This is a genomic window from bacterium (assembly GCA_030685015.1).
Classification (GTDB): domain Bacteria; phylum CAIWAD01; class CAIWAD01; order CAIWAD01; family CAIWAD01; genus CAIWAD01.
In genome coordinates, this window is the sequence record JAUXWS010000087.1 from 1 (window position 1) to 57,671 (window position 57,671).

The following is a 57,671-nucleotide window of genomic DNA, read 5'->3' on the forward strand; positions in this document are numbered from 1 at the left end:
CTGTCCGACGCCCGCCGTGAGGCGGGCTAGTTAGGGCCGGTGATGTCTTGGAGAGGGCTTTCTTTGGGCACCTTTCTTTCGCCCGTGAAAGAAAGGTGCGAGAGCGCGGCGCTGGCGCCGCAAGACCCGGTGCCACCACGCGCGACGAGGCCGAAATCAGGGCCTTGGGGCAAACCCCCCATTCTGGCCTTCCCCCTTGCAGGGGGAAGGAGTCCGTGATCGAGGCCGCCGGCCGTCAGGGCTGCCACTCCACCAATGCCGCGCTGCGCGGACCCAGCACCAGCGTCCCCTCCTCCAGCCTGGCCTCGCCGCTGACCACCGCCAGCGCGCCCTGGCCGGGCAGGGGCAGACGCCACTCGGCGGCGGGGTCCGTGTTGAAGGCGGCCGCCGTCCGGGCCTCCACCGAAGTCCACGCCAGGCGCGCGCCCGTCGGTTCTCCCAACAGGGTGCGGGGCGCCGTGGCCAGGGCGGGCCGCCCGCGGCGGAAGGCGACGGCCTGCCGGTAGAGTTCCACCAGCGGGGCGTTGATGGATTTCAGCCGCCAGTCGATCCAGTTGGTGGCGTTGTCCTTCTCATAGCTGTTGTGGTCCACCCGTCCGCTGCGCGTCTCATGGCGGTTGCCCGCGGCGATGAGCTTGCTGCGGCCCAGCTCCTGGCCGGAGTGGATCATGGGCACGCCGGCGCTGGAGAGCAGATGCAGGGCGGCCACTCCGTGGAGGGCCAGCTCCTCGGCCGTCAGGGTCTGGTAGGCCAGGCGGTCGGCCACCGGCCGCTCCTCGTCGGCCAAGCCCAACCCCAGCTTGATCCAGTCACCCAGATCGTGGTCGTCGTGGGCCGCCACGTAGTTGGTTGACTGCAGGGGGTCCGGATTGGGGCCGCCCGCCTCGCGGCGATAGCCCTGCACGCCCAGGGCCAGGCGCTGGATGGAACTCTCGCCGTGCAGGCGGCCGAAGAGGAAGCCGGCCCCCTCGGCGGGATGGCGGCCACGCAGGTCCACGCGGTACTGGTCGTTCCACCAGGCCCAACCCAGCCGGGCGAAGCGCTCCGGCTCGTAGCGCCCGCCGCCCCAGGGTTCGGCGGTGAGGTAGAGGCCGCGGGTGGCACAGACGTCCCGCACCTGGACCAGGGTCTCGTCGTCCAGCATGGCGCCCAGGTCGAAGCGGAAGCCGTCCACGCGGTACTCGTCGGCGAAATGGCGCACACTGTCCAGGATCAGGCGGCGGACGAGGGGCCGCTCGGTGGCCAGGTCGTTGCCGCAGCCCGAGGCGGAGCTCATCACGCCGTCGTCGCCCAGGCGGAACCAGTAGGCCATGTCCAGGCACTTGAGCGGGTTGCGGTCGTACTGGGAGACATGGTTGTAGACCACGTCGAGGATGACGGCGATGCCCGCCTGGTGGCAGCGATCCACCAGCTCCTTCAGTTCCCTTGCCTGCCGTCCGTCCAGGCCGCACCAGCCGCCGGGGCGGAGGCTCTGCCCGCTGCCGTAGTAGCTCTCCGGCGCCAGGAAGTAGCTGGTCATGTAGCCCCAATGATTGCGCTCCCACGGGTTCCACGTGTTGCGCACCGGCGTGGCGGGGCTGTCGAAGTCCGGCTCGATGTTGCCGAAGTCCTGCAAAGGGAGGAACTGCACGGCGCTCACGCCCAGGTCCCGCAGGTGGGCGAGGCCGCCGGCGGAGGCGCCGCTGAAACCGGGATAGCTGCCGGCCAGGGCTCCGGCCCCCGCCCCCGGGCCGCAGGTCAGGTCCCGCAGGTGGGCCTCCAGGATGACCAGGGTCGAGGGGTGGGGCGGGCGCCAATCCGTCGCCTGCCAAGGGTGCGATTCGTCCACGATGAGGGCGCGCCCGGCATGGTCGTGGTCGTTGCGCGTGGCCACGGCCGTGGCCCAGGGGTCGGCGAACTCCAGGGCCGGATCCGTCCAATCCGCCACGCCGGTGGCCGAATCCAGGGACCAGGTCCAGGCCATGCCGGAACCGGCCTCCGGGCAGCCCACGCTCCAGCTGCCGTCGGCGGCGGGAAGCGCCTCCCGGCTGAGCAGGGCCTCCGGCGCGTCGGCCGCGGCGTAGAGGTGCAGGCGCACGGCCCGGGCGCGGGGGGCGAAGAGGCGGAAGACGGCCACCCCGTCCACTTGGCTCATGCCCAGAGGCTGATCACACTGGAAGCTGTCCAGCACGGCGCCCGGGATGAGGGGCAGGCGGCTTCCGTCCCTGAGCACGACGGCATGCTGGGCCCTGAGGTCCGGGGCGCGTTCCGGGCGCAGGCTCCAGCGCTCCTTGTCCAGACGCTCGGCCTGCAGCGCCAGGGAGCCGCGCCGCCCGTCCCGCCCCCATTCCTCCAGACGCGCCCCCTTGGGCACCAGCCGGCCGGCCCCGCTCATGACCAGGAGCAGGGACTCCGTCCACTCCACGCGCTGGGCGTGGGCCAGTCCGGCCAGCAGGGACAGCAGCAGGAAGAGAAAGCGCTTCATCTCACTTCACCAGCATGATCTTGCGCGTCTCCCGGCGGCCTCCCATCGTCGCCTGCACCACATAAGCGCCGCTGGCCTGTCCCGCGGCGTTCCACTGCAGCACGCGCCGGCCGGCCGGAAGGACGCCCTGGGCCAGCAGGGCGACCCGCTGCCCGGCCAGGTTGAAGACCTCCACCTTCACCAGCTCCGGCCGCGGCAGCGTAAGGGGCAGGGAGACGACCGGGTTGAAGGGATTGGGCCAGGCTTCGCCCAGGGTGAAGTCGAGGGGCTGCCCGCCCGGTGCGGGCAGGTCCACCAGCGCCGGCTCGTCGGCCAGCAGCAGCCAGCGGGGTTCCCAGGCCTGCAAGGAGAGGGTCAGCTGGGCCGGGGCGCCTTCGCCGTATTCCACCACCTCGCCGTTGAAGAGGTCCGTCAGGTACCAGACTCCCCCCGCCATGCCCCAGTCGGCGATGGGCAGGGTGAGCTGGGCGCCGCGCGCGTTGTCGCTCAAGTTGAAGGCGCAGAGGACGACGCCCTCGGCGGCGGGATCCGCCGGCACGCGGGCCAGGCTGTAGACCTGGCTGGGATCGTTGTTGACCAGCTGCTCGGCCCGGGGGGTGCGCAGCTGGGGGTGGGCCGCGCGCGTCTCGCAGAGGAGGCGGTAGAAGGGCCTCATCTGGAGCGGATCGGACCAGTTGATGAGGCCGCGCGGGGAACTCTCGCCCACCTCCTGGCCGGCATAGATCATGGGCACGCCGGGCAGGCTGAAGAGGATGGCCGCCGCGCACTTGGTCTGTGCCGGCGTGTGGCCGCTGATGTAGCGCGCCTCGTCATGGTTCTCGAGGAAGCGGAAGGGCAGGCCGTTGTCGGGAAACCAGAAGCCCAGGTTGCTCACCCGGTCGTGCAGGGTGGAGGGCGCCACCGTGCCGATGGGGCCCAGGGCGTTCCAGAAAAGGGGCCAGTCATAGGCCAGGTTGAAGCGGCCGTCGAAGATGGGGAAGTCCGTCGCCCCCGCCTCGGCCAGGAGGAAGAGGTCGGGCCGCTGCCGGCGGATGGCGCGGCGCCAGTCCCGCCAGAATTGCCCGTCCCGCTCCATGGGCCCCCAGGCCACGTCGCAGCGGTAGCCGTCCACCCCCAGCTGCTCGACCCAGTAGCGGCTGAGCAGGGCCGCCTCGCGCTTGAAATCCGGGTTGGAGACGTTGAAGTTGGGCAGGCTGGTCCAGTCGTAGTAATACTGGTGGCTGCCGTCGGGATTCCACATGTAGTAGTGCTTCGTCAGGGCGTCGTTGCCGTAGAGCTGCGCCTCCACCATCCAGGGGTGGTCGATGGAGCTGTGGTTGAGCACCATGTCCAGCACCACGCGCAGGCCGCGCTCGTGGGCCGCCTCCACCAGCTCGCCGAAGTCCTCCAGGGTGCCGTAGTCCTGCTCGATGGCGTAATAGTCGTTGATGGCGTAGCCGTGGTCGCTGGGGCCCTCGAAGACGGGCATGAACCAGATGGTGTTGGCCCCCAGCTCGACGATCTCGTCCAGGCGCGCCGTCACGGCGGCCAGGTTGCGGGCTGGGTCGAAGCTGCGCACGAAGATCTCGTAGACGATGGCGTCGCGGACCCACAGCGGATGGTCGTTCTGGCCCACGGCGCGGGCGCTTCCGTTCTCCACCTCGAAGAGGCCGCGCGCCGTGCCCGTGTTGGCCTGGGCGTCGGTGACGGTCAGGCGCAGCCAGTAGGCGCCATCCACGGCGGGCAGCTGCGCAATGGCGGCGATGCTCTGCTGGGCGTCGACGATGGCGACGGGCGCGGGGTTGTCCCCCTCCATCTCCCAGAGCCAGGAGACGATGTCCCCGTCGATGTCCACCGTGCCCGTCCCGTAGAGGTTGAGTGTGCCGTCGACCAAGGTCATGCTGATCTGGGGCTGCGGGGCGTGGTCGCGGACGAGGATCGTCTCCATCGCCGAGCTGCTCCCCCAGAAGCCGTCGCCGTCCTGGGCCCGCGCCTGGAAGCGGTTGAGCCCCTCCACCAGGTTGGCCGTGGTGCTCCATTGCCCGGCCGTGAGGTCCAGGGCCACGCTGTCCCGGCCGGCGGCGTGCTCGCGCACCAGCCAGACCGGCCCTTCCGTGTTGGCCGTGGCCGTGCCGCGCAGGGCGCGCGTGGCCGTCACGGTGGTGCCGCCGCGGCTGAGGATGCGCACGACGGGACCGGGCGCCGCCATGTGGGGGCCCACATCTTCCGGGCGCACGGCGGCCAGGCCGCGGCCCACGGCATCCAGACGGGCCGTCCGCCCCAGTGATGAATTGCCCAGGATGGGGTTTTCGAGAGCGGCCGGGCGCACCAGCGCCGCGTCGTAGACATCGCAGTCCCAGGCCTCGGCCAGGCCGCCCTGGGCCGGACCCACTTCGGTGACGCCCCCGGTCACGGGCGCCACGCCGGTGATGGAGGCGAAACAGGCGAGGTACCACTCCTCCTGCCAGCTGCCCAGGCGCTCTTCAAGCAGGTCCATGGGCAGGTTGGCGACCAGGGTCTGGCCGCTGGTCCACACCGTCACGGGCGCTCCCGCCGCCACCGGGCTGTGTCCGCTGAGCAGGCGGTTGTCCTGGTCCGGGTCCAGGTGGGGACTGGAGGGCTTGAGCAGGAAGAGGCCGAGGCCGCCCAGGCTCCAGTCCGGCGTGTGCAGCTCCTCGCGCAGGTGGTCGTCGCTGATGGTGGCCGAGGGCGACGGGAGCAGCAGGAAGTGGATCCGCGTGTAGTCATGGAGCAGGCGCAACTGCACGCGGACCTGCAGCGTGTCGCCCAGGGCCGCCTCGCGCAGTTCGATGCTCTCGATGTCCGTGTAGCCGCCGAAGGGGGTCGGGTAGCTGTAGATCCCGGGCCCGTCGTCGTCGCGGGCGGCGTCCAGCGCCAGCCAGCCCTCCGGCTGCAGGGCTCCCGCCCAGCGCGCCACGCGCGTCCCGCCCGCCTGGTCGACCAGGGTCGCCTCCACGCGCCGGACGCCGGGGGCGTCCAGGGCCACCTCCAGGCGCAGGGAGTCGCCGTCCCAGCTGTGCGGCGCCACGGTTCCGTTGACGCGGACCTCGAAAGCCGCCGGGTTGAGCGGCGTTCCGGTGTCGCCGGGTCGCAGGCCCAGGGCCAGCGGGACGAGGGCGGGCTCCCGCCAGGTCGCGAGATCAGGGACGGACCAGCCGGTGGGGAGGGGCAGCGGGTCGGGCAGCAGGTCCAGCATGCTGTTGTTGTTGTCGTTGGAGTTCATGCGCGGGTTGTCGGGGTCCGGCGTCCACTGGTTGCCGTTGACGACGAACTTGTACTGGTAGGCCCCCTCCTGCAGGACGCGCTCCACGCTCCAGGTGCCATCGGATCCGGCCGTCAGGGGCGTGGCGGTGGAACTCCAGCCGTTCATCGTCCCCGCCAGGTTGACCTGTGTCACCGGGCGCGGCCCGCTGTAGAAGGTGCTGCGCGGGTCGAAGACGAAGCGCTGCCAGACCTGGGCGAACTCGGGCGGATCCCCGATGTAGAGGTCCCAGTTGGCGCCGCCGTTGCTGTCCCAGGCCGTGCCGTTGGTGAAGACCCAGTGCAGGCTGGCGATCCCCTCCGCCGCCGGGATCTGCACCCGCCAGATGCCACCGCCCTGGTCCGTCATCGGACTGCGCACGGCGTGGCCGTCGCCCGTGGGCACCGTGCCGGCCGGCCAGATGGCCGCCGGCGGCTCCACCCAGTTGCCGTGGCCCGCCTCGTTCACCCCCCAGTGCAGAATGACCGGACCGGCAGGGAGGGTTCCCGGGGCGATGTTGTAGAAGATGCTGACCAGGTCCCCCGTCTCCGGTTCGAGGGGGGCCCACCAGCAGGCCACATCGGCGGACAGGTAGTCCACGATCCAGTTGGCGCCGCCGTTGTTGTCCCAGTTGCTGCCGTCCGTGAAGACGAAGGCGATCTGCTGCATGGGCTCGACGGAGGGCAGGGCCACCTGGAAGAGACCGGCGCCCTGGGCCGGCATGGGGGATTGCAGGGCGAAACCGTCGGGGGTGGTGGACCCCGCCGGCCAATTGACGGCGGGGGGCAGGCTCCAGTTGCCCGTGTCCGGGTCGCGCAGGCCCCAGTGCAACCTCACCTGGGCGGCCCCGTCGGGCAGGGCTCCGGCCACGGCATCGTAGGTGATGGTCAGGGTCTGGCCGATCAGGGGGGCGGCCGGGTCCAGCACCACGACCTGGCCCAGCGCCAGGGGGGCGGCGGCCAGGTGCAGCAGAAGAGTCAATGACTTCATGATGGATCCTATCGACTTGGGGTCGAAAGGTAGGAATGTGGCCCCGGGCTCCGGGCGGTTCAGGGGGCGCTTCCGCTCCGCAAGGGGGCTGGTGGGTCCACTCATCCTCGGCCGCCCTCTGCCGGCGGCGGAGGGGGGTCGACATGACCTGCTGATCGCATGCCCTGTCAGGGTCACGCCGGGCCGGTCGGCCAGGTTCTCAAGGACGGCTGGGGCGACCGGCAGCGATCCTTAGAGCGAGCAGCCGCAGGTGGCGGTGAAGCCCAGCTGTTCGAAGGCCTCGCGCGGGATGGAGGGACCGCGCCTTGTGCAGTGCCGGTTGAAGGCCTCCACCGTGAGGGCCGCCACATCCAGGGCGCTGCGGCTCTCGATCATGGGCCGGGGCAGGGTCCAGGCCAGGTCCCCGTCCTTGAAGAGCGCCAGACAGGGGCTGGAGGGCGGCAGCGGTCCCAGGTAGTCCCGCACGCGCTTGACCGCCAGCTTCTCCATGCCGGCGAAGGCGGCGACCAGCTGGTCGGGGATGAGCTCGTTCTGCAGGGCCAGGGCCACGCCGGGCCGGGCGTTGCCGGCCGCGCAGCCGCACACGCTGTTGATCATCACCAGCACGGTTCCTTCCCGGGCACCAAGGGCCGCATCCACATCCGGCTCGTGCAGCAGTTCGCGGAAACCGACGGCCAGCAGTTCCTCCCGCATGGGCTGCACGGCCACCGGATCGTAGTTGGGCATGTCGGACCAGGTCATGTCGACTCCTTTAAGGACTTTTTTGGTTCTGTTTTATGGTAAAATAAAAAGACCTGTTGCCAAGGACAAGCCTTAAGTCACATCGACCTGCGCGGGTGGTCTGCCCCGCCCGTCGCCTGGTCCGCCGCATCCCCCCAGGTCAGGCATGCGAGGTGGGATGGGTAGGACTGTCAGTAGCGGAACTCCAGGGAGACGCGATGGCTCGGCCCCAGCGCATGGCTGCCGTAGGCGTAGTTGACCAGCGCGTGGCGCAGGCGCAGGCCCGCCCCCATGCTGAAGGCGGCCTCGCCGAAGTCGGGGGAGGCCACGCCGCCCCTCAGAAAGAGCAGTTGGCGCAGATCCAGCTCGGTGCCCAGGTGCCAGGTGCCGTCGTAGAGGTCGTCATACTCCATCGCCACCCGCCAGCCCAGGTGCAGGCGGCGCAGCTCGTCCTGCCAGGACAGGCCAACCCGCGTGGCCGCCGGCAGGGGGTCGGCCTGACCGGAGGGCGTGTCCCAGGCCAGGTCCTGGGAGACCAGATTGTGGCGGACGATGGCCAGCACCAGTTCGCGGCGGCCGGCGGCGGCGGCCTTGACCGGCTCCGCCATCATGAGCTTGACGCCCACATCCACGCCGCTGCCCGAGGCGCTGGCCGCGTCCAGGCTCTCGCGGATCATGCGCAGGGAGCTGCCCACGGCCAGGCGGGCGGGCACCCGGTTGCGCACCAGGCCGCGTCCCATCAGGATGTCGAACCAGAACTCGCGGGAAAGCCCCACGGTCACGGCGGTGGATCGGCTGTCGAAGGAGCCGTCGGCCACGCCGGTGGAGCGGTCGTCGGGATTGCTCAGATCCCGCCCCTGGGCCAGGGCGGCGTAGCGTGGAATGTCCGTCACCAGGTTGGCCTGGGCGCCGGCGCAAAGGGCCCAGCGTTCGCGGACCCGCCACTGCAGCGCCGCGCTTTGGTAGGTGGAGAGGCCATCGAAGAGGCTGACCCCTTCGGCGTAGAGCTTGAGCGGCTGCCCGTCGAGGACGAGGGCCGGGTTCCAGAAGAAGCTGGTGGCGCCCGATTTGCTGGTGGACCAGGCGCCCGCCATGCCGGCGGCGTCGGCCCCCGTTCCCAGGTGGACGAAATCCGCCGCGTACTCGCCGCCCCGCGCCACGGCCGCCATGGCCATGAGCAGGGCCGCCGCCAGCAGGTGGCGCGGCGGGGCAGGGTGGGCGCTCATTTCAGCCTCGCCAGTTTGAAGGTCTCGTCGATGGATCCATTGCCGCCGGCCACCACCCGCACGAAGTAGACGCCGTTGGCCACCTCCCGGCCTTCCTGGTCGCGCCCGTCCCACACCAGCTCGTCGTATCCCAGGCGCGGCGTGGGGACGGACAGGCGCCGCACCAGGCGCCCGGAGGCCGTGTAGATCTCGAAGCGCAGGCTGCGCGGCAGGTTGCTCAGCTGCCAGGCGAGCACCGTCTCGTTCTGGAAGGGGTTGGGGTGGTTGGCGAAGAAATCCAGGGACAGGTCGGTGGCCACGCGGAAAGCCGTCTCCAGGTCGGCCCCGTTGCCCAGGGCGTCATGGACCTGCAGGCTCAGCTCATGCTGGCTGCCCGGCTCCAGGCGGCCCGGGCTCCATTGCACGTGGAGACCGGTCGTTCCCTCGCCCACCTGCAACTGCTCGGCGGGGACCGCTTGCCCGTTCAGGCGGATGAGCGGGGCGGCGCGCCCCTCGCCCAGGTCGATCCCGTCCGGATCGGACAAGTAGAACTGGAAGACCGGCTCGCGGGCCACCATGTCGCCGCTGGCGAACCATTGCCCGGCCACCTGCACGGCCAGGGCGGGACCGGTCTGGTCACGCAGGGCCACCGGCGCCAACCAGCCAGGTTGCAGGGCCAGTTGGCTCTGGATATCCCATCCATTCGCGCTGCTGTCCACCGTGCCGGGCTGCACCACCCACAGGCCGCGGTCCGGGATCCAACGGGCCAGGGCCTTGGGCAGCGTGTCGCCCAGCACGCCGTCGTTGAACTGGAAGCGGGCGCCGGGCCGGATGAGGCAGCCCAGGCGGCCATCGGCGGGCCGCAGGTCGCTGACGGGCCGGGCGGCGGAGCGGGGGGCCAGGTCCAGGGGCCGCCACAGGCTGTCCGAGCCGGCCGCCAGCAGGAAGCCCAGCCCGGGCTGGCCCTGGGAGCTTTCGCGCAGACCCGTCTGGGCGCTGGCGTGGAGCGCCGGGTTCAACTGGGCCGCTTCCTGCAGCCTTCCCGCGGGCAGCTCCAGGCGCCAATGCCCCGTCCCGTCCAGCCCCAGCGCACCGCCGGAGCCGGCCCCCGGCGTCAGGAGCAGGAACTCGTCGGCCAGCACCAGGGGGTCCACGCCGCTCAGCTCGGTCCCCTCCAGCCAAAGTGGCCCCGCCGTGAAGCGCAGGCGCTGGGGGCCGGGCCCCAGCGCCACCGGCTGCTGGAAGTGCTGGGTGCCGGGACCGGCCGGCAGCCGGCCCTCCCACAGATTGACCCAGCCGCCGCTCTCGATTTCGCGGGCGAGACGCAGACTGGCCTCGTCCACGGGCTGGCTGGCCGACACCGACCAGCGCAGCGCCGCGGCCAGGCTGTCTTGCTCCGCCCGGACCGTGATCAGCGTGTCCACGGCGCTGAGGCGCTCGTTGTCCAGTACGCTGACGAAGGCGCCAGGCAGCTCGATCCAGCCGTCGCGGATGCCGTTGCCGTTGAGATCCTGGAAGGGTTCCCCGGCGTCGGCCAGGCCGTTGCCGTTGATGTCGTTGAAGGGTTCCCCGGGCGGATCCCACTGGCCATTGCCGTTGACGTCCACATAGGGTTCGCCCGCGTTGTAGCTCCCGTTGCCGTTGCTGTCGGTGTAGGGCTCGCCGTCGTAGATGCGCATGCGGTAGATGAGACCGTGCAGCTGATAAGGCGGCCAGGTGTTGACCGGGATCTCCCAGCCACTCATCCATTCCCGGGTGAGTTGGCGATAGGTGCTCGTGCTATGGGCCGGCAGATGGGCGATGCGGCGGGTGAAGCGACCATCGCCCAGGGCTTGCATCCACATGCGGGCCAGGCTGTCCGGCCAGAAATTGGTCAGCACCTGGACGGAATCCACCGCGAGGGGGGACTCGAAGGAAAAGGTGAGCGGCGCCCCCGCCAGGCCACGCGCCGGCTGGTGGTCGGAGATGCCGGCATAGGGCAGGTTGAGGAAGAGGGGCAGATAGCCCGTCACCCGACCGGCGGGCGTGTTCATGGCGAGGAGGAGGCGGGCCTTGCGGGCCTCGGTGATGGCCGGCAGCGTCAGCGTGACCGTCTGCCCGTCGCTGAAGGCCTGGTTCCAGACGCGACGCTGGTTCCCCTGGAAATTGGAGGGCCGGCCGTCGTAGGGAAGGAAGGTGATCTCCAGCGTGCCGCCCAGCCCCGGCGGGTCCGTGCGCACCACAAAGGTGGCCGGGTCGTCGCTGCCCAGCATGAGCAGGGCCGGCTCCGCCGCCAGTTTGCGCCGCGGCAGGGCCGGCACCAGGGCGGGATCCCCCTGCAGGTTGTACATGTGGATGACGTCCGCCGTGCCGGGCGAGAGCAGCAGCGTGTTCTCCGTCAACTGGACGATCTCGCCGAAGCTGAGATGGGCGGGATCGTACTGGTTGAAGAAGTAATGGGTCATCAAGGGGTTGTCCACATTGATGGTGGCCTTGGCCGAGGAGGCGTAGTAGGCGATGGCCCCGGCATTGGCCTTGTGCAGCAGCAGCTCGGACATGGCCGAGGAGTCCGGGTTGTCGTAGTCGCCCACATTGCAGGACCAGGCGAAGCAGATGGGATACATGCCGTTGTTGGTCAGGAAGCGGATGTCCGTGGAGCGGAAGAGGCTGCTGGACGAGTAGATGCTGCGCGAACCGTGACCGTTGTAGTTCAGCACCGAGCAGCCGGCGTTGAAGAGGTCGATGAAATCCAGGGCGCCGCCGCGGTAGGGCGAGTTGCCCCGCACGTGGATCTGGGCCACGGGGTAGTCCCGGGGCACGATGTAGCGCGCCACCAGCTCGTTGCCCACCTCGAAGGCCTGCTCATTGCCCTGGTCGGCGGCCATCACCTGGGTCTCCATCCAGCGGCCGGCGTTCTGTCCTTCGCGGTATTGCCGGTGCTTGGCCAGGAAGGCGTCCAACTGGGTCGAGGTGTGGACGGAGATGCGCCCCACGAACAGGTCCTGGAAAGTGTCGGGCACGATGCCGACGACCTGGCCGCCGAAGGTGCGCAGCGTGTCCTGGCCCACCAGGTAAGTGAAGGGCTCGTCCGTGGCCGTGGCGCCCGAGGTATTGGTCTGCGTCCACCAGGTGGGCACCTGGGTGCGGTAGAGGGGCTCCCGGGACAGCTCCATCTGGTTGGCATAGCTGGCCTTGCCCACCAGGGTGAGGTAACTGGGCGAGGGGGCCTGCCAGGCCGTGAAGGCGTGCTGGACGAAATCCTGCAGGGCCTGGGCGCTGAGCTGGCCGCCGCCGAACTCGCTGTAGACGGCCTCGATGTCCACCAGCTTGACGCTCATGCCCTGGCGATGGAAGTCGGCCAACTCCTGCAGGCGGTTGTGATAGCTGGCTGGCGCCACGATCAGGTTGTCCGCCTGCTGGCCCGTGTCCCGCAGCCGCGCGTTGGCATGGCGCACGATGCGGGCCGGTGGCTTCAAGGCGGTAATCGGGGAGATGAACAGGTCCCCTTCGCCCGCCCCGGCGTGGAAGCGCACGGCGTCGGAGCGGCCCGCCACCGGCTCCGCGCCCAGCAGGCGGAAGCCGTCCTCGCGCAGCAGCAGGGGATTTGTGTCGCTGAGGCCGCCCACCACCGCGTTGCCCGCGGCCAACTGGGCGAGCGGCGCTTGCAGCTGGCCATCGTCCAGGACAAGCAGGGAGCGCAGGTAGGCGATGTCCATCCAGTTGAGGTAGAGCAGATCGCTGCTCTGCCCGCGATCCAGCGGCAGTTCGAACTCCAGGGTGATTTGCCGGCGGTCGGCCAGGGCGCCGGGAGGAAGGGGATACCAGTTGGTGATGGTCTCGCGCTGGTTGCTCGCCTCCAGGTCGCCCACCCACTGTCCGTCCAGGCGCACCACGGCGTGGTGGTCGGCGCCGGGGATGTTGACGATGGAGTTGCCGCGAATGGCAAAACGGATGTGGTCCAGTTGGTCGCCCGCGCCGCCCAGTGCGTCGTTCACAATCACATTGAGGTTGAAGGTGGCGGGCGTGCCCACCGCCGTGAATTGCCGCCACAGCCAGTGGTCGCTGTACTCCGGCCCCAGGGGCTCGTTCTCGAGCTGGGTCCAGATCGCATCCCGCTCGAAGTGATGCATGTGGCGGTAGTGGTCCAGGTCCTCCAGCAGGGCCTCCGGCGCGGCGGTCTGGTCGATGAAGCGCCGGCCAGTCCCCCGGCCCCACGTCAGGAAATAGGCCCGCTCCGGCCCGTAAAAGGAGGTGGGGAAGTGCTCGCCCACCCGCTTGCGCCCGGCGAAGACGAAGAAGTCGGTTCGATGGAGGACGCCGTCGGCGCCGTCCTGCATGAACAGGGGCACTTCGCGTCCGTCCTCCCACAGGGAGAGCGTGGCGGGGTCGATCCCCGCCAGGTCCACTCCCGCCTTCTGCAGATCCTCGCCCGTCACCTTGACCAGCCCGTCCTCGTCCACCATCAGCCGCAGGATCCAGTCATCGTCCAGGGCGGGATTGAGGTTGGCCAGGGCGCCGCGGGATTCGCCGGCCAGGTGGCGTGGATCCCGCCGCCAGCCCCTGGCCTGCTCGTGGTTGAGCAGCAGGCGATCGAACTGGCGCTCGAAGACGGCGGATTCCCGCCAGGCCCGCCCCGGGCGGCTGTCGGCCAGGGCCAGGCGGGCCTGTTCCTGGGCATCGGGCAGGAAGACCAGCTGGAACTCCAGGGCGGAGATCCGGCGCCAGGATCCGGTGAAGACGGCCAGGTCGACGGCCAGCCGCTGGATCTTCTGGGAGCGCATCCAGCCCAGGTCGAGCAGACGCAGGCCGGGACGCTCCGGTGCGCCGGACCGCCCCAGGCTGTCCACCGCCGTGCTCTCCCGGAGAGGGGCGGGCCAGGACTCCTCACGCAGCTCCTCGCGCAGGATGCGCAAGCTGGGCCGGGTGCCCGGGGGCACGGCCAAGCTCAAGGGCGCGCTCAGCCAGGCGGCCTCCCCCTCCTGGAAAAGGCTGGCCCCCCGGGAATGCAGCTGAGCCCGTTCCTCGCCGTCAAGCTCGACGGGCAGCACGAGCAGGTCGCTGCAATCGATGCGGACCGTGACGGCCTGCTCGCTCTGCTCCACCAGGATGGCTTCGAAGGCGCGGGCGTCGCCCGCCAGCAGGAGAAGCGTGAGCAGGGGCAGGATGATCTGCTTGAGCGGGCCGACCGCCCGCGAGGGCCGGCCCGGGAGCGGGCAGCTTGGGAGCATGGGCGAACCTTGAGTTGATGACCAGTGCGCGGACCACCGCCGGTGGACGACACGAGCCTGGTGCGCGCTTCCGTCGCAGGGCCTTCCCTCCATCATCGGTACGATGGAGGGGGACCTTCAGCCTGACGCCAGCAAGGTATCAAGGTTCCGAAGCACATGCTCCCGTCTGGATGGTCCGCGGGAAAGGACGGGCCGCCCCTCCCTAAAAGCGCTTGTTCTCTCCGGCCACCGGGGTGTAGGTCGGCACCAGGGCGCGCAGGAGCCGCAGCAGCTCCTCGTCGCGCCCTTGATCCACCATGGCCAGCAGCTCCTCGAGCCGCCCGTTGAGCACCACGGCGTCCGCCTCCTGGTCGGGCACGGCCACGCTGATCTTGACATGGCGGGTGGGCAGCAGGCGCTCGCCGGTCACCCACAACTCCTCGCTCATCTTCTCCCCGGGACGGAGGCCGACGATCTCGATGTCGATGTCCACCCCTTCCTGCAGACCGCTCAGGGTGATCAAGTTGCGGGCCATGTCGATGATCTTCATGGGCGTGCCCATGTCCAGGACGAAGATCTCGCCCCCCTCGCCCAGGGCGGCCGCCTGGATGACCAGCTGGACGGCCTCGAAGATGGTCATGAAGTAGCGTTCGATCTCAGGGTGCGTGATGGTGATGGGGCCGCCGGCGCCGATCTGGCTGCGGAAGAGGGGCACCACGCTGCCGGCGCTGCCCAGCACGTTGCCGAAGCGCACGGTCATGAACTGGGTGGCGGAGCGGGAGTCCAGCTCCCGCACGAGCAGCTCGGCCACGCGCTTGCAGACGCCCATGGTGCTGGTGGGGTTGACCGCCTTGTCGGTGGAGATCATGACGAACTTGTCCACCTGGTGCCGGTGGGCGGCCTCGGCCAGCAGCCGTGTGCCCAGGATGTTGTTGCGCACCGCCTCGTCGCGGTTGCGCTCCATCATGGGCACGTGCTTGTGGGCGGCGGCGTGGAAGACCACGGCCGGCTTCCAGGTCGAGCAGAGCCACTCCACCCGCCCCGCCTCGACGATGGAGCCCACCACCGGATCGATGTGGTGGCGGTCGGGCCTGGAGCTGAACTCCTGCATGAGGCTGTAGAGGCCGTTCTCGTTGTGGTCGAAACAGATGAGGCGCTTGGGGCCGTAGGCCAGGACCTGGCGGCACAGCTCGCTGCCGATGGAGCCGGCCGCTCCCGTCACCAGCACCACCTGGTCGGTGATGATGCGCCCGATGGAGGGCAGGTCCAGCTTGACGGCATCCCGCCCCAGCAGGTCCTCCAGCTGCACTTCCCGCAGCTGGCTGACCGAGACTTTGCCGTCGATCAGGTCGCGCACGCCGGGCAGTTTGCGGAAAGTGACGTTGTGGCGCCGGCACTGCTCCACGATGCGCCGCACCAGTTCGGCGGGGGCGTTGGGCACGGCGATGAAGACCTGGTCCACGTCGTAGGACTCGAAGACCTCGCCCAGCATCTGGCTGTTGCCCAGCACCAGCACCCCGTGGATCTGCTTGTGCAGCTTGCCGGGGTCGTCGTCGAGCAGGCCCACCACCTCGTAGTTGGAACGCGGGTTGAAGTGGATCTCGCGCAGGATGGACTCCCCCGCGTCCCCGGCGCCCACGATGAGGACGCGCGCGGCTTCGGGCAGGGCGGTGGGCCGGTAGCTGCGCAGGGCCCGCACCATGAAGCGGCTGCCGCCGATGAAGATGATGTTCAGCATCCAGTCGACCGGCATCACCCATTTGGGAAAGTCCTGGTAGGCTTCCACATGCAGGCCGCGAAGCAGCAACAAGAGGAAGAAGAAGAGCAGGCTGCCCAGGGAGACGGCGCGGAAGATGTTCTTCAGGTCGTCGATGGAGGCATACTTCATGATGCCGCGGTAGAGGCCCGAGAAGTTGAAGACGAGGAGGCGGACGGGGACCATGAGGGCGAGACCGGCCAGGAAGCCTGTCACCATGCCCGGCGCAATGCCGCCACCGCCCAGCATGAGGAAGGCCAGGAAAAGCGAAACGGCGGAGATGCCCACATCCATGGCAAGGATGAGGACGCGCCGGTAGGGGTTCAGTCGCTCGAGCAGGTCCAAGGCAGTCCTTCGCTGTGGTGCGCGCATCCGGGGCCGGCGGTCAGGACAAGTACAGACAACAAAGCGCCCCCTGCCAGCGGTAGCTTGACGGTGGGGCGGCCTACGCTGGCCAAGGAAAGCAAATCCTTGTGAAGATTCAACCTACTTGCCTTTGAGCAGGGCGCCCAGGGTGCGCAGGATGACCCCCAGATCCGTCCGCCAGGAGGCCTGGGCGGCATAGTCCAGGTTGATGCGCAGCTTGTCGCGCATCACTTTCTCTACATAAGTCCGCTCCGGGTCCGGCGTGCGGGCCAGGATCTCCGCCTCATGCCGGTACTTGATGCTGGCCAGGTCGGTGATCCCCGGCCGCAGGGCCAGCACCCTCCGCTCCTCCTCTGTGTAGAGGGCCACGTAGCGCGGCACTTCCGGGCGCGGCCCGACGAAGCTCATCTCGCCCTTCAGGACATTGAGCAACTGGGGCAGCTCGTCCAGCTTGGCGGCCCGCAGGACCCGGCCGCTGCGCGTGATGCGGGGATCGGCCCCCACCGTGATCTGTGGTCCGGCCGGATCCTGGCGCATGGTGCGGAACTTGAGGATGTGGAAAGGCCGGCCGTGGCGGCCCACCCGCTCCTGGCGGAAAAAAGCCGGCCCGGGGCTGTCAAGTCAGATTCAATGTAGTGCCCGAGCGGAGGCGAAGGAATATATGAAGAGCTTGACCTGGAGGCCGTGGTCAGCCAGCCGCTGCGCAGGGTCTCCACCACCGCCTCGATCTCCTGCTCCGTGATGTCGGGCAGGCAGAAAGGAATACGCTCGCTCATATCCATCCCTAAATCTTCTCATCGATATCGATATCGATATCGGGGTCCAATTCAACGCTGAACAAGCTCAGTCGTCACCTGCCACGATGAAGGGCAACCCGTCAGGCGGCCAGCAAGGGAGCCAAGTCCTCCCGCGTCACTACATCCAGATGAAAATCTTTGAGGATCCGATTGATGATCTCGGCGCTCACCCGCGCCGGATCCGTCAGTTCCAGTCCAATGGGCCGACCATCTTTGTGGAAATCCACCACGATTCCAGCCTCCCGCTCCACCGAGTGGTCACAACGGTCCTGTGTCCGGCGTGGCAGATACAAGTAGGCGGCCAGCACTTTGCCATGCCGATAGGTGACTTCGAGATACATGTCCTTCATGCTCATGTGTCCAGATCCCTCCATGCCGTGACGACCACCACCACCTCCCTCCACGCGCCGGGCACCAGCCAAAGGAAGGACATTTCGCCACGTAGCCCTCAACGGGGATCATGGGAGGACTCGCTATCGATCCCGATCCCTATCCCGATACCGATACCGATAGCGATCCCGATAGCGATTCTCTTGGCGAACACCGCATCAGGCCTTGGCGATCTTCTCGCGGCCCTCTTTGACGTGCTTGGTGGCATTGCGCGTGTCCAGCACCAGGCGGGAGTGCTTCACCACGAAGGCGTAGTCCACGTCGTCGTGGTCGGTGGAGATGAGCACGGCGTCGTAGGTGGCCAGCATCTCCGCCGAGAGGGGCACGCTGCTCAAGTGGATGTCCGCCCCGTGCTCGTCGTGGTAGACGGGGATGTAGGGGTCGTGGTAGTCCAGCTTGGCCCCGCGGTTGACCAGCTGCTCCACCAGCTTGATGGAGGGCGACTCCCGCATGTCGTCGATGTTCTTCTTGTAGGCCATCCCCAGCAGCAGGATGCAGCTGCCCTTGAGGCTCTTCTCGTGGCGGTTGAGCTCGTGCATGAGGCGGTTGGTGACGTAGCGCGGCATGCCCGTGTTGATCTCGCCGGCCAGCTCGATGAAGCGCGTGGTCATCTCGAACTCGCGGGCCTTCCAGGTGAGGTAGAAGGGGTCGATGGGGATGCAGTGCCCGCCCAGGCCGGGGCCGGGGTAGAAGGCCTGGAAGCCGAAGGGTTTGGTCTTGGCCGCCTCGATCACCTCCCAGATGTCGATCCCCATGCGCGTGAAGACCATCTTCAGCTCGTTGATCATGGCGATGTTGACGGCGCGGTAGATGTTCTCGAGCAGCTTGGTGGCCTCCGCCGCCCGCGTGCTGGAAACCATCACGGTCTGCACGATGACGTGGTCGTAGACCGCCTTGGCGATGGCCGAGGCCTCCGGCGTGAGGCCGCCCACCACCTTGGGGATGGTGCGCGTGTTGTAGGTCTCATTGTTGGGATCCTCGCGCTCCGGGCTGAAGGCCAGCCAGAAGTCCTTTTCGGCGCTGAGGCCGCTCGCCTGCTCCAGGATGGGACGCATCACCTCGTCCACCGTGCCCGGGTAGGTGGTGGACTCCAGCACCACCAGCTGCCCCTTGCGCAGGTATCGGCCGATGGTCTCGGTGGCGGCGATGACCGGGCCCAGGTCGGGCTCCCGGTACTTGTTGAGGGGCGTGGGCACGGCGATGAGGATGGCGTCCACCTCGGGCAGCCGCTCGAAGGCGGTGGTGGCGTCCAGCAGGCCCGTGGCCGCCGCCTGGGCGATGCGCTCGGTGGGGATGTGCTTGATATAGCTCTTCCCCGCCTTGAGGAGTTCGCACTTGCGGGCGTCCAACTCGAAGCCGACGACCTTGATCCCGTTCTCCACGAACTCCAGGGCCAGGGGCAGGCCGACGTAGCCCAGCCCGATGAGGCCGACCGTGAAATCCTTCCTGGCGATGCGCTCCAGCATGGTATCTCCTCATCACATGATTCCGGTGTCGAGTCTTCCGTCCCATGATCGGACGGGAATGTGCCAAACTTCAGCCTGGCTGAAGCGATGCATCAGGCCATCCAGTCGTGTGATCCTATTTCCCAAGTGGCCTCTTGCGCGAATCGCGTTGAGAATTGGCAACAAGGTCGAGATTGTCAGGCTGCCCGGGTGAAAACCAAACTTTCCAGTGTTGCACAGGGCGATCAATCAAAAGGGAGGCATGTGCTTCCTTCAGGCCAAGTGCATTTTCTTCGTGAATTCCCCAATGCGCCAACCGATAACATCAGGGACGGCTTGGCAAGGCAGGATGGTTTCCATATGAATGGATCCATTTGCATATTCATGGCGAACCATAAGCAACAATCAGGCAACATGCGCACTACCACCATCCGTCAGCCGGGAGGCCGTGAAATGGGCATGCCGGCACGATTGAAGAATGTCCTGACCCTTGTCCTGGTCGCGCTGGTGGCCGCGGGCTGCAGCCTGCGCCAGCGCCAAGGCATGGAGGCTGATCCCCAGAATCCCCCAATGCTCTCGGTCGGACAGGAATCGCCGGATCTGTCTGTCATGCACATGGCGAAAAGTGTTGAGCGCCCCCGTCCCGCCGCCCAGTACCGCCTCACCCCCGGCGACCAGCTGCAGGTCCGCTTCCCCGACCTGCAGGACATGGACTTCACCGCTGTGGTGCGGCCGGACGGCTACATCACCTCGCCCCGCTATGGCGACCTGCCCGCCATGGGCTGGACGCCCGCCCAGCTGGCCGACTCCATCGCCACGGCCTACGGACGGGAGTTCCTGGCGCCGCGGGCCACCGTGCAGGTGACGGATTTCGGGCCACAGCATTTCTACGTGTTCGGCGAGGTGAAGAGTCCCAACCGCTACACGCTGGACCAACCCCTCGAGCTGATCGGCGCCATCACGCGGGCGGGCGGCTTCCTGCGCTCCGCCGTGCCGGGCAACATCGTGGTGGTGAAGGTGGGGCCGGACGGCCGCTACGCCTTCAGCCTGCACGACCTGGAGGACATCCTGGGCAGCACGGCTCCCCCGGTTTGGCTGGAGGCGAACGACATCGTGGTCGTGCCCAAGAGCGCCATCTCCAACGCCGCCGACTTCGTGCGCGACTACGTGATGACCTTCATCGCGCCCATGGACGCCTTCTTGCGGGGGCGCTACTACTGGCAGCTTGCTGAGAACAACACTCCCTAGAGTCGAGGCGGTCCGACGGCATGTATCTGTCGCACTTTCATCTCAGCGACGAACCCTTCGCCATCACGAGCGATCCGCGCTTCCTCTGGCTCAGCCCGCACCATGAGGAGGCCTTCGCCCACCTCCTTTATGCCATCCAGCAGCGCAAGGGCTTCGCCGTCCTCACCGGAGACATCGGCACGGGCAAGACCACGCTCATCAATGGGATCCTGGACCGCCTGGGGGACACGGTGCGCACCGCCGTGGTCTACAATGCTTCCCTCGACACGGACGAGCTGCTCCACTACATCTTCCGCGACTTCGGCCTGGAGCCCCGCCAGCGCACGCGCTCCGAGGCGATCATCGACCTCAACGACTGGCTGATGCGGCAGGCCGAGGCGGAGATCAACGCTGTGATCGTGGTGGACGAGGCGCAGAACCTCAGCCTGCGCACCCTGGAAGACCTGCGCCTCCTCTCCAACATGGAGACGGCCCGGCGCAAACTGCTGCAGATCATCCTCGTCGGCCAACCCGAGCTGAACGACAAGCTGGCCAGCCCCGAGCTGGCCCAGCTCCAGCAACGCATCGCCATCCGCTACCACCTGCGGCCTTTCCAGCCCACGGAAACCCGGGAGTATGTGCGGCACCGCTTCCGCCTCGTGGGCGGCGACCCCTCCCAGGTCTTCGCGGTGGAAGCGCTGGACCTGCTGCACAGCGCCGCCGCCGGGGTGCCCCGCGTCATCAACCAGATCTGCGACACAGCCCTGCTCAAGGCCTACAGCCGGGGCCGGGCTCTCATCGACGAGGCCTTCCTGGCCGAGGTGTTGCAGGAGGACTTCGCCTTCCGTCCCCTCCCGCCGGGACTGAAGGGCCGGGACACCGGGGCGGGACAGGTGGCCGTGGCTGCCAAGCCGGTTGCCCTGCCCCGCCCAACTGCCCCGGCGTCCAGGCCCGCTCCCTGGATGTGGCCAGCTGTTGCCGCCTTGGTGGTGCTGGTCGGGGCTGTCCTGGCCTGGCGCTGGCGGCAGGAGTCCCCGGCCGGGATGGAGCCCGCCGTTGTAAATGACCAGATCCAGGAAACCCAGGCCGAGCTGGCCCGCCTGCGCGCCGAGCTGGTCCAGCGGGACTCCCTCGTCCTGGTTGCCGCCGCCCGCGCCGATTCCGTCGCCCATGTGCTGGCCCGGCAGGCGACTGTGACGGCAACCGGGACAGCCGGCAGGGACCGCGTCGTCACGGTGCCGGCGGAGCGGGAGGGTTGGGTGACCTTCCGCATCCGCCGCGACGACACCCTGACCCGCATCGTCCAGCAGGTCTACGGGCGCGACGATTGGCGGCTGGTGGAGGAGATCCTGGCCGCCAATCCTTTCATCACGAACCCGAATTCGATCCGCATCGGCGATGAATTGTTGCTTCCACCCGCTGTGAAGCGGAACTAGCCTGGGGGAACCGTGTCCGTTTATCGTGACATGCTGAAAAAGATCGATGGGCATCCTCAGGAGGAGACAGCCGCCGCGTCTCCGTCCACGTCGGCACCCTCCATGCTTTCCCTCCCGGGAATGGAGGGCATGCGCGCGGACCTGGAATCATTGAGTTCCCAACTCGAGCACATGACGGACCGTGTCCGCAGCATCGCCTTCTGTGGCGTGGACACGGGCGTCGGCGTGAGCAGCATCGCCCTGACCGTGGCCCAGCAATTGTCCGACCTGCACCCGGGCCAGGTCATCTTCCTGGATGTCAATTCACGCTCCCAGCGGGCCAGTCTGGTGGAGGCCCAAAGTGCGCCGGACTCCTTCCTGGAGCATCACACCAGCGGCGGAGCGACCGGAATCTACCGGGATGGGCCGCTGCATCTGCTCAGCGCCAGGGGGGATCGCCGGGCCCTGGGCCGGGTCAAGGCGGCCGATCTGGCCCAGACCCTGGCCCGATTGAAGGAGCAGTACCGCTGGGTCATCGTGGACGCGCCGCCGGCCAGTTTTCCGGAAAGCTTGCTGTGGGCATCATTGGCTGATGCGGCAATTTTAGTAGTGCAGTACGGCAGGACCAGGAGACAAACGGCTCAGACATTCAGCGAACAAATGAGATCTCTTAATGTTAATCTAATCGGATCTATAATTAATCGCAGAGTGTTAGTAATTCCTTCATGGATGTATCGCAAACTGTTCGCTTAAACCGGGGATTTTCATGACCTCTTCACAACACATAACATTGCGTGATATGCTGATTATCGTCTTCCGTTACAAGAAGACATCAGTTGTCATATTCACCACCTCTCTTATCATCGCAGCGTTGTCGGCGATGACCGCCGATAATAAATATGTATATTCAACTAAGCTGTTAATAAATACTAAGATAAATCAACCTCGATTGAACCTGTCCGATCAGCAGACTAGAATGTCATTAAGTGAACTGATTAATACCGAGTTGGAGTATATCAAGTCGGATCTGATAATTAACGCAGCCATCCACGCCTACAATACAGATCTCCCATCCGCGCCCATCAGCCACAACGAGGTGCTATCCGGGCTGTCGGCCACGAGCACGCAGAACAGCAGCATCATCGAATTGGCTTTCCGCTCACGCGACGAGAATCAAGCTAGTAACCTGTTGCGCCACGTCCTGGCCGTCTATTTGCGGGCCCGTACTGGCAACAGCAACCAAGACACCAGGGAGGTGAACCATTATCAGGGGTTGCTGAACGACATCAACGCCAGAATCGATTCGCTGTCGCACATCATAACCGACGGCGACTTTTTTGCCAACCTCTCGCTGACCAACGAAGTACGGGCCGCCTTGACACGCGATCTCTCCGAGATCAACACCCAATTCCAGGCGCAGCGGGTCATCGCTGAGAAACTGGATTTCGAGTTGGAGCAGCTGAAGTGCCTGTTGACCAGCACGGACTACCGAAACATCCCAACCCCCTTGCTGGAGGACGAGCAGTTGCTGGCCCTATGCACCACAGCAATAAAGCAGGAGCAGGAGCTGCAGACGAACAGTCAGTTCGTGGCGGACTCACGTCCTATGCAGATCCTGCGGAACAATTTGGATAGGACCAACCAAGCCATTGGCTTTCGCCTGGCGACGGTACAGCAGTTCAAACAGTCGCTGGCCAAGGACATCGCCGGCAGGATGCTGCAACTGCAAGACCTCCGGAAGGAGATCGAGCATCAAATGACCTTGAACTCCAAGAACTCAATCATCTCCAACAACATGAACAATTCGCTGAGTGATCTGGTGGCGGTGCGCACTGTGTTAGTACGCCAATTGGAAGAAGCTACTATGCGGGCCAACCAATCTGCGTCGCTCACCTTGGAAGTGCTGGACTATGTGAATCGCAACAGCAAGCTTGAATGGCCCATCAAGAGCATCGCGTTAATTGTGATTCCCTTGATAGGCCTACTCACATCTCTACTAATCCCCTTCTATTTGAATGCGGTTTCCGGTGTAATTCTGACCAGCCGCGATGTAGAGAAACACACCGGGCTTAAAACCTTGAGTATTGTCAACGAACTATAATTTCCATGCAACAAATCATAGTCATCATTATTATTTTCACTGCTATTTTAATTGGTCTGAGGCGACCGTGCTTTGCCTTTTCAACTTTTTTACTAGCTGGTGCGTTCAAGGCAGATCCCAGAGTGGTTTTTATTAGTATTTACGTCGATTTTACTATTTTATTCTCCGCTATTACCATCATAGGCATATTTCGTCAATACGAGGAAGATGCCATTAACAGGTTAGCCTTCTCATGGTCATTCATCATTTATTCCACAATTAGTTTAATGATGCTTATTTCCTTATCATACACGAGTAGCCCACATTACGGATTGGATAAAACCTTCCGCTTCATAGCCTTCATTGGTTTAGCTACCATTTCACCGTTTTTCCTTTTCAAGAAGAGATCCGACCTGTGGTGGTTCATTGCTCCGTTCATCGTGATGATGTTGTTGCTGAATATAGACCTTATCACAAGCGGTGAGGAGAATGACCGGCGGGTTCGCGCCTTAAGCGCAAACTACCTGGCTTTCGGGCGCATCAATGGCGTGGCCCTGTTCTTCTCTCTTTACCTCATCACACAATGGAAGAAACCTTTCGTCCGCCTGCTGCTCCTAGCTTCTATGGCTTTGTCTCTGTATGGAGTGGTCAGCGCCGGTGGTCGCGGCCCCTTGCTGGCCACCATAGCAACCTTGGCCCTGGCCTTCCTTCTGCACCAGGTGGGCAAAATCAACCACTCACTGCGGGGCGACACGACTGGCCTGGGACTCTTGGACATGTTGCGTTCGGTGGGGGCGATTGCAATGACTGGCGGTGCATTTGTCATGGCTTTCTTGTTGGCACAGCGGTATTTCGCCCAGGAGTTAGCCCGCTATCAGTTGGCCTTGAGCGGAGGTGGTGAATCCATCTTCACGCGTATTTCCTTTGCCAGAACAGCTTTGAACACTATCAATAGTTCCGAAGGACTGTGGGGCGTTGGCGTGGGTGGATTTAATGCACTGGTAGAACGGCCCGATACCGCGCAAGGAACCTATCCGCACAACATGCTACTTGAAATCTGGGTGGAATTGGGCGCTCTTGTCTTGATCGTCTTCCTAATCGGCATCAATATGACCATGCTTCGTTGCGTCTTCAAGTCGTATACGATATTTTCCGCCGAGATAAGATTACTAGTACTTCTGTTTGTATTCGCCATCGTCAATGCACTTTTCAGCGGCAATTTAAATGACAACCGATTTGTTTTCACCTTCCTCGCAGCCTTGGAGGCGTTCATCCTCCTAGCACACCAGTATGATACTTAAGGCGATGTTAACAACCATATCGAATTCATCAACTGCCTGTGCGAAAGGATCACGCAACATCTTTTCTGGAAATTTGCTTCAGGCCGTCGCGGGTTGTGTCCTCCCAGGTGATGTAGCGTTTTCTCTGTGAGAGCCAGCGGGTGTCCAGTTCCATCAGGACCGCGGATCCCAGGCGCAGCAGGGATTCCTCGTTGCAGAACAGGCTGCAGACGCGGGTCCTTCGGAGGAGTTCCTGTTGGACATTGCGTTCGGTCATGTTCGAGGTGCGCATCTTGCGGCGGTGGCTGGAGGGCAGTTCGTAGACCGTGAATCCCTCCGGGATGTTGGCTTCCAGCCAGTCCGCGAGCTTGGGGGCCGATGGCCGGTAGCGGGCGACCAGGCGGTCCAGTTGCTGCTGGGCGTCCTCCCGGGAGCTGCTGCTCCACACACTGCGCAGGTCCTCGCCCAGGATGGCTTTCTGGCTCCGGCGCGGGCAGTGGTCCTGGGCGTTCCGGGACAGGTGCGCCTGACAGCGCTGCCAGCGGACACTGGGCAGGACCTTCTGGCGTGCCGCCTTCAGGCCGCTGTGGTCGTCGCTGACGATGTACTCGACGCCGTGCATGCCCCGCGCGCACAGGCTTTCCAGGAAGCCCCGCCAGTGGACCTCGGCTTCGGAAAGGGCCACGCTCAAACCCATGACACGTCGGGTGCCGTCCTCCGTGACGCCGACTGCGGACAGCAGGGCGCAATCCACATAGGCCCCGCCCATGCGGACCTTCTCGTAGCGTGCGTCCAGTTGCAGGTAGCGGACACGCCCCAGCCGGCGCTCACGCCAGGCCGCGAGTTCCTCGTCCAGCAGCTTTGCGGCCCGGCTGACCTGGGTGGAGCTGACGGACATGCCCAGGCACTTCTCGAAGACCGCTGTCACCTTGCGTGTGGAGATGCCTCTGAAGTACATCTCCCCCATGCAGGTCAGCAGGGCGCGCTCGCTGAGCAGCCCCTTCTCCAGGGCGGAAGGGTAGAAGGACTCCCCGCTGCCGTCGGTCATCACCGCCTGAGGCACTGACACGGCCAAGGGGCCAAGCAGGGTGCGGACGGTCTTGGGTTTGTAGCCATTGGCCACGCCGCGGCGCTGGTCGCTGCGCTCATACAACCTGGCCTGCAGATGGTTCTCCCGCTCGAACTGCATCGCAAGGTTCAGCAGCTGGGTCATCGTCTGGGCCATTTCCGCTGTGCCATGGGTCGAAACCAGATCCATTAGCAGGCCGAGTGTGGTAGTTTCGTCGTTGCGGGTCATGCGTCCTCCTGGTGTTTGTTGTGATTCACCAAGAATGGACAATTGGCCCGCGCTTTACTCCCGGGCCGTCTGGCGCGGGAGGGCTTTGTACAAATTTACGCTCCTCCCGCGCCAGACGGCGGGGCAGGAAAGTCCAGAAACGAAGTTACACCACCTGCGAAAGGCCTTGAACATGCAATACAGTTATGACCATTTGATACACGCCCTGGTCCACCAGGTGCAGTCGGTGAAGCGCTACATCCGTATGGACGATGGGATCGTTTTGGGCGCCCTCCCCGCGGACCGGGCCATCCTACGCTTCGACGTGGAGCGTGACTTGCCACACCATGTGGCCGTTGCACGGCACCTTGCCAAATTGGGCATTCCAGCCAGCATGTACGTCCACACGCGACGGAACTGCTTCATGCCGGACCATTTGCGGGCCATTGCCGACCAAGGCCACGAGATCGGTTACCACCATGAGTGCTTGGATCGTTGCAGTGGCGACTTCCGCCAGGCCCGCGACCTATTCCTGCGCGAAGTGGAGCTGTTCGCCAAGGCCGGCTTTCCATTGCGCACGGTTTGCGCGCATGGCGAGGCGGGTCTACCCCGTCGCGGTTACCGCTCCAATGGTGATTTGCTCTTAAAATTTCCAGGGTTGCTGAAGGAAGCGGGCGTCGTAGCTGAGGTTTACGAATGGCGCGACCACCAACAGCTGTTGTATGCATCAGACACCTTTCGCAGTTATAATCACTTCTTCCCCACACTGGAAATGGTTGGGACTCAGTCGCTCCCCATCATGATCCTAGTACATGTCCATCGATGGCGCAGCAACCCGTTCCGCATCGGTCTGGAGGCTGCGAGGGATGTGTACCAGAATGCGGCCAACCGCTTACTCAAGCGTCGCAGGTATCAGCTGGCCTACTGATTAGATTTCGTGCGTCCGATGGTGGGGGCGTCTCTGCGCCTTTGTCGTCCTGGTCATCCCGCTGCCGGCCGTGATAGATCATGGCGAACACCACTAACCGCAGCACGGCTTCCGCCACATTGCCGATGCAGATGGAATAAGCGGCACCGATCAAACCCCATTTGGGGACCAGGCTGAACATCAGGACGATAATTAACAGCAGAACGCTGAAGTTGATTGTTGGAATCCAGGCCACTTTGGCGAATTTAGTGATCAGCGGCCGGACGAATGCGATCACGAAGTTCGCGGGTATCATCCAGATCAAAATGGGAAACAGGCCCACCGCACGATTGCCAAAGCCGGGGAACAGCAGACGCAACATCAACGGCGAGAGGAAATAGAAAAACAGCATGCCTCCCGCCCCAAGCGCAACCATCATACCAAGGATTAGTCGATAAGTGTTTCGTGAGATCTCCTTGACCGAGTTGTACTTTGAGATCATGCTTAAAAGAAGAGCGCCACTGTTGGATACCGGCGTGACAAACAGGTAGACGATTCCGGTGGCGGCGAACAAGTCGGCCACCGCTTCATTATCCCAAAAGATTCGCAAAACTATTCTGTTCAAATGTGGTCCGGCCTGCACTAACATGCCAGCCAAGGTCATGTGGAACCAAACGCCCTTCAGCACGGTTGCCAGCTCCGCCTGCGGGGTGACGTGTGGTTCCCTGAATCGGCGTTGGGCGAGGAAGTACAAGAGATAGTTGCTCAGCATCATTCCCGCAGCCAAACCAACCACACCGCCAATGGCACAACCCACGACTCCCATAAACGCCGTCGCCAGCGAAGCGGCAAGATACCATAAGGATCGCGACTTGAATTGACGTCTGAACCTAAGTGGGGTCATAACCAGCATTATTTGATTTTCCGCATATAACGACATTCCGAGAAAAATAACACATAAGTATGTTTTAACATCAAAAAATCGCTCGTAGTACATTATGGAAGAAATAAACAATAATGCAACGACAACCGCTATAATTAACTTACAGCTCAATCCCAGGGCCGTTCTCACCAATTTACGCTGTTGATCCTCGCCATAACGTGACATATTCCTCAACAGCCCCACCGCAAGTCCATTAGCAGGATTGACACCTATGATCAGCACGGCACTTAGCGCGGTTGCAAAGAGACCGAACTCCCCTTTGCCGACTAGGTGTGCGGCGATGGGAAACAAGAGCAGCCGAGAGACACCTGTCACCGCTCCTTGTTCGACGAAATTCCAAAAAAGGTTTGGAACCTGCCGTGTAAGTTGTTCGATATAGTGGCGCATGCTTCAATCAGTCCAAATAAAGCTGATTGTTCGAGTCCTGCTTACTCTTACCCTGCCAATGATTGTTGGAGGAACGCCGTGGACGCGGCACGTTCCCGCGACAAGACCATATCGGTTTGAGCGAAATCAACATGCGGCACGATTTGCCTCAATTCATCCTGTTCATATAGAATGCGATGGGATAAGCCAATATTGCACAGAAAACTTGTCATGCGGCTATTGACTGCACCTCCCTTCCTGAGTATGGTATAGAATGGCTTGCGGAAATTGACAGCAAAGGCCGTGCCGTGGAATGAGGAGCTGATAATGAAGGCAGCACCCTGAAACAGGCCCAGGAACTCAGCCGGCCCGTTGCCGAAAGCGTAACTCACGCCGAATTCGAGACCCTCGCGGATGTGGCCGCGCGGAATGCGGATGATCCGCGCACCAAGGCTCTTGGCCACCCGCACGGCGACATCGTAGATGTACTTGGAGTAAACCCGGCTATAAATCACGACATATCGTCCTTCTGCGTACGGGCGAGCCACCTCCCGCCAACCATCAGGCGTGATGAGCAAGGTGGGGTCCAACACCACCTGGGCTTGGCGTCCGGTCAAGTCCCGGACGATTGCGACGCCCTCATTCTCACGCACGGAAATGTTCTGGATGTTGGCCAGCCACCGTCGGTAATCCTCCCTCATGTCCTCGGGAAGCATGGTGATACCGAAGCTGGCCGCGTATGAAAACCGCTTCGATGCAGGCGGGGCGAAAGTGAGAAAGTATGGCTCTGGCGAAGTGATCCGAGTTTGCGGATTCCAGACTTGATCACTGCCGGTGACAAAGGTATCGTAATCAAGATCGATAGAATAAAGATCGTCAACACAAGCGAACTTCTGCTGTGAGACAACTAAATGTTGTTCTTTAAATTTTTGAAAACCACGACGCGTCAGTCGCTCATTTTTGTACCCAAATAAGCGTTCCATTTTTTTATAGAGATAATTGTTGAGCTTTGTTTGGCTGCTGTGCATCCGGTGCGCGGCCTTTCGTGCGCTATATCTGACCGGTTGTCGCGCTTGGGGATCGTCCGGCGACAGCACATCTAGGATTTCGCAGGTATAACCCAGTGAAGAGATTTTTCGCTGCAACGCATATGCTTGCAATTCCGCACCGAAATTCAATCGGTTAAAGAAGGTCAAGGTCGCGACTTTTCCTTTCGGCATCATTGTTTCCCCTGTTTGATCGTGAACTAATCTGCCCTTCCTGCATTGGCGACTGGCATGATTAAAAAAGGAAGATAGTTTATTGTGCCCAACTGAGTTTCAACACGATGATCTATCATCCTTCCGGCAATCACGTCATCTTGTGTTGTTCCCCAGTAGTTCTCAGTGACATCAACAGTACCTGACACAACCTTTACAAAGTTCGCCTCGTTACTAATGTTGTTTTGCCTGATATTATTTCTACCATATAGCGCGCTATGAAAGTAAATAACATACCGTTCTTGTCCTGCGAAGTCGCAATATGTGATGTTTAGATCATTTCTTTGACGCTCATAGATATGGTAAAAATTGGCGTAAAAATCTATATAAGTGGCATGCAAAAAATCCTCGCCATGACAATATAGGCCAACATTTGAGCAATGCGATATTTCTCCATTATCAATGATCATTCCTGATCGAATATTATAAATTCCTATCTCACAGTTACTAATTGTGAATCTTGTCATAATCAATGAATCAACATTATTAGAGCAATACAGTCCATATTGGCTATTCATGATGGTCAAATCTTCAATTTCCGCCCTCGCCACGTTGTCGCAATAGATACTATAAATTTCGTTTTCATCCATGGTTAACCTGCTTAACATCACCCGTTGAGCCGCACGGATCTCTAGGCCTATTTGTCCACCCTCGATGTCCACATTATCCAGCGCCAGCGTCCCTTCAGCATGCTCGTACTTTAAACTATACCATGGCCCTGCACCCAAGCGCTTCACAACCAAGTGGGCATCGTCCTCCAAGAGTATCATAGGAGGCAACTTGCAAGTAGCCCCCTCAGCCAAGCGGAATTCCACCTCGCCGCGGATCACCAATCCAGCGTCGTTCCCTTCATACAAAAACGCCAAATCACCTTCGATGGTTACGCGCTCGTTGGGGCCAAAGCTCGCCGCTGTGGTCTGATCGCCCAAGACGGTCACATTCCTCCACGTGGTTCCCTCATCCTTGTGACAGGCCATCGCAAGAAGCAGCAATGACAAGGGCATGATATGACTGGCTCTCATAATCGGCTCCCGTGATTCATCTCGTCGCGCATTGTATTCTGCATTTGCGAGGCGCGCAAGACTCGGTTATAAAGCTGAAGTAGATTGAGCACCTGTCGATTCAGGTTGTAGGTCTCCAGCACTGTTTGGCGCCCCCGAGTGCCCATCGCCTGTCGACGTGATGGGTCGTCCAGCAATGTGATGATAGCCTGGGCGATGTCCCCTGGGCGGGAAGTGTCCACTACAAGGCCAGCTTGCGTATCGTTCAGGATCTTCACCAGCTCCGGAAAGTCCTGCGCTAGTACCGCCACCCCACAGAACATGTACTCGAAGATGCGGTTAGGGATGGTCACACGGTTGTTCACATTGTCTTCGTAAAAGACACAGCCAATGTGGGCGTTCATGAGGCGCATGAAATTATCCTTCCAGGGCAGCATGCCCTCCAAACATAGGTTCTGCTCCACACTAAGGTGGCGGGCCAGCTCCCGCAGCACCTGGTCGTATCCGGCTGGTTCATAACGGCCCACGAACGCGAACACCGTGTCCGGGTGTTTGGCCAATACCTCCGGCATAGCCTGGATGGTCTGGCGGCAGTGCCGATCATCCGAATGCGTGCCCGAAGTGTAGACAGTGGGCGGCAAGGGCTTGACCTCTGGAACCTCTACATCCACCAACCGCTTGATGTCCGGCACGTTCTGGACCAGAACGCCATCTCGCCGCACGCCATCGGACATGGCCAGGATGCTGTCCGAAACGGCCACCACCCCCGCGAACTGGGCTATACACCAGCACTCTATGGCCGTGTACATGCCTCCGGCCAAGCGTGCCATCCATCCCGGCAAGCCCCACATGTGGAAGCGGACCACATGGTTTTCATGTTTGTCATAGATCACGGGTCGTCCCTGCCACGCCAGAAGCACCATCCACGGTAACAAATCGGGGTCGTGGAAATGGTACACGTCAGCCTTCACGCGGCGGGCCAGACGCAGTGCATCCCAGCAACTGAGGATTCGGCGACGCAGGCCCCGCCGCTCGGGAATCGGCAGGATCTCCACGCCATTCAAGGTCTCGGCCTTGTCATGGGTAATGATAAGGGTTACGCGGTGGCCTATGCGCACCAAGGCCCGGCAGGTGCGCTCGTAGATCCGCGCATCGTACATGGGGTGCATGCTTGTGATCTGACAGATATGCAGGAGCGGGGTCACAGGGGAACGTTGTCCATTCATGGCAGCATGGGTCCAAACACTTGGTGTATAGTCGAGCAGCGCGCCTCCGCGAGCAGCTTCCCCAGTTTACCTTCCGTCTGTTCCCGGTTGCGAAGCTGAGATCTGAAGACCCTCCGGATGGCGTGCTCCTCTGCACGGGATAGGTCGATGGGCATGCACCAAAAGGAGAACTGGCTGTCAAGTTCGTAAGGATGCAGGTAGATCACCGCCGGCCGCTGTTCGCGTTCCAAGCGGGCCAAGGCCCAGCGGCTGTATGCATAGGGAAGATGGCGGAAGTACCCGCCCCCCAAGGCCGGCAGGCGCAAGGGCCCCAACTGCACGACCGACAAGGGAATCTCTAACAGCTCCCCGCCGGACCCGACGGTCACTCGGTGGGCGCCCGGGGAAGCCTCTGGCACGCCATAGCGCGTTCCCCTGAAGGGGTATATAGAGCTGGAATAGCGAAACCCCGCCTGTGAGATCGCATCATAGGCCCACCACGTGGCCTTAGTAATGCTCATGGCCACGGCCCGGTAGCCCAGGACCTCCTGTCCGCTCAGATCCTGCAACAAGGCGCGTGCCCGGCGCAGGCTCTCGCCATAGACCGTGCGCTCCTGTTCAAAGACGCGGTGGTGGTGCCAGCCGTGGACGCCCAACTCGTGACCCTGCTCATGAATGCGCTTGACGAGGTTGGGAAAGGCCTCCGCCACTTCGCCAAGGACGAAGCACGTGCAGTGCACGCCCCTTTCCTCGAGTAGGCCCAGCATACGCTCCGTCAGGCGAACCACATCTTGGTGCGGGGGTACAATACGTCCACAAACGTGCAGCAGGCAACCAGACGAAAAGTCCTCCACATCCACCGACACAGCATGCAGCATTTGCGTCATAGAGTGTCCCAATCTGCAATGCTCTGGAACCAATGCTTCCGCTCCCTCAACTGCGCGAGGTCCTCTTCGCCCAGGCCTGGAGCCGGTCGATAAACGGTGTAGAAACGTTTAGGTGCGAGGCCTGGCGCTAGGACCCGCATGCCCAGGCGGCGCAACTGGGCCTGCTGGCTCTGGCTGGCTACCACCGCCATCACAAGGTCTGCGCCCAGGTCATGCAGCGCTGTCAGGAGATCTACACCGCAGGCGATGAGGGCGTCGTCATCCATGCCGAGCCAGTCGACCAAGTACCCCACCTGCAAGCCCTCGCGCATCTCCAAGGCGCCCACCGCCCAGGCGAGCCCCCTGCCCTGCAGATCGGTGGCCAAACGCACCAAATATGGCGGACGTCCCGGCGTGGCGTAGCGCCAGTGGAGCCATACCTCATCTCGCTGCTGTACCAAGCCGGGCCAATGGGCTTGGTGGGCTATCGCCACTTCCGCCAAGCGGGGATCATCCGGCTCGGCCTGTTCAACTCTTGTCCCTTGCACTGACGGCAAGCGTCCAATCACGAAACGCAGTGACCATGCACATGTGGAAGCTAACCAACGGGGCGCACGCCGTCGCAGCATCGACTCCGGCCGCCGGCTCCATACATGCAGGCGGCGTTCCCCAGGCTCTAAATAGCCAGCTTTGATAAAGCCGCGGCGACTGCGATCATTGGGCATGGTCCACACCAAAGCCGCCCCCCGCCGCCACGCCTCCTCCTCGCAAGCCTGCACCAAGGCCGAGAAGATGCCCCGACGACGGTAGTCGGGGTGTACCATCACACCCGTCAGGACGCCTGCAGTGACGGCCCGTCCCCCCAGTAGATGGGTCGTCAGCTCCATTGGCTGCATGCCTACGAGGTGGTCACCATCCACGGCCACTGACATTCCCTGCGCTCCGTCGCCCAAACCGAAGTGCCAATGGTCGAAGGCCGCCTGGGTCACCCCCGCCGTGCCATAGCAGGCAACGACCAGGGCGGCGACACCTGCCCGGTCGGCATGGGGGTCGACGGCACGAATCCGCCATGTCATGGGGTCCCTCCGCGGCCGGCCAACACATGGCCCTCTATTGTGCGCCGGCCGGTAGCGTGGATCTCAGCCCTGTACATTGCCCACGGCGTCCAATTGTACTGCCCTCCTCGACGGGCAGGTCACCAGCCAGGTGGCCTTCTGGCCATCCTCGAACACGACGTCCACGGGAATGCTGGCGTGCTCCAGGGGAGCCGTGCTTTCCACGCGCAGGCCCTCGGCTGCAAAGGCAATCTTCACGCTGGCACGGTCGCTTAGCACGTCCCGCCAGTAGACACCCAAACCGTACACCGTGTTGATCCAGAAATCACCCGAAAATGCGTGCAGGACGTGGCGCAGGATGGCCTCGGTGAGCCGTGGTCCCACCCACCCCGTGAACTGCCGCATGTGCTGGTGGCACATGAAGATTACGGGGATGGCCTTGCGCATGGCGCGGTGAATCCAGAACAGGTTCATCCAATAATGGAAGATGTGCTCGGGATCGCCGGGATAACGTTTGGTTAGCTCCACAGCCTGTCGAGCGCCCGGCGCCCAATGCGGGGGCGGCTGCAGCAGGACATTATGCTTGGTCCGCACGTCGGAATCGGACAGCACTTCGCAGCCCGCCGCTTCCATGGCCTTGGGTGTGAAAGCATCGTTGGTGCGGTCGGGCATGGCCCAAGATTTCGGCGTGAACCCGAAATGCAATTCGCTCATGCGCCGCATCTCCAGTGCGTTGTCGCGCTGCTCCGCCAGCGAACCTTCATTGTCGCTCAGCCACCGGTAACGGCCAGCACCCATGCGGGCGTCCAGCTTCCATCCGTTCTCCTCCGCCGTCGCTGTGTCCGTACCGTAATGCAGGTGGCCGTGGTTGCCTAGCTCGATTAGATAGGGCAGGGAACTGTCGAAGGGATAGCTGGCGCGGTGCCGCAGCTCCACGTGTTCATTCATCCACGAGATGAAGCGCGGGATCTGGTCCGCGCCACGGTCGATGCCGTAGTACGCGGCCCAGCGGGTCGCCTCCTCTTCATCCAGCGACAGCCGGGACGAGAGGTACATGGTTTGCGGCATGCGGTAGCGTGACGCTATGTCAAAGGTCAGGGTCAGCCCCTCGATGGACTGACACGTAGAGGTGTCGTAAATATCCATGTCGCCACGCCAGGCGAAGGCTGATGTGCAGGCTCCGGGCCAGCGGGTAACAGCAGCCGATGTAATCCGGGGTGCCCGTGCGAGGACGGCCTCGACAGCCAAGTTGGCGCGCCAAGTGCTCTCGCCCCATTCGCAGGTCAAGTCGATGTGTGAGCTGGCAGCGGCGGCCACCGCCTCGAAGTCAAGATCCACGCGATGGATCTGGCCGGTCTTTAGCACTCCCAGCTGTCGTTCAGCTTCCCCCAACAACTTCACGCCATCCCCCGTGGCCACCCGCAAGCGCTGGGCGGTCTGCGTAGGAGTAATGGTGTGGTTGCCCACGACGACCTGCACGCGCCAGCGGCGGCCCACCGCCATTGTGCCCATGGAATACGAGGGGCGCCGCTGAGTGAAGGGACCTATAATAGTAAAGGTCAACTGCGGATGCATTGAAGGGGCGGGATAGGCACGGGCCAACCCGCGGCTGCAAGCAGCATTCGTCGGTTCGGGGCCGATTGTGTCCCGGGTGTTCCAGACTTCGTTCATGAACCGCCGTTCTTGGCGGGTTAACTGAAGCGACCATACTAGCAGAACAACTGATAAGGCCAAGACGAACACTACATCTAATCCTCCCCACCATAGGGCCAAGAGGCCGACCATAACCGCCGCAGTCTCGAAGCGGTGCCGGGGAACACCCAGCTTTTTGGGTCCCACCTCGCCCACGATGTTGGCAATGTAGAACAGCCAGCCCAACCTACCAGGAGCCAGCCAAACGAGGCGCTGCACCACATGGAAGGCCACCAATGCGATGCCCAAAAGCAGTTGAATCATCCTCACGCGAAAGGTTCCCAGCTAAGTAGTTCGTAGGCTTGGCCCCTGGCCACAGCTTCGATGACGCGGACATAGCGGCCTAGGATGTCAGGTAGCAGGAGATGCTCTTGCACGAATCGTCGCCCGTTGCCTCCCATGGTATCGCGGACAGTGGGGTCCGCCGCCAAGTCCAGGATCGCAGCGGCGAGGCCCTTGGCGTCAAAGGCCGGCACTACGCGACCGGCTTGGTGGGCGGCTATGATTTCCGCCTGTTGTCCGCCCATGGCCGCGACAATGGGCTTGCCGGACCCCATGTAGTCCATCAGCTTGTTTTCGAAGTAAATGTGGATTAGCGGACTCTCGAAGAGCGACATAAGGCAGATATCGGCCGCCGCGATCAACCCGGGTATCCTACCTTTTGGCACAGGATCGTGGAAGTACACGTGTTGCAGCCCCAGCTCACGAGCCAGGGCTATGGCCCTCGGCTTGGTCTGTCCGTATCCGACAAAGTCGAAGCGGATGCCCCTGTCTGCCGGCACATAGGCAGCAGCCCGCACTAAGGTGTCCACGGCCGTTACTTCTGTGTGGGTACCAGTAAACAGGCATACAATCGAGCTGTCCCAACCTAAGGCGCGCCGCTGCTCTTTGCGCTCGCCTTCCTCAACCTTGAACAAGTCTGGGTCGAAGCCGTTGGGAAACACGTCCACACGTCGCGGATCTAACCCCTTGCGCAGCAGCTCGACCTTGATGCCCGGTGTAATAGAAACGATGCGGTCCGCGCTGTTGTACAAGGAGTTGGCTAATGCATGGAGAGGCCTAGCCTGCCATGAACGGATGGCCCCCTTGACCTCAAGGGCGTCGGGCCAAAGATCCCTTACCTCCAGCAGCCAAGGTACCCCGTACTTGCGGGCCACTCGCCGGCCGGCCCAGGCGGCAAACAGGGGTTGCACGGAAGCCAGCACAATATCCGGGCGAGGCAACGTCGCCGCCACTTGGAGAGCGGGTCTGACATAGCCGAGATAGTTCTTCAAACGGGCGGCTAGGCTCCTACGCAAGCCAGAATGTTCCTTCACGCGATGGACAAAAACGCCTCCTCCGCTGATGGTGGAGATAGCCTCCTCCGGCTCCGCCTGCTCACTGTAGACGTTGAGGTCGCTGGCCACCACATGCACGTCATGCCCCGCATCAGCCAAGGCGACCGACAGTTTGCGGGGTTGCATGCTGCCTGGCGCTGCCGGGCCAGTATAGTATTGCTTATACACGTGGATGATCACCTGCGGCACTCCCCGAAGGTGCGGATGCGATCGATCACCCGATGAATGTCGGAGTCCGTCAAGGCACTTCCCGAGGGCAGGCAAAGGCCGCCTGCGAAGAGCTGCTCGGCCACGGTGCTGCCGAAGCAGCGACTGCCGCGGAAGACAGGCTGCAAATGCATGGGCTTCCACACGGGCCGGGTCTCGATATCGTCCGTCTCCAAGTGCAGGCGCAAGGTCTCTGGATCCACACCAAACTTGTCGACGTCGATCTGGATCACGGTGAGCCAGCGGTTGTGACCAGCCCACGGAGCCTCGGGCATGAAAGTAATGCCCGGCACATTATCCAAGCCTAGGCGATAGGCTTCGAAGATCCGCCGCCGTGCGGCCACACGCACGGGCAGCACACGCAATTGCGCCAAGCCGATGGAGGCCAACACGTTGCTCATGCGGTAATTGTAACCCCACTCCTTGTGCTCATAGTATGGCTTGGGCTCACGTGCTTGCTGCGATAAGTTACGGGCGCGGTCTATTAGGTCCCTATTCGCCGAACAGAGCATACCGCCGCCCGAGCTGGTGATGATCTTGTTGCCGTTGAAGGAGAAGATGGCGGCGTCCGCGTCCAGTCCCACAGGCCGTCCTTTGTATGTGGTCCCCACCGCCTCTGCGCAATCTTGTAACACGGGGATGCCACGCTCGCGGCAAAGGGCCAGTATGGGGTCCATATCTGCAGGATGGCCGTACAAGTCCGTGGGAACTACGGCAGACACGCGACGCCCTTCCCGTTCACAGGTTGCTAGAGCCTCCGCAAGGACGTGTGAATCCATGCACCAGCTCTCTCGATCCGCGTCCACGAAGGCCAGCTCGGCCCCTTGGTACAAGGCAGAGGCGATGCTGCCGATGAATGTAAGCGTGCTGGCTAGCACTGTGGTTCCCGGCCCCACCCCAACAAGGCGCATGGCTAGATGCATAGCGGCCGTGCCACTGCATAAAGCCAGTGCATTCCCATGATCAAGTAGTTCACAGAATTCAAGTTCGAAGGCGTCGACCATGGGCCCCAGGGGTGCAATGTAATTCGATTCAAAGGCCTGTTGAACCAGAGCCAGTTCGGTGCCATGCATATGAGGTGGCGAGAGAAATAGTCTAGCCATGGTTCACCTTTTCACGTTATAACGATACTTGGGGAAGAAACTCTCAGGCACATCATCAATTCCGTGCACGATCTGGTTGCGCTCGCAAAGGGTTTCGTAGGCGGCCCCATCCACAACAATCCGTTGCGTGCTATACGGATATATCACTTGTGAGAAGCCAAGTTTGAATTGAAAAAGCTCGTCATCACGGCCACCCAATCCTCCTCCCAAGTTAAGCCATTCGGCACCAGATTCCGCATAATACTCAAAAGCTTTGTAAAACATGAGTTTCGATGGCGCCCAGTTGAGATGGTCATCCGTGGTGCCGCCAAGGTGATATTGGACAATACCGCCAGTTCGCACGAATAGACCACCGGCGACGACCTTTCCCGCTGGGTTCAGAACCGATATCAAAGCGACATTCGGGCTCAGAACACGACGAAAATCATCGAAATATGCCCCACTGAAGAAGTAATAGCGAGCCGCATTGACTCGGGTCATTGTCTGCGCGTATAGTTTTTGAAATACAGTATAATCTTCCCAGTGGTTAATTCGGACTTCGAAACCAGCCTTCTGGAGTTTTCGGATTGCACGTTTGTGGCTGTTCCGCATGCCCTGCTCAAAAGTGGCCAGATCTTGCCGAAGATTGATCATTACAGTGTTGCCATGCTTGAAGATCTCCCCCATGGCGCTGGCTGTCTCTGAGAAACAGCCCAGCAACGGGTGGTTGCGGAGAAATAGTGATACAATGTTATTCTGATAGCAGTAATGTTTTAGAGCCTTCATCAACTCATTCACTTGTGATTCGAAAACAGCATAGACTAGTGGTCCAGGATAGCCATATGGACTATATGCATCCCAAAGTCTATTTTCGGTAAGAGTCGTTGGTACGAGCCGCAGCAGAAGTGGAACGAACAATTCAGTTTCCCCCAATGTGATGTGCAGTGCAAGTGAACGAACTTCTTCTTCGCGTGCGCATAGCTTAAGATAGCCCGGCAGGTGATAGAAGTCATGGGGCAATCTTCCCAACACACGTTCCAGCTCCGCAGGTTGATCCAACAAATCCCGAATCCTGCTTCGAATTCTTAAGGCGGGCACCCCGACTCGAGTTTCATATCCTTCACTGTCAACGATCTGCACGCTACCCGCTCCGAGTATTGTCCAGGGACGGATCCGCAGCTGAGGCAATACGCAGCATCCAACTCCTGCGAAAACACCCTCCTCAATATTGGCACCACCGCCCAAATGGACCCCAGGACACAAGTGGACATGATTCTTAATCAGGCAGTCATGGTCGACACTGCAGGAAGTGTTGAGAATCACGTTGCAACCGATAGATGCTCCAGTATTGACCACAACTCCGGCTGCAATGAAGGTGCCCATTCCTATTGGAACATCATCGGCAATGACCGCCGAAGGATGGATTACTGCTCGAACTTGCACTCCAGATTTAACCAACCAATGAAACACTGTCATCCTTAATTGGTTGCTGCCAAAACCAATGATAACACAGTCGCAGCCACCTGCGCCAAACATAGTTGAAGCGATCGGGCCATACACTGGCCGGCCAAGGCAAGTCTGGCCATGTAACTGAACATCGTCATCTAGAAATCCGACCAGTTGCAGTTCTCCACCCGACTTCTCGGTGCACAGCACGGCATCCCCGATCACCCGGCCATGCCCGCCAGCCCCTAGCACCATAATCCTAGTCTTGGGCGAATGACCAATAAACTCGGGCATGGTGGCGTACCTTGGATGGCTGATGCCCTCCCTTCTCACCACAAGAGAAACGGTCTTCCAAAGAATCCAAAAGTCAAGCATCAGGGAGTGGCGCTCAACGTACTCCACATCGTGCTCGAAACGCTCCTCCCAACTCAAGGAGTTGCGGCCTCGGATCTGCGCCAAACCCGTAATCCCGGGCTTCACCTCATGGCGACGGGCTTGGCGCGGGGAATAGCGTGGAATGTACTCGACCATCAAGGGGCGCGGACCCACCAAGCTCATCTTACCACGCATCACCAACAGCAATTCAGGCAGCTCGTCAAGCGATGTGGAGCGCAGCCACGCGCCAAACGGAGGAATGCGCTCCTCATCTGGCAGCAGGCGGCCCTGTGCGTCACGGGCGTCCGTCATGCTGCGGAACTTGACCAGTTCGAACAAAAGCCCATGCAGCCCCGGCCGTGTTTGCCTGAATAGAACCGGACGCCCTAGTTTAAATGCGATGGCCAGGGCCAATCCCATGAACATCGGCGCGAGCAACACAAGGGCGACCGCCGAGGCGCCGATATCAAACAAGCGTTTACCTGCCCGCCGGTATAGCCCTTGGCGCTCTAACCGCGCGGACGCCCAGCCGGAATCTGGAATCACCTCATGAACTCCATCAAGACGCCCACCACTTCCCGCTGCTGGTCTTCCCGCAGTTCCGGGTAGATGGGAATGGCCAGGGACTGGTTGGCGGCGCATTCGCTGACGGTAAAGTCGCCCGGGCCGTGACCCAGGTTGGCGAAGCAGTCCTGCAGGTGGAAGGGCACGGGGTAGTAGACCTCGTTGCCGATGCCGCGCGAGTTCAGGAAGGCGCGCAGCTCGTCGCGGCGGTCCACGCGCAGGACGAACTGGTTGTAGATGTGGCGGTCGCCCGGCCGCGCCCAAGGCAGGATCACGCCCCTGCGCCCCGCCATGTCAAGGGTCGCCGGGTCCAGGCCGGCCGGATCCACCACCAACCCGGCTTCCGCCAGCAGGCGCCGGTAGCGCTCGGCGTTGGCCTGGCGGGCCGCCGTCCACTCGTCCAGCTTGCCCAGCTTGACTGTGAGCACGGCCGCCTGGATGGCGTCCAGGCGGAAGTTGCCGCCGATGACGCGATGGTAGTACTTGGGCTTGCCCCCGTGGACGCGGAGAATCTCCAGGCGGGCGGCCCGCTCCTCGTTCTGGGTGACCACCATGCCGCCGTCCCCCACCCCGCCCAGGTTCTTGGAGGGGAAGAAGCTGAAGCAGCCGTACTGGCCCAGGCCGCCCACGCGCCGGCCCTGATACTCCGTGCCGATGGCCTGGGCGCCATCCTCGATGACCGTCACGCCATGCCGGGCGGCGATCTCCACGATGGGGGCCAAGTCCGCACTCTGCCCGTACAGGTGGACGGGAATGATCGCCTTGGTGCGCGGCGTGATGGCCGCCTCCAGGCGCGCCGGATCCAGGTTGAAGCTGCGCGGCTCGATCTCGACGAAGACCGGCGTGGCGCCCAGGCGGACCGGACAGCCGGCCGTGGCGAAAAAGGAGTAGGGCGGCGTGATCACCTCGTCCCCGGGGCCGACCCCCTCGGCCATGAGGGCGATGAGCAGGGCGTCCGTGCCGCTGGAGACGCCGCAGGCATGGGCGGCGCCCACATAGGCTCCCACCGCCTCTTCCAGCTCCTTCACCTTGGGCCCCAGGATGAAGTGTTGGGACTCCAGCACCTCCAGCACCGCCCGGTTGATCTCCTCGCGCTGGGTGGCGTACTGCGCCTTCAGGTCGAGCAGGGGAACACCCATCCTCAGCTTCCTTTCCTGTGCTCCTGGTCCAATGGTTTCGCTCAAGCTGTCAGCCGCCCGCCGTGGACGATCTCGTCGTAGAAGCGGCCGCCGTTGCGCAGCTCGTCGGGCAGCGGCGCCTCCTCGTCGAAATCCAGGCAGCGCAAGACGCCCGCCTCCACTTCGCGGTAACGCAGGCCGCTTTCCGGACAGGAGTAGACCCCCTCGGCGTCGGGCTGGCCCAGCGGCAGGCCGTGGCGGCTCACCCAGCCGATGCGGCGGGCGGGCACGCCCACCATCAGGGCGTAGTCGGGCACGCTCTTGGCCACCACGGCGCCGGAGCCGATGAAGCAGTAGCGCCCCAGTTCGATGCCGCAGACGATGGTGGCGTTGGCGCCCACGCTGGCGCCGCGACGGATGATGGTCGTCTCGTAGAGGCTGTGGCGGTTGATCTCGCTGCGCGGGTTGGTGACGTTGGTGAGCACGCAGGAGGGGCCCAGGAAGACATGGTCCTCGAGAATCACTCCCGAATAGATGCTGACGTTGTTCTGCACCTTGACGCCGTCACCGATGACCACCCCGCCGTCCACGTTGACGTTCTGGCCGAAGACGCAGCGCCGGCCGATCCTCGCCCCCGTCATCACATGGCTGAAGTGCCAGATCTTGGTTCCCTCGCCGATCTCGCAGGGTTCGTCCACCACGGCGGTGGGATGCGCGTAGTAAAGCTTTTCCGCCACACTCCTCTCCTTCATCATCTCAATTGCGCCGCGGAGCCGTGGATTGTAATGAAAGGTCGAACATAAAGCTTCGCCACACGCCTCAGACACCTGCAGTCGCTATGATGCGTCCAGCCATGCGTTCCACTTTCTCCCCCAGGACCCGGGCCGTGGTCCATTTTCCCCCAAAGACAGATAGCAGGCGGCCTTCCTGCTCCAGCACGTACTCGCGGGTCGTCCGCCCCGGATTGGCGCTGCCGACATCCACCAGGGGGCGCAGTCCGGCGAAGCGCTCCCTGATCTCCGTGGCGCGCGCCGCCTGAATGAAGGCCGAGGCATGCACGCCCAGCAGGTAGTTTTCCTCCTCGCCCGAGCAGGCGATGGGCTCGGCCAACCCCTGCCGCACCTCGGTCGTGCCCAGCAGGGTGCCTCCCCGCCAGGGCAGGGCAAAGCAGATGCGCTCCTCACCCGGAACCTGGAGAAAGAAGCCGTCCGCCAGCGGACGATCCAAGACGAGGTGGCTGCCCCGCACCAGGTCCAGGCCATGCCGGGCCGGCACGCCGGAACGGTCCAGCAGGTCCCGGCACCAGGGTCCGGCGGCGTTGACGATCAGGTCGGCCTGCCGCTCCTTGCCCGCCAGGAAGCTGCCGTCGACCGCCAGCCGCTCCACCGGCACCCCCTCATGGATGGTGGCCCCGGCGGCGCGGGCCTGATCGGCGGCCCAAAGGCCCAGGCCCTGATCATCCATCTGCACATCGTAGAACAGGAAGCCCCCCTGCAGGCCCTCCGGCCTCAAATCCGGGGCACGCCGGACCAGGGCGGCGCGGGACAGCCAGGCATGCCGTCCGAGGGTGCGCCGTCCGGCCATCAGGTCATAGAGCAGCAAACCCAGGCGCAGGAGGAGGCGGCTGCGCGACACGCCCCGGTAGATGGGCAGGATGAGGCCGAGCGGCCGGGCCAGGTGCGGCGCCTGGGCCAGCCACCAGCTGCGCTCGCGCAGGCTTTCCCGCACCAGCCCGAACTCGCCCTGCTCCAGGTAGCGCAGTCCGCCGTGGATGAGCTTGGTGGAGGCGCTGCTCGTCTCCCCCATCAGGCGGCCGCGCTCGAAGAGCTCCACCTCGTGACCGGCCCGGGCCAGCGCCCAGGCGCTCATCACTCCGTTGATGCCGCCTCCCACCACCGCGATGCGCGCCCTGCGCTCCTGTGTCATGGCGATCAGTACTCCAGGGGCAGGGAGACTTTCACACCGTCCCGCGCGGAGCGGTAGGCGGCAACCAGCAGCTCAAGCGAGCGCAGGCCTTCGCGCCCGTCCGTCTCGGGCTCCGCCTCGCCGCGCAGGGTCCGGATCACATTGTCGTAATAGAGCGGGTGCCCGAAGCCGTACACGGAGGTGGTCTGGTAGCTTGCATCCTTGATGGTGGCGTCCTCGGGGCGCTGGTCGGCAAACTCCCAGTGCTGGATCTCGTTGACGGCCATGCCCCCCACCCGCACCGTGCCATGCTCGCCCAGGATGGTGATCGACCCCTCCATGTTCCTGGGATAGGACAGCATGGTCACATTGAGGGTGCCCAGGGCGCCGCTGCGCCACTTGATCGACATCACGCCGCTGTCCTCCACCTCGATGCGGCGGGCCAGGGTGGCCGTGTAGGCGAAGACGCTCTCCACTGGTCCGATCAACCAGTCCACGAGGTCGACATAATGGCTGGCCTGGTTCATGAAAGCGCCGCCGTCGAACTCCCAGGTGCCGCGCCAGGCCGCCTGGTCGTAGTATTCCTGGGGGCGCGACCAGAAGACGTTGATGTTGACCATGTAGATGCGGCCGAACCTCCCCTGGCGCACGGCCTGCTTGAGCAACTGCAGCGTGGCGTTGCGGCGGTTCTGCTTGACGATGAAAAGGCGCCGCGCCATCTCATCACAAACCTGCACCATGCGCTTGCCCTCGGCCCAGGAGGTGGCCATGGGTTTCTCGCTCATGACGTGGCGTCCGGCCCGCGCCGCCTGAATGGCCTGGCTGGGATGAAGGCCGCTGGGAGTGCACAACACTACCACGTCGGCGGGGCCGGCCTTGAGCAGCTCCGTCAGTCCGGCATAGCCGGCCGCCCCCGTTCTCTCCACCGCGCGCGCCAAGGCGGCGGGGTCCGTGTCGCAGACGGCTGCGATCTCGGCATGAGCGTCATGCTTCTCGATGGCACCAAAGTGGTTGGCGGCGATGCGGCCACACCCCACCACGGCGAAACGTATGTGCCGATGGGTGATGATTGCGGGGCTGCGCTCCATGTAGCTTCCTTCCATTCCTCTCATTGGTTCAGCAAATTACGTTGTTTTGTCAATGGTGCCGCCGCGACCAGCGCCGGCGACGAACTCGAAGGCCCCGGTCGTATCGGCAGCGCGTCGCGGACAATCCAGCCCGGGCAGGCCATCAAGGCACCTTGGTGGCATGACGATAGCATTTGACGATTGGGCCATTGTGTCTGGGACAAGATGGAAAGGACCTCATGACGCGCATCCTGGTCACCGGCGCCGCCGGCTTCATCGGGTTTCATCTCAGCCTTTCCCTGTTGGAGGACGGCCACGAGGTGCTGGGTCTGGACAACCTGAACAGCTACTACGACCCCGCCCTCAAGGAGGCCCGTCTCGCCCGGCTGCAAGCGCGGAGCGGCTTCCGCTTCACCCGGACGGATCTGGCCGACCGCCCCGCCATGGAGGGCGTCTTCCGCGACTTCCGGCCGCAGCGGGTGGTCAACCTGGCCGCCCAGGCCGGCGTCCGCCATAGCCTGACCCATCCTTACGACTACGTGGAAGCCAACCTTGTCGGCTTCCTCAATGTCCTGGAAGGGTGTCGGCACACCCCGGAGGTGGAGGGTCTCGTCTACGCCTCCAGTTCGTCGGTGTACGGCGGTAACACCAAGGTCCCCTTCTCCGTCGAGGATCGGGTGGATCAGCCCGTCTCCCTCTACGCGGCCACCAAAAAGGCCAATGAGTTGATGGCTCATTGCTACAGCCATCTTTACGACATCAACACCACCGGCTTGCGCTTCTTCACGGTCTACGGCCCGTGGGGACGGCCGGACATGGCCTATTACTCCTTCACCAAGGCCATCCTGGCGGGGGAATCCATCCGCGTCTTCAACCATGGCCGGCTCAAACGGGACTTCACCTACATTGACGACGTGGTGGCGGGCATTCGGGCCGCGCTGGCACGCAACGGGCACTGCGAGCTGTATAATCTGGGCAATAATCGACCGGTGGAGCTGCTGGATTTCATCCGCGTCATCGAGGAGAGCCTGGGAAGAAAGGCTGTCCTGCAGATGGAGCCCATGCAACCCGGCGACGTGTTGGAAACCTGGGCCGATATCGACAGCAGCCGCCGCGACCTGGGTTACGAACCCCTCACACGGCTGGAGGACGGGATTCCACGCTTCACCGCCTGGTACGAAGACTTCCACGGCGTGGCCTGATCCGCGCACAAATCCGGACTCCCATGCGCATCCTGGTCACCGGCGCCGCCGGGTTCATCGGCTACCACCTGAGCAAGTCCCTGCTGTGGGACGGCCACAAGGTGACGGGGCTGGATATCGTCAACGACTACTACGACCCGCGTCTCAAGGAGGACCGCCTGGCCCGGTTGGCGGAGTATCCGGCCTTCCAGTTGGAGCGCCGGGACGTTGCGGACCGGGCCGCCCTGGAACGGGTCTTCCAGACGCACCAGCCGGAGCGTGTGGTGCACCTGGCGGCCCAAGCGGGCGTGCGACACAGCATCAGCCATCCTCATGTCTATGGTGCAAGCAACCTGACCGGCTTCCTCAACATCCTCGAGGCCTGCCGCCACACGCCCGGCGTGGAGGGCCTCGTCTACGCCTCCAGCTCCTCGGTCTACGGTGGCAACACCAAGATTCCCTTCTCCGTGGAAGATCGGGTGGATCAACCCATCTCCCTTTACGCCGCCACCAAGAAGGCCAATGAGCTGATGGCCCACTGCTACAGTCACCTTTACGGCCTGCATGTCACAGGCCTGCGCTTCTTCACGGTTTATGGTCCCTGGGGCAGGCCGGACATGGCCCTCTTCCTCTTCACCAAGGCCATCCTGGCAGGCGAGCCCATCCGCGTCTTCAACAAGGGTGAGATGGCGCGGGACTTCACCTACATCGACGACATCGTGGCCGGCATCCGCGCCGCCATCGAGCGCAACCACCGCTGCGAGATCTTCAACCTGGGCAACCACAAGAGCGAGCGGCTGACCGATTTCATCGCCCTCATCGAGCGCCACTTGGGCCGGACGGCGGAGCGCATCCTGGAACCCATGCAACCGGGCGACGTGCCGGCCAGTTTCGCCGACATCGACCATTCCCGGGAAGGGTTGGGCTACGAGCCCACCACCGACATTGATGTGGGCATCAAGCGCTTCCTCGATTGGTATCTGGACTATTACAAGGAGACCTGTTGAACATGCGCGTTGTCGCCGTGGTGGGGGCCCGCCCCAACTTCATGAAGGTGGCCCCCCTCGCCCGGGCCTTCGCGGACAGCTCCGTGGACTTCAAGATCGTCCACACGGGCCAGCACTACGACCAGGCCATGAGCCAGAGCTTTTTCGACGAGCTGGAGATTCCCCGCCCCGACCTCAACCTGGAGGTGGGCAGCGCCAGCCATGCCGTGCAGACGGCGGAGATCATGAAGCGCTTCGAGCCCGCCTGCCTGGACCTGCGCCCGGACTGGGCGCTGGTGGTGGGGGACGTCAACTCCACGGCCGCCTGCAGCCTGGTGGCGAGCAAGCTGGGCATCCGCGTCTGCCATGTGGAGGCCGGCCTGCGCAGCCGCGACCGCGCCATGCCCGAGGAGATCAACCGGCTGGTCACGGACGTGATCAGCGACCTGCTGCTCACCACCTGCCATGAGGCGGACCGCAATCTGCTGGCCGAGGGCATTCCCGCCGGGAAGATCCACATGGTGGGCAACACCATGATCGACACGCTGGCTCTCATGCTGCCCAAGGCCGCCCGCCGCGGCACGCCGGCGCGCTTCAACCTGCGGCCTGGCGCCTACGGCGTGGTGACCCTCCATCGTCCCAGCAACGTGGACAACCCGGAAATCCTGGCCGACCTGCTGGGCACCCTGGAGATCGTGCAGCGCGAGCTGCCCCTCATCTTCGCCATCCATCCCCGCACCCGAAAGAACATCACTGCCTTCGGCCTGGAGGATCGCCTGGCCAGCATGCCGGGCTTGCAGCTCTGCGACCCGCTCTCTTATCTGGACTTTTTGGACCTCTACCGCCAGTCCCGCCTGGTGCTGACCGACTCGGGCGGCATCCAGGAGGAGACCAGCTGGTTGAGGATCCCCTGCATCACCATGCGGGAGAACACGGAGCGCGGCGTGACGGTGGACCTGGGCACCAACTACCTGACCGGCACGCGGCGGGACAAGGTGCTGGAAGCTTACACCGCCGTGATGGAAGGCCGCGGCAAGCCGGGTGGAGAGATTCCCCTTTGGGACGGCCGGGCGGCGGAGCGGATCCGCACTCTCTTCGAATCCCTGGCCTGAAGGCATTTCCTACCTTGCGCCCCCGCGCGGGACGGCCCCGCGCGCGGAGCACCCTGGGATGGATTGCCCATGTTCACTGGAATCTCCCACGCCGTGGAGCGCGCCATCCGCACCGGCCTGCACATGGCGCTGGACACCTGGCTTTTCGGCTACAACCGCGTCACCTACCACCGCCGGGAGCGCCTGCGGGAGGACCAACAGCAGATCATCGTCTCCAACCACACCAGCCACTACGACGCCGCCGTGCTGCTCTCGGCCTTCCCTTTCCACTGCATGCACCGCGTGCATCCGGTGGCGGCCAAGGACTACTTCTTCTCCAACCGCCTGAAGGGCCTTTTCTTCCGCCTCTTCATGAACGTGCTGCCCATCGAACGCTCGGCCAAGCTGCACGAGGCCTTCGTCCCCACTGAGGAGGCCCTCGCCCGCGGGCACAGCATCATCATTTTTCCGGAGGGGACGCGCAGCGTGGACGGGGAGATCAAGTCCTTCAAGGTGGGCGTGGGCTACCTGTCAGCCAAGTACGGCCTGCCCGTCCTGCCCGTCTACATCGACGGCGCCCACAAGGCCTTCGGCAAGGGCCACAACGTGCCCAAGGCCTTCAAGGTGAGCGTCGTCTACGGCAAGCCCCTGCGCTACGAGGGCGACCCCGCCGACCGGGAGGGCTGGGCGACCTTCGCCGAGCGCCTGCGCGGGGAGATCCAACGCCTGCAGCGTTCCTTCCAGCGGGCCCGGGACAACTTCAACCTCTTCCCGCCCCAGGCCTGAACCATCCACGGATCACGCCGCCTTGGATGGAAGCCCCCGCCTCCCGCCCGACCCCTCCTACTCCTCCCCGATGGGCTGGAAGCGGAACTCCCCCAGCACGCGCTCCAGGCGCCCCTCGAAGCGCTCCAGCCCGTGGTACTGGCGCAGGCTCCGCCAGACGGGCAGGCGCAGGCGGGGCTGCTCCAGATCCAGCTCCCAGGGGTGGACGTAGAGATGGAAGCTGCGTCCGCCGCGGTTCCAGTCCCGCATGTGGGACAAGTTCCAGGCCATGGGCAGGGCGCGCAGCCAGAAGCCGCCTCCCCAGGCCAGCGGTTGCCCCAGGATGCGACGGCCGGCCAGCGGATACTCGCGGATGGATCCGGAGGGAATCGTCACCTGATGGGGGCGGCCCTCCACCAGGTCGCGGCGGCGCTCCGCCGGGACGCCGGCCAGCAGGCGCGGGGAGAGGCGCGCCGCCATCAGGCTGCTCGACCAGGCGAAGCCGGCCGAGCGCAGCGCTTCATAATGGCTTTCGAGGGGCGGCAGGCTGAAATCCGGCGCCCGGTATCCAGGTCCTCCGCCCCAGGCCGCCTCCCAGGGCCGCAGCAAGGCCAGGCTCTCCGCCAGGTCCCGCTGGAAGTCGCCCAGGTCCTGCCGGAAGACGCGGCGGTGGCCCAGCCCGTGGGATGCAATGCGGTGTCCCGCCGCGGCGATCTCGTCGATGAGGGCGGGATGCTGGCGCGCCACCTCGCCCAGGACGAAGAAGGTGGCCTGGGTCTGGAACTGGTGGAAGAGCCGCAGGAGGCGCCGGGTGCCATAGACCACGCGCTGGCCCAACTGCTCCTTGAGCGGCCGGTCTTCCAGCCGCCGCAGCCGGGCTTGCAGATTGGCCGCGTGGTGGGCGCTCTCCAGGTCGACGCTGAGGAAATGGAACCGCATAATGCTCCAAATGGTACCCTGACCCGTTCCTCCGTCGAAGATCCGCCGGGCCTGTCATTCTGCAGAACTGTCATCCTGAGGACTTGTCATCCCAGCGAAAGCTGGGATCCCATCCTTTTTTGACCAGCGCCACGCGTGGCACTTGGTGGCCCGCTATCCCGGCACCGGCGCCGTGAGGCGACGGGATGGGTGGTATGGATGATCCTCCCGCGGGATCCCAGCTTCCGCTGGGATGACATCAAATCTGAGATGACGGACCCTCCCCCTATATTGCATTTGCTCCTTTGGCATCGGCAAGCTCGCGGAAGGAATCCATGGAAATCGGCATCATCGGCCTGCCCCAGGCGGGCAAGACCACATTGTTCAACGCACTCACCGGCCTGGGGGTGGATCTGGGCTACGCCGGCGGCCGCAAGAGCGCCAACCGCGGCGTAGCCCGCGTCCCGGACGAGCGGCTGGAGCAGCTCTCCCGGCTTTTCAAGCCGCGCAGCACGGTCCACGCCACGGTCAACTACGTGGATCTGGGCGGCCTCTCCGGCGAGGGACGGCGCTCCAGCGGCTTTCCCGCCGACGTCCTGCAGGCGCTCAAACCCTGCGAGGCGCTTCTGCTGGTCCTCCGCGCGTTCGACGACCCGGCCCGCCCCCACCCCGACGGTCCGGCCGACCCGCAGCGGGACTTCCGCACCGCCCGCGACGAGTTCATCCTCTCCGACCTGGCCATCTGCGAGGGCCGCATCGAGCGGCTGGAGAAACAGATGATGAAGGTGAAGGAGAAGGATCAGGCCTTCGAGCTGGAGACGCTCAAGCTCTGCCACGCCGCGCTGGAGGAGGAGCGGCCCCTGCGCACCCTGGAGCTGGACGAGGCGCGCCGCCGGGTGCTGCGCTCCTACGCCTTCCTCAGCCTCAAGCCGCTCCTGGTCGTGCTCAACGTGCAGGACAACGCGGTGCGCGACGAGTCCCGGCTGGAGGCCCTGCGCCAGGCCAAGGCGGGCGGTGGTCAGCGTTTCCTCCAGGTGAGCGCCCGCATCGAGATGGAGCTGGCGCAGCTGGACGAGGCGGAGGCCGGCGAGTTCCTGGCCGAGTACGGCATCCAGGAGCCGGCCCTTCATCGGGTGTTGCGGGAAAGCTTCGCCCTGCTCGACCTCGAGACCTTCTTCACCGTGGGCGAGGACGAGTGCCGGGCCTGGACCCTGCGCCGCGGCAGCACCGCCCCCATGGCCGCCGGGGTCATCCACAGCGACATCCAGAAAGGGTTCATCCGCGCCGAAGTGGTCCCCTCCGCCGAACTCCTGCGCCTGGGCAGCATGGCCGCCTGCAAGGAGAAGGGCAGCCTGCGCCTGGAAGGCCGCGAGTACCTGGTGCAGGAGGGGGAGGTTGTCCATTTCCGCTTCAATGTCTGACCAGGCCGTGTTCCCATCCTCCTTCCGCGAGCACTGGCGCTGGCTGCGCCCCGCGGGCGAGCCGCCCGCGGACGGCCTCCTGCGGGCCTGGCCCGATCTGGGTCCCGCCGGTCGCTCGGCGCTGCTGTCGCTGCTGGCCGAGGCGCGCCGCCGCCTGGAGGAGCAGGCCGTCCCGGAAGCCGCTCCGATGGAGGCCGGCCGCCTGGCGCTGGCCCGACGCCTGCTGGACCGGGAGGAGGCCGCCCTGGCCCACCCGCCCGCTCGCGGCGAGGTGGTGGCGTTGGTCGCGGACACCCTGGAGTCGGATCTGGAGGCGGATCCCGCCCGGTGTCTGGAGCGGCTGCGGCGGCTGGACGAGCTGTCCCGGCCCCTCTTCGGCCCCGAGGCTCCCCCTTTGGGCGGGGACGGCGAGGAGGGACGCGCCGCCGCCCAGCGCCTGCGCGCCCTGGCCGCTCACCTGGGCCATCGTCTGCCCCGCCTGTCGGGCGGCGAAGCGGATCCCGCCCTGGGCCCCCTCGAAGAGCTGGCCCGCCGGGTGGAGGAGCTTCCCCCGACCCCCCCGCCCGCCGGTCCAGACAGGTGGGCGGAGATCGGGACCGAGGGTGGCTGGGAGCTGGCTCCCCTGTTGCAGCGGATCGAGGAGGAGCTGGGCCGCGTCCGCCGCGAGGCGGCGCGCCGCGCCCTCCTCCTCCGGCAACGCTTCCTGGGTTCGGCCGAGGCCCCCGGCGGCGACCTCCCCTGGATCCTGGCCCAGCTGGCCCTGGATCCGCCCCGCGCCGAGCACTGGCGCTGGCTGCACCAGCGGCTGGTCGGCGAGCTGGCCCGCCACCTGGACCGCCTGGGCCTTGCCGCGGGCCGCCTGGCTGTGCGGCTCTCGCCCGGCCTGTCGCCCGACCAGCCGGATCCCGCCTGTGACGGGTCGGGCGCGGCCCTCGGCCTGGCCGACCTCTCCCTGCTGGCGCCGGAGGAGCTGGAATCATTCCTGGAATCATGCGGCCACGCCCTCCTGCCGCTCCTTGTCGCCCGGGAAGGATTGCCCGGTCGCGCCTGGCGCTTGGCCGCAGCCCGGGAGGAAGGTGGTGACCCGGCGCGCGATGTGGTGGCCGTCCTTCTGCGCCCGGCGGACCTGGAAGCCTGGGCCCGCTGGGCCGGGGACTGGGCCCTCCAGGCCGGCTGGCAGGCGGGCGACCTGCGTGTGCGCCTCTGCCAGGCCCGCCGCGAGGAGCTGGACTGGCTGCTGGCGCGCGCCGACCTGGAGCGCCGGCTGGGCAGTCGCGGCGAGGAGGAAATCCGCGAGCGCCTCTGCCGCGAGGCCGCCTTGTCCGCGCGGGCGGGCGAGGCCGCCTGGCGGCGCCTGGTCAGGGAGCCGGGCAGCCAGGCCGCCGCCGCCCTGCGTCTGCTCCATTTCCGCGAGGCGGGCCGCCGCTGGCGCCGTGCGCATCGGGAGGCCGCCTCGGCCGACTGGTTCCATCTGTTGGCAGCCTGCGCCCCCTTCCCGCTCGCCTGGCTGCGTCAGCATCTGCACCAGCTCCCGCCGCCGGGCCTGGCCTGGCGGCCACAGCCGCCCGCTCTCGTCAAGCCCGTCACGCCGCGGGGGGAGGGCCTGCTCAGCGAGATGGAGGAGCGGCTGGCCGCGCTGGGCCGCATCCGGCGCGAGGACCTGGAGGCCGGCCGCGAGTTCGACGGCGCCCCCGCCGGGCCGCCCACAGCCGATCCCCCGGGGCGAGATGGGTCGGAGGAAGAGGTCGATGCGTCAGCTGAGTGAGATCTTCCGCCTGCTGGTCCGCTACCGTTCCCGCCTGCTGGTGGGCGCCTTCTTCGTGCTGGTCACCAACACCATCCTCATCTTCGGCCCGCGCGTGCTGGGCCTGGCCGTGGACGACCTGCGCGACGGCCTGGTGCGCCACTCCCTGGGCTGGTACCTGGGCTGGCTGCTGGCCATCAGCCTGGGCCAGGGCTTGGCCCGCTTCGCCATGCGCCGCATCCTCATCGGCACTTCGCGGCGGGTGGAGCGCGACCTGCGCGCCACCTACCTGGAGCGGTTGCTCGAGCTGCCGCGGAGCTTCTACGCCCGGCGCTACACGGGCGACATCATGAGCCGCGCCACCCAGGACATCGAGAACGTGCGCATGGCGGCCGGACCGGCCCTCATGTACTCGCTGGACACGATCCTGCTCAGCGCCTACGCCCTCACCATGATGCTGCTCATCCACCCCGCCCTCACCGGCATCGTGCTGGCCCTGCTGCCCGTCATCAGCGGCCTGGTCTGGTGGCTCTCCCACCGCATCCACCTGGCCACAATGGATGCCCAGCGCTGCTTCGGGCGCGTCTCCACCGTCGTGCAGGAGGCCCTCTCCGGCATCCGCGTCATCCAGGCCTACGTCCGCGAGGAGCATCAGGCCCGCCGCTTCGACGACCAGCTGGTGGAGTACCGTCGCCTGCAGATGCGGCTGGTGGGCCTCCAAAGCGCCTTCCGGCCGCTGCTCGGCCTGCTCTTCGCCCTGGGACAGGGCCTGGTTCTGTGGCAGGGCGGACGCCTCATCGTCGAGGGTGCCCTCACCCTGGGCGACTACGTGGCCTTCTCCACCTACCTGACCCTGCTGTCCTGGCCGATGGTGGCCACCGGCTGGAGTCTCAGCCTGCTGCAGCGCGGCAGCGCCGGCATGCGACGGCTCAACGAGGTGCTGGGCGCCTCCGTCGAGCTGGCCTGGGGCGGCGCCCGGCCCCGCCTGCAAGCTCGCCTGAGCGTGCAGGGACTGGGCTTCCGCTACCCGGACGCGGAGGCGGACGCCCTCCAGGACCTCAGCTTCGACCTGGAGCCGGGTCAGGCCATGGGCATCGTGGGCCTGACCGGCTGCGGCAAATCCACCCTGCTGCGCCTGCTGGCGAGGCAGGCCGATCCCGACCGCGGTCGCATCCTGCTGGACGGCCATGACATCCGCAGCCTCGATCCCGGTCTGCTGCGCTCCATGATGACGGTCGTGCCCCAGGACGCCTTCCTCTTCAGCGCCACCCTGGCCGGCAACGTGGCCTATGGGCGGCCCGACGCCCCCCGCGCCGAGCTGGAGCGCGCCGCGGCGGACAGCCGCCTCGAGCAGGACCTGCCCCAGTTGCCAGCCGGTTGGGAGACCCTGGTGGGCGAGCGGGGCGTGACCCTCTCCGGCGGACAGAAGCAGCGGGCCACCATCGCCCGCGCCCTGGTGCCCGAGGCCCCCATCCTCTTGCTGGACGATGCCCTCTCCGCCATCGACACGCGCACCGAGGAGGCCCTTGTCCACCGCCTGCGCGACGTGATGGCCCGGCGCACCGTGCTCATCGCCTCCCACCGGCTCTCCATCATGCGGGAGGTGGACGTCATCATCGTGCTCGACCAGGGCCGCATGGTCGAGCGCGGCACCCATGACGAGCTGGTGAAGCGGGGCGGCCTCTACGCCGAGCTGTGGCGCCGCCAGGAGCTGCGCAGCGCCCTCGAGGAGGCGGCATGAACGGGATGGGCATGGGCGGGGGCATGCGCCATGGCCGCGCCTCCGACAGCGAGCGCGGACTGGACGGCCGCCTCCTGCGCCGTCTCACCGCCTACCTGCGGCCGCACTGGCGGGGAGCCCTCCTCGCCCTGCTCATGATCCTGGGCGCCGCCGCCCTGGAGACGGCCGTGCCCCTGGTGACGCGCCACGCCATCGACGTGCATGTGGCGGGGCGCGACCTGGCCGGGCTCTTCCGATCCCTCCTGGCCTTCCTGGGACTCTCCCTGGGCGCCTTCCTGCTGCGCTACGCCCAGCAGCTGACCACGGGCTGGATCGGCCAGAGCATCGTCCTCAAGCTGCGCGGCCGGGTCTTCGCCCGCGTCCTGCGCCTGCCCCTGGCCTGGTTCGACCGCCACCCCGTCGGTCAGGTGATGAGCCGCATCACCAACGACGTGGAATCCTTGAACGAGCTGTTCACGGGCGGCCTCATCCTCATCTTCCAGGACATCCTGCTGCTGGTCGCCATCGCCGCCGCCCTCCTCTGGATGGACTGGCGCCTGGCTTTGGTCCTCTTCGCCGTGGTGCCCTTCATCTTCCTGGCCAGCTTCCAGTTCAAACGGTTGACCCGGGCCGCCTTCCGCCGCGTGCGGGCCCTGGTGGGCGAAGTGACGGGCTTCCTGCAGGAGACGATCACGGGCATGGCCGTGGTCCAGCTCTTCCGGCGGGAGCGCGGCACCCGGGAGCGCTTCGCCCGCATGAACGACGAGCTGATGCGGGAGAATGTCCGCACCATCTTCTACTTCGCCGTCTTCTTCCCGCTGATGGAGCTGCTGGGCAGCGTGGCGACGGCGGCCATCATCTGGGCGGCGGCGGGACGCCTGCTGGAGGGCAGCCTGAGTTTCGGCGCCCTGGTCGCCTTCCTGGCCTACGCCGATCGCTTCTTCCGCCCCATCCGCGACCTGGCCGAGAAGTACAACATCCTGCAGAGCGCCATGGCCGCCTCCGAGCGTGTCTTCGAACTGCTGGACGAGCCGGCCGCCCTGGCTGGTGGCCTGGTGGGCGCGCCCGGCGGTCCGCCCGCTCCGCCACGGCGGGGAGAGGTGGTGTTCGAGGGGGTCTGTTTCGCCTATGAAGGGGAGAACTGGGTGCTGCAGGACCTCTCCTTCCGCATTGAAGCCGGCACCAGCACGGCCCTGGTGGGCTGGACGGGCGCCGGCAAGAGCAGCGTGGCCGGCCTGCTGCTGCGCTACTACGAGTTCCAGCGCGGACGAATCCTGGTGGACGGCGTGGACATCCGCCAGTGGGATGCGGCCGCCCTGCGCGGGCGCATGGCCATCGTCCTCCAGGATGTCTTCCTCTTCTCCGGGACGGTGGCCGACAACATCCGCCTGGGGCGCGAGCTGCCGGTGGGGGCGGTGGAGGCGGCGGCGCGGCGCACCGGCCTGGACCGCCTGGCCGGACAGCGCGCCCTGGGCTATGAGGAGCCGGTGGGGGAACGGGGTCAGCTGCTCAGCGGCGGCCAGCGCCAGCTGGTCAGCTTCTCGCGGGCCCTGGCCGGGGATCCGGCCATCCTGGTGCTGGACGAGGCGACCAGCAGCGTGGACTCCTTGTCGGAAGAGCTGATCCAGCAGGCCATCGCCCAAATGATGAGCGGACGCAGCTCTCTGGTCATCGCCCATCGCCTGTCCACCATCCGCGCCGCCGACCAGATCCTGGTCCTGCACCAGGGCCGGCTGGTGGAGCGGGGCCGCCACGACGAGCTGCTGGCGGCGCAGGGCTTCTACCATCGCCTCTGGCAGCTGGAGCAGCCGGTGGGGGAGGCGGACCGTGCAGCTTGAGCCGATCATGCTGCTGGCGGACGGGGTGACCGCCTCCTTCTGGGTCCTGCTCATGGCCGGCCTGCTGGGGGGGCTCACGGCCGGCCTCTTCGGCGTGGGCGGCGGCGTCATCGTCACGCCCCTGCTCATCTCCCTGGGCGTGCCGCCCCGCATCGCCGCCGGCAGCATGAACGTGGCCATCATCGCCAATGCGGCCGACTCGCTGGTGCACGACCTGCCGCGGCGCCGGGTCGACTGGCGGCTGGGTCTGTTCATGGGGGCGGCCGCCGTGGCGGGCGGGCAAGCGGGGACATTTTGGCTGGGCCGCCTGGGCAAGCCGGAATTGGTGGACCTCATGATCCGCGCCGGCTTCCTTGTCCTGCTGGCCTACATGGCCTATCACCTGCTGCGCAAGAAGCTGTCCCGCGGGGACACCGCCCGCCGCTGGCTCTTCCACATGCCCCTGCGCTACCAGAGTCCCTGGGAGGAGGCGCCGGTCAGCGCCCTGGGTCCCGTCCTGGCCTCGCTGGGGGGCGGCCTGGTGGCATCCTTGCTGGGAGTGGGCGGCGGCATCTTCTACGTGCCGGTCCTCCTGGCCCTCTTCCACCGCCCCCTGCAGGAGCTGGTCCCCGTCAGCCAGATCGCCGTCCTGCTGGGCACCTTGTCCGTCAGCACGGGCCATGTGCTGCACACGGGCTTCATCGATCCGCGCCTCTCCCTCATCCTGATCACGGCGGGCAGCGTGGGCACGGTGGTGGGCACGCGGCTCAAGTCGCACCTGGAGAGCCGGCTGTTGGAGCGCCTGCTCGCCCTGGTGCTCCTGGCCGCCGCGCTGCGCCTCGCCCTGCCCCTGATCGGGTTGGAGGCATCCCCCGCGCGGGCCGCGACGACCCTGGGGCGGGACTGGCTGCGGCCCTTCGCCGACTGGTGCGCCCGCGATCCGCTTCACCTTTGGCTGGGCACGGTGGGCGTGGCCCTGGGCATGGCACCGCTTCTCTCCTGGCTGCAGCATGCCCTCCTGGACCGCTTGCGCCGACGGAGCGCCACCTGATGATCATCAGCAGCCCACGGGGACAACCCCCGGGCAACCCCCGGGCAACACCAGGGCAACACCAGGGCAACACCAGGGCGGCACCAGGGCAACACCAGGGCAACACCAGGGCAACACCAAGGCGACACCAGGGCAACACCAGGGCAACACCAGGGCGACACCAGGGCAACACCAGGGCAACACCAGGGCAACACCAGGGCGACACCAGGGCGACACCAGGGGGCCAATTCGCCTCAGTAGCAGGCGTCGCGTCCAGTGCTGATGCTGAAAGCCGCCCGGTCTCGACCCTGGCGGTAATCCACCACCGCCTCCTCCACCCACTCCCGCTCCTGGGAATCCATCAGCACGAGGATCCCATTGACGTGAAGCTGTTTATCACTCTCCTGCGGCTCGTCCAGAGCCAGCCCCAGGCGGGGCCCGCCTCACCCGTGGCCGGCGATGGTGACACGCAAGCCCGCGCCGGGGTGTTCGGCCAGGATGGCCTGCAGGCGCTCCCGCGCCTTGTCGGTGATCTGCACATGGCCTCCCAGGATTCGCACAATCTGCTTCCACCCGCACAACCATGAGGGCGGGGCTGCCAGCTTGACGCCGCCAGACCGGCCACATAATATTTCATGCCATGAAATATTTCAACAAGACCTTGGATTGTCACAAGTTCGACATGCTGACACATTGTTAGTTATGACGTATTCTGGCAGATTTGCGGGCGCCCTGTCGTATGTCAATACAAGCGGAACGGGCGGT

General features: G+C 64.6%; 39 protein-coding genes and 1 pseudogene. 15 read left to right on the forward strand and 25 right to left on the reverse strand.

The window, feature by feature from the left end:
- Positions 1-235 precede the first annotated feature (235 nt).
- From Q8O14_12235 to Q8O14_12275, 9 genes and pseudogenes are all read right to left on the reverse strand, one after another.
- Complete coding sequence (locus Q8O14_12235) at positions 236-2,464, reverse strand: alpha-amylase family glycosyl hydrolase (protein ID MDP2361496.1); 2,229 nt, start codon at positions 2,462-2,464, stop codon at positions 236-238.
- Between the two features lies 1 nt (position 2,465).
- Positions 2,466-6,695: an alpha-amylase family glycosyl hydrolase gene (locus Q8O14_12240; protein MDP2361497.1), complete on the reverse strand. Its 4,230-nt coding sequence runs from the start codon at positions 6,693-6,695 to the stop codon at positions 2,466-2,468.
- A 231-nt stretch (positions 6,696-6,926) separates the two neighbouring features.
- Positions 6,927-7,436, reverse strand: a complete 510-nt coding sequence (locus tag Q8O14_12245) for a BrxA/BrxB family bacilliredoxin (GenBank protein ID MDP2361498.1) — start codon at positions 7,434-7,436, stop codon at positions 6,927-6,929.
- 170 nt (positions 7,437-7,606) lie between these two features.
- Positions 7,607-8,641, reverse strand: coding sequence for a hypothetical protein (locus Q8O14_12250; GenBank protein ID MDP2361499.1), 1,035 nt, complete (start codon positions 8,639-8,641; stop codon positions 7,607-7,609).
- Positions 8,638-13,827: a C25 family cysteine peptidase gene (locus tag Q8O14_12255; GenBank protein ID MDP2361500.1), complete on the reverse strand. Its 5,190-nt coding sequence runs from the start codon at positions 13,825-13,827 to the stop codon at positions 8,638-8,640. Before Q8O14_12255 ends, Q8O14_12250 begins: the two co-directional genes overlap by 4 nt.
- Before the next feature lie 202 nt (positions 13,828-14,029).
- The gene (locus Q8O14_12260) at positions 14,030-15,907 is read right to left on the reverse strand and encodes a nucleoside-diphosphate sugar epimerase/dehydratase (GenBank protein ID MDP2361501.1); all 1,878 of its coding nucleotides are present in this window, start codon (positions 15,905-15,907) and stop codon (positions 14,030-14,032) included.
- A 141-nt stretch (positions 15,908-16,048) separates the two neighbouring features.
- Positions 16,049-16,555, reverse strand: a pseudogene (locus Q8O14_12265) (sugar transferase).
- 250 nt (positions 16,556-16,805) lie between these two features.
- Complete coding sequence (locus Q8O14_12270; GenBank protein MDP2361502.1) at positions 16,806-17,081, reverse strand: DUF2283 domain-containing protein; 276 nt, start codon at positions 17,079-17,081, stop codon at positions 16,806-16,808.
- Positions 17,082-17,273: 192 nt separating this feature from the next.
- On the reverse strand, positions 17,274-18,581 hold the full coding sequence (locus Q8O14_12275) for a nucleotide sugar dehydrogenase (GenBank protein ID MDP2361503.1): 1,308 nt from the start codon (positions 18,579-18,581) through the stop codon (positions 17,274-17,276).
- Between the two features lie 594 nt (positions 18,582-19,175).
- Between Q8O14_12275 and Q8O14_12280 the strand changes: the two genes are divergently transcribed.
- From Q8O14_12280 to Q8O14_12300, 5 genes are all read left to right on the forward strand, one after another.
- Positions 19,176-19,808, forward strand: a complete 633-nt coding sequence (locus tag Q8O14_12280; GenBank protein MDP2361504.1) for a polysaccharide biosynthesis/export family protein — start codon at positions 19,176-19,178, stop codon at positions 19,806-19,808.
- 20 nt (positions 19,809-19,828) lie between these two features.
- Positions 19,829-21,223, forward strand: coding sequence for an AAA family ATPase (locus Q8O14_12285; protein MDP2361505.1), 1,395 nt, complete (start codon positions 19,829-19,831; stop codon positions 21,221-21,223).
- A 129-nt stretch (positions 21,224-21,352) separates the two neighbouring features.
- Positions 21,353-21,955 (forward strand): hypothetical protein, encoded by a 603-nt coding sequence (locus tag Q8O14_12290; GenBank protein ID MDP2361506.1) that lies wholly within the window; start codon positions 21,353-21,355, stop codon positions 21,953-21,955.
- Positions 21,956-21,968: 13 nt separating this feature from the next.
- A complete protein-coding gene (locus Q8O14_12295) occupies positions 21,969-23,303 on the forward strand; it encodes a hypothetical protein (GenBank protein ID MDP2361507.1) in 1,335 nt (444 codons plus the stop codon).
- 5 nt (positions 23,304-23,308) lie between these two features.
- Positions 23,309-24,583, forward strand: a complete 1,275-nt coding sequence (locus Q8O14_12300) for a hypothetical protein (GenBank protein MDP2361508.1) — start codon at positions 23,309-23,311, stop codon at positions 24,581-24,583.
- Between the two features lie 49 nt (positions 24,584-24,632).
- On the opposite strand, the gene Q8O14_12305 is transcribed toward Q8O14_12300, so the two are convergent.
- Positions 24,633-25,859, reverse strand: a complete 1,227-nt coding sequence (locus Q8O14_12305; protein ID MDP2361509.1) for an IS256 family transposase — start codon at positions 25,857-25,859, stop codon at positions 24,633-24,635.
- Positions 25,860-26,085: 226 nt separating this feature from the next.
- Between Q8O14_12305 and Q8O14_12310 the strand changes: the two genes are divergently transcribed.
- The gene (locus Q8O14_12310) at positions 26,086-26,766 is read left to right on the forward strand and encodes a hypothetical protein (protein MDP2361510.1); all 681 of its coding nucleotides are present in this window, start codon (positions 26,086-26,088) and stop codon (positions 26,764-26,766) included.
- Here the strand turns inward: Q8O14_12310 and Q8O14_12315 are convergent.
- From Q8O14_12315 to Q8O14_12380, 14 genes are all read right to left on the reverse strand, one after another.
- The gene (locus Q8O14_12315) at positions 26,735-28,075 is read right to left on the reverse strand and encodes a hypothetical protein (GenBank protein ID MDP2361511.1); all 1,341 of its coding nucleotides are present in this window, start codon (positions 28,073-28,075) and stop codon (positions 26,735-26,737) included. The genes Q8O14_12310 and Q8O14_12315 overlap by 32 nt on opposite strands.
- A gap of 47 nt (positions 28,076-28,122) precedes the next feature.
- A complete protein-coding gene (locus tag Q8O14_12320) occupies positions 28,123-29,277 on the reverse strand; it encodes a polysaccharide pyruvyl transferase family protein (GenBank protein MDP2361512.1) in 1,155 nt (384 codons plus the stop codon).
- A gap of 23 nt (positions 29,278-29,300) precedes the next feature.
- Positions 29,301-30,335, reverse strand: a complete 1,035-nt coding sequence (locus tag Q8O14_12325) for a NosD domain-containing protein (protein ID MDP2361513.1) — start codon at positions 30,333-30,335, stop codon at positions 29,301-29,303.
- Entirely contained in the window at positions 30,332-31,474 is a 1,143-nt protein-coding gene (locus Q8O14_12330; protein ID MDP2361514.1) for a glycosyltransferase family 4 protein, read from the reverse strand. The genes Q8O14_12325 and Q8O14_12330 overlap by 4 nt, the downstream gene beginning before the upstream one ends.
- A gap of 62 nt (positions 31,475-31,536) precedes the next feature.
- Entirely contained in the window at positions 31,537-32,286 is a 750-nt protein-coding gene (locus Q8O14_12335; GenBank protein MDP2361515.1) for a DUF3473 domain-containing protein, read from the reverse strand.
- Positions 32,287-32,402: 116 nt separating this feature from the next.
- Entirely contained in the window at positions 32,403-33,461 is a 1,059-nt protein-coding gene (locus Q8O14_12340; GenBank protein ID MDP2361516.1) for a GNAT family N-acetyltransferase, read from the reverse strand.
- Positions 33,462-33,524: 63 nt separating this feature from the next.
- Complete coding sequence (locus Q8O14_12345) at positions 33,525-35,396, reverse strand: hypothetical protein (GenBank protein ID MDP2361517.1); 1,872 nt, start codon at positions 35,394-35,396, stop codon at positions 33,525-33,527.
- A 2-nt stretch (positions 35,397-35,398) separates the two neighbouring features.
- The gene (locus Q8O14_12350; GenBank protein ID MDP2361518.1) at positions 35,399-36,649 is read right to left on the reverse strand and encodes a glycosyltransferase family 4 protein; all 1,251 of its coding nucleotides are present in this window, start codon (positions 36,647-36,649) and stop codon (positions 35,399-35,401) included.
- Entirely contained in the window at positions 36,646-37,779 is a 1,134-nt protein-coding gene (locus Q8O14_12355) for a DegT/DnrJ/EryC1/StrS family aminotransferase (protein MDP2361519.1), read from the reverse strand. The genes Q8O14_12350 and Q8O14_12355 overlap by 4 nt, the downstream gene beginning before the upstream one ends.
- A 3-nt stretch (positions 37,780-37,782) precedes the next feature.
- On the reverse strand, positions 37,783-40,053 hold the full coding sequence (locus Q8O14_12360) for a NeuD/PglB/VioB family sugar acetyltransferase (GenBank protein MDP2361520.1): 2,271 nt from the start codon (positions 40,051-40,053) through the stop codon (positions 37,783-37,785).
- A 68-nt stretch (positions 40,054-40,121) separates the two neighbouring features.
- On the reverse strand, positions 40,122-41,282 hold the full coding sequence (locus tag Q8O14_12365) for a DegT/DnrJ/EryC1/StrS family aminotransferase (GenBank protein MDP2361521.1): 1,161 nt from the start codon (positions 41,280-41,282) through the stop codon (positions 40,122-40,124).
- A 41-nt stretch (positions 41,283-41,323) separates the two neighbouring features.
- Positions 41,324-41,998, reverse strand: a complete 675-nt coding sequence (locus Q8O14_12370; protein ID MDP2361522.1) for an acyltransferase — start codon at positions 41,996-41,998, stop codon at positions 41,324-41,326.
- Positions 41,999-42,080: 82 nt separating this feature from the next.
- Positions 42,081-43,187: an FAD-dependent oxidoreductase gene (locus Q8O14_12375; protein ID MDP2361523.1), complete on the reverse strand. Its 1,107-nt coding sequence runs from the start codon at positions 43,185-43,187 to the stop codon at positions 42,081-42,083.
- 5 nt (positions 43,188-43,192) lie between these two features.
- Positions 43,193-44,254, reverse strand: a complete 1,062-nt coding sequence (locus tag Q8O14_12380; GenBank protein ID MDP2361524.1) for a Gfo/Idh/MocA family oxidoreductase — start codon at positions 44,252-44,254, stop codon at positions 43,193-43,195.
- 218 nt (positions 44,255-44,472) lie between these two features.
- Between Q8O14_12380 and Q8O14_12385 the strand changes: the two genes are divergently transcribed.
- From Q8O14_12385 to Q8O14_12400, 4 genes are all read left to right on the forward strand, one after another.
- Positions 44,473-45,435, forward strand: coding sequence for an NAD-dependent epimerase/dehydratase family protein (locus Q8O14_12385; protein MDP2361525.1), 963 nt, complete (start codon positions 44,473-44,475; stop codon positions 45,433-45,435).
- A gap of 23 nt (positions 45,436-45,458) precedes the next feature.
- Positions 45,459-46,421: an NAD-dependent epimerase/dehydratase family protein gene (locus tag Q8O14_12390; GenBank protein ID MDP2361526.1), complete on the forward strand. Its 963-nt coding sequence runs from the start codon at positions 45,459-45,461 to the stop codon at positions 46,419-46,421.
- Positions 46,422-46,423: 2 nt separating this feature from the next.
- Positions 46,424-47,512, forward strand: a complete 1,089-nt coding sequence (gene wecB, locus Q8O14_12395) for a UDP-N-acetylglucosamine 2-epimerase (non-hydrolyzing) (GenBank protein ID MDP2361527.1) — start codon at positions 46,424-46,426, stop codon at positions 47,510-47,512.
- Between the two features lie 69 nt (positions 47,513-47,581).
- Entirely contained in the window at positions 47,582-48,277 is a 696-nt protein-coding gene (locus tag Q8O14_12400; protein MDP2361528.1) for a lysophospholipid acyltransferase family protein, read from the forward strand.
- A 57-nt stretch (positions 48,278-48,334) separates the two neighbouring features.
- On the opposite strand, the gene Q8O14_12405 is transcribed toward Q8O14_12400, so the two are convergent.
- The gene (locus Q8O14_12405; protein ID MDP2361529.1) at positions 48,335-49,195 is read right to left on the reverse strand and encodes a polysaccharide deacetylase family protein; all 861 of its coding nucleotides are present in this window, start codon (positions 49,193-49,195) and stop codon (positions 48,335-48,337) included.
- Positions 49,196-49,509: 314 nt separating this feature from the next.
- On the opposite strand from Q8O14_12405, the gene ychF reads away from it, so the two are divergent.
- Genes ychF through Q8O14_12430 form a run of 5 tightly spaced genes read left to right on the forward strand, consistent with a single transcriptional unit; the run spans position 49,510 to position 56,927 of the window.
- Positions 49,510-50,595: a redox-regulated ATPase YchF gene (gene ychF, locus Q8O14_12410; GenBank protein ID MDP2361530.1), complete on the forward strand. Its 1,086-nt coding sequence runs from the start codon at positions 49,510-49,512 to the stop codon at positions 50,593-50,595.
- 7 nt (positions 50,596-50,602) lie between these two features.
- Positions 50,603-52,360, forward strand: coding sequence for a hypothetical protein (locus Q8O14_12415; protein ID MDP2361531.1), 1,758 nt, complete (start codon positions 50,603-50,605; stop codon positions 52,358-52,360).
- On the forward strand, positions 52,344-54,080 hold the full coding sequence (locus Q8O14_12420) for an ABC transporter ATP-binding protein (protein MDP2361532.1): 1,737 nt from the start codon (positions 52,344-52,346) through the stop codon (positions 54,078-54,080). The genes Q8O14_12415 and Q8O14_12420 overlap by 17 nt, the downstream gene beginning before the upstream one ends.
- A complete protein-coding gene (locus Q8O14_12425) occupies positions 54,077-55,897 on the forward strand; it encodes an ABC transporter ATP-binding protein (GenBank protein MDP2361533.1) in 1,821 nt (606 codons plus the stop codon). The genes Q8O14_12420 and Q8O14_12425 overlap by 4 nt, the downstream gene beginning before the upstream one ends.
- A complete protein-coding gene (locus Q8O14_12430; GenBank protein ID MDP2361534.1) occupies positions 55,887-56,927 on the forward strand; it encodes a sulfite exporter TauE/SafE family protein in 1,041 nt (346 codons plus the stop codon). The genes Q8O14_12425 and Q8O14_12430 overlap by 11 nt, the downstream gene beginning before the upstream one ends.
- Positions 56,928-57,671: the final 744 nt, after the last annotated feature.

Excerpts from the sequence above, each read along its gene's own strand:
- Q8O14_12235 (MDP2361496.1), bottom strand. The coding sequence starts at position 2,464 with ATGAAGCGCTTTCTCTTCCTGCTGCTGTCCCTGCTGGCCGGACTGGCC.
- Q8O14_12240 (MDP2361497.1), bottom strand. The coding sequence starts at position 6,695 with ATGAAGTCATTGACTCTTCTGCTGCACCTGGCCGCCGCCCCCCTGGCG.
- Q8O14_12245 (MDP2361498.1), bottom strand. The coding sequence starts at position 7,436 with ATGACCTGGTCCGACATGCCCAACTACGATCCGGTGGCCGTGCAGCCC.
- Q8O14_12250 (MDP2361499.1), bottom strand. The coding sequence starts at position 8,641 with ATGAGCGCCCACCCTGCCCCGCCGCGCCACCTGCTGGCGGCGGCCCTG.
- Q8O14_12255 (MDP2361500.1), bottom strand. The coding sequence starts at position 13,827 with ATGCTCCCAAGCTGCCCGCTCCCGGGCCGGCCCTCGCGGGCGGTCGGC.
- Q8O14_12270 (MDP2361502.1), bottom strand. The coding sequence starts at position 17,081 with ATGAGCATGAAGGACATGTATCTCGAAGTCACCTATCGGCATGGCAAA.
- Q8O14_12275 (MDP2361503.1), bottom strand. The coding sequence starts at position 18,581 with ATGCTGGAGCGCATCGCCAGGAAGGATTTCACGGTCGGCCTCATCGGG.
- Q8O14_12280 (MDP2361504.1), top strand. The coding sequence starts at position 19,176 with ATGGCGAAAAGTGTTGAGCGCCCCCGTCCCGCCGCCCAGTACCGCCTC.
- Q8O14_12285 (MDP2361505.1), top strand. The coding sequence starts at position 19,829 with ATGTATCTGTCGCACTTTCATCTCAGCGACGAACCCTTCGCCATCACG.
- Q8O14_12290 (MDP2361506.1), top strand. The coding sequence starts at position 21,353 with ATGCGCGCGGACCTGGAATCATTGAGTTCCCAACTCGAGCACATGACG.
- Q8O14_12295 (MDP2361507.1), top strand. The coding sequence starts at position 21,969 with ATGACCTCTTCACAACACATAACATTGCGTGATATGCTGATTATCGTC.
- Q8O14_12300 (MDP2361508.1), top strand. The coding sequence starts at position 23,309 with ATGCAACAAATCATAGTCATCATTATTATTTTCACTGCTATTTTAATT.
- Q8O14_12305 (MDP2361509.1), bottom strand. The coding sequence starts at position 25,859 with ATGACCCGCAACGACGAAACTACCACACTCGGCCTGCTAATGGATCTG.
- Q8O14_12315 (MDP2361511.1), bottom strand. The coding sequence starts at position 28,075 with ATGCGCCACTATATCGAACAACTTACACGGCAGGTTCCAAACCTTTTT.
- Q8O14_12320 (MDP2361512.1), bottom strand. The coding sequence starts at position 29,277 with ATGATGCCGAAAGGAAAAGTCGCGACCTTGACCTTCTTTAACCGATTG.
- Q8O14_12325 (MDP2361513.1), bottom strand. The coding sequence starts at position 30,335 with ATGAGAGCCAGTCATATCATGCCCTTGTCATTGCTGCTTCTTGCGATG.
- Q8O14_12330 (MDP2361514.1), bottom strand. The coding sequence starts at position 31,474 with ATGTACGATGCGCGGATCTACGAGCGCACCTGCCGGGCCTTGGTGCGC.
- Q8O14_12335 (MDP2361515.1), bottom strand. The coding sequence starts at position 32,286 with ATGCTGGGCCTACTCGAGGAAAGGGGCGTGCACTGCACGTGCTTCGTC.
- Q8O14_12340 (MDP2361516.1), bottom strand. The coding sequence starts at position 33,461 with ATGACATGGCGGATTCGTGCCGTCGACCCCCATGCCGACCGGGCAGGT.
- Q8O14_12345 (MDP2361517.1), bottom strand. The coding sequence starts at position 35,396 with ATGATTCAACTGCTTTTGGGCATCGCATTGGTGGCCTTCCATGTGGTG.
- Q8O14_12355 (MDP2361519.1), bottom strand. The coding sequence starts at position 37,779 with ATGGCTAGACTATTTCTCTCGCCACCTCATATGCATGGCACCGAACTG.
- Q8O14_12365 (MDP2361521.1), bottom strand. The coding sequence starts at position 41,282 with ATGGGTGTTCCCCTGCTCGACCTGAAGGCGCAGTACGCCACCCAGCGC.
- Q8O14_12375 (MDP2361523.1), bottom strand. The coding sequence starts at position 43,187 with ATGACACAGGAGCGCAGGGCGCGCATCGCGGTGGTGGGAGGCGGCATC.
- Q8O14_12380 (MDP2361524.1), bottom strand. The coding sequence starts at position 44,254 with ATGGAGCGCAGCCCCGCAATCATCACCCATCGGCACATACGTTTCGCC.
- Q8O14_12385 (MDP2361525.1), top strand. The coding sequence starts at position 44,473 with ATGACGCGCATCCTGGTCACCGGCGCCGCCGGCTTCATCGGGTTTCAT.
- Q8O14_12390 (MDP2361526.1), top strand. The coding sequence starts at position 45,459 with ATGCGCATCCTGGTCACCGGCGCCGCCGGGTTCATCGGCTACCACCTG.
- wecB (MDP2361527.1), top strand. The coding sequence starts at position 46,424 with ATGCGCGTTGTCGCCGTGGTGGGGGCCCGCCCCAACTTCATGAAGGTG.
- Q8O14_12400 (MDP2361528.1), top strand. The coding sequence starts at position 47,582 with ATGTTCACTGGAATCTCCCACGCCGTGGAGCGCGCCATCCGCACCGGC.
- Q8O14_12405 (MDP2361529.1), bottom strand. The coding sequence starts at position 49,195 with ATGCGGTTCCATTTCCTCAGCGTCGACCTGGAGAGCGCCCACCACGCG.
- ychF (MDP2361530.1), top strand. The coding sequence starts at position 49,510 with ATGGAAATCGGCATCATCGGCCTGCCCCAGGCGGGCAAGACCACATTG.
- Q8O14_12420 (MDP2361532.1), top strand. The coding sequence starts at position 52,344 with ATGCGTCAGCTGAGTGAGATCTTCCGCCTGCTGGTCCGCTACCGTTCC.
- Q8O14_12425 (MDP2361533.1), top strand. The coding sequence starts at position 54,077 with ATGAACGGGATGGGCATGGGCGGGGGCATGCGCCATGGCCGCGCCTCC.